Source organism: Pseudomonas sp. NPDC078416 (assembly GCF_050268485.1).
Lineage (GTDB): Bacteria > Pseudomonadota > Gammaproteobacteria > Pseudomonadales > Pseudomonadaceae > Aquipseudomonas.
The window spans coordinates 1-41,948 of sequence record NZ_JBNNGV010000037.1 but is presented as its reverse complement, the minus strand read 5'-3'; the positions used below and the strand labels follow the sequence as shown (position 1 = coordinate 41,948).

37 protein-coding genes are annotated in these 41,948 nt (G+C 62.6%); 30 read left to right on the top strand and 7 right to left on the bottom strand.

What is annotated here, in order from left to right; translation table 11 throughout:
• Window positions 1–260: 260 nt before the first annotated feature.
• From ACQKEN_RS22785 to ACQKEN_RS22765, 5 genes are all read left to right on the top strand, one after another.
• The gene (locus tag ACQKEN_RS22785) at window positions 261–806 is read left to right on the top strand and encodes a cysteine hydrolase family protein (RefSeq protein WP_427688983.1); all 546 of its coding nucleotides are present in this window, start codon (window positions 261–263) and stop codon (window positions 804–806) included.
• Between the two features lie 11 nt (window positions 807–817).
• A complete protein-coding gene (locus ACQKEN_RS22780; RefSeq protein ID WP_427688981.1) occupies window positions 818–1,771 on the top strand; it encodes a 2-hydroxyacid dehydrogenase in 954 nt (317 codons plus the stop codon).
• Window positions 1,772–2,002: 231 nt separating this feature from the next.
• On the top strand, window positions 2,003–2,647 hold the full coding sequence (locus ACQKEN_RS22775) for an HAD family hydrolase (protein WP_427688979.1): 645 nt from the start codon (window positions 2,003–2,005) through the stop codon (window positions 2,645–2,647).
• Window positions 2,648–2,729: 82 nt separating this feature from the next.
• Window positions 2,730–3,950: a putative DNA modification/repair radical SAM protein gene (locus tag ACQKEN_RS22770; RefSeq protein ID WP_427688977.1), complete on the top strand. Its 1,221-nt coding sequence runs from the start codon at window positions 2,730–2,732 to the stop codon at window positions 3,948–3,950.
• Window positions 3,947–4,849 (top strand): TIGR03915 family putative DNA repair protein, encoded by a 903-nt coding sequence (locus ACQKEN_RS22765; protein WP_427688975.1) that lies wholly within the window; start codon window positions 3,947–3,949, stop codon window positions 4,847–4,849. The genes ACQKEN_RS22770 and ACQKEN_RS22765 overlap by 4 nt, the downstream gene beginning before the upstream one ends.
• Window positions 4,850–4,882: 33 nt before the next feature.
• Here the strand turns inward: ACQKEN_RS22765 and ACQKEN_RS22760 are convergent, their stop codons facing one another.
• Entirely contained in the window at window positions 4,883–5,950 is a 1,068-nt protein-coding gene (locus ACQKEN_RS22760; protein WP_427688973.1) for an alpha/beta hydrolase family protein, read from the bottom strand.
• 395 nt (window positions 5,951–6,345) lie between these two features.
• Window positions 6,346–6,951: an FMN-dependent NADH-azoreductase gene (locus tag ACQKEN_RS22755; protein ID WP_427688971.1), complete on the bottom strand. Its 606-nt coding sequence runs from the start codon at window positions 6,949–6,951 to the stop codon at window positions 6,346–6,348.
• Window positions 6,952–7,640: 689 nt separating this feature from the next.
• Here ACQKEN_RS22755 and ACQKEN_RS22750 point away from each other — a divergent pair.
• Window positions 7,641–7,922, top strand: a complete 282-nt coding sequence (locus tag ACQKEN_RS22750; RefSeq protein WP_427688969.1) for a hypothetical protein — start codon at window positions 7,641–7,643, stop codon at window positions 7,920–7,922.
• 11 nt (window positions 7,923–7,933) lie between these two features.
• Here ACQKEN_RS22750 and ACQKEN_RS22745 read toward each other — a convergent pair whose 3' ends face one another.
• Window positions 7,934–8,761, bottom strand: coding sequence for an EamA family transporter (locus tag ACQKEN_RS22745; protein ID WP_427688967.1), 828 nt, complete (start codon window positions 8,759–8,761; stop codon window positions 7,934–7,936).
• A gap of 77 nt (window positions 8,762–8,838) precedes the next feature.
• Window positions 8,839–9,744, bottom strand: a complete 906-nt coding sequence (locus ACQKEN_RS22740; RefSeq protein WP_427688965.1) for a LysR substrate-binding domain-containing protein — start codon at window positions 9,742–9,744, stop codon at window positions 8,839–8,841.
• Window positions 9,745–9,842: 98 nt separating this feature from the next.
• On the opposite strand from ACQKEN_RS22740, the gene ACQKEN_RS22735 reads away from it, so the two are divergent.
• The gene (locus tag ACQKEN_RS22735; protein ID WP_427688963.1) at window positions 9,843–11,012 is read left to right on the top strand and encodes a DUF2314 domain-containing protein; all 1,170 of its coding nucleotides are present in this window, start codon (window positions 9,843–9,845) and stop codon (window positions 11,010–11,012) included.
• Window positions 11,013–11,029: 17 nt separating this feature from the next.
• Here the strand turns inward: ACQKEN_RS22735 and ACQKEN_RS22730 are convergent, their stop codons facing one another.
• Window positions 11,030–11,770, bottom strand: coding sequence for an SDR family NAD(P)-dependent oxidoreductase (locus ACQKEN_RS22730; protein ID WP_427688961.1), 741 nt, complete (start codon window positions 11,768–11,770; stop codon window positions 11,030–11,032).
• Between the two features lie 76 nt (window positions 11,771–11,846).
• Here ACQKEN_RS22730 and ACQKEN_RS22725 point away from each other — a divergent pair, with 76 nt between their 5' ends.
• The 8 genes from ACQKEN_RS22725 (at window position 11,847) to ACQKEN_RS22690 (ending at window position 21,140) form a co-directional block, all read left to right on the top strand.
• Window positions 11,847–12,773: a LysR family transcriptional regulator gene (locus ACQKEN_RS22725; RefSeq protein WP_427688959.1), complete on the top strand. Its 927-nt coding sequence runs from the start codon at window positions 11,847–11,849 to the stop codon at window positions 12,771–12,773.
• 461 nt (window positions 12,774–13,234) lie between these two features.
• Window positions 13,235–14,380: a transporter substrate-binding protein gene (locus tag ACQKEN_RS22720; protein ID WP_427688957.1), complete on the top strand. Its 1,146-nt coding sequence runs from the start codon at window positions 13,235–13,237 to the stop codon at window positions 14,378–14,380.
• Window positions 14,377–14,961, top strand: coding sequence for an ANTAR domain-containing response regulator (locus tag ACQKEN_RS22715; protein ID WP_427688955.1), 585 nt, complete (start codon window positions 14,377–14,379; stop codon window positions 14,959–14,961). The genes ACQKEN_RS22720 and ACQKEN_RS22715 overlap by 4 nt, the downstream gene beginning before the upstream one ends.
• Window positions 14,958–15,806: an ABC transporter permease gene (locus ACQKEN_RS22710; RefSeq protein ID WP_074883604.1), complete on the top strand. Its 849-nt coding sequence runs from the start codon at window positions 14,958–14,960 to the stop codon at window positions 15,804–15,806. The genes ACQKEN_RS22715 and ACQKEN_RS22710 overlap by 4 nt, the downstream gene beginning before the upstream one ends.
• Complete coding sequence (locus ACQKEN_RS22705; protein WP_427688951.1) at window positions 15,806–16,732, top strand: ABC transporter permease; 927 nt, start codon at window positions 15,806–15,808, stop codon at window positions 16,730–16,732. Before ACQKEN_RS22710 ends, ACQKEN_RS22705 begins: the two co-directional genes overlap by 1 nt.
• Window positions 16,733–16,758: 26 nt before the next feature.
• Window positions 16,759–18,366, top strand: a complete 1,608-nt coding sequence (locus ACQKEN_RS22700) for an ABC transporter substrate-binding protein (protein WP_074883610.1) — start codon at window positions 16,759–16,761, stop codon at window positions 18,364–18,366.
• A gap of 87 nt (window positions 18,367–18,453) precedes the next feature.
• Window positions 18,454–19,401: an acetamidase/formamidase family protein gene (locus ACQKEN_RS22695; RefSeq protein WP_427688949.1), complete on the top strand. Its 948-nt coding sequence runs from the start codon at window positions 18,454–18,456 to the stop codon at window positions 19,399–19,401.
• Window positions 19,398–21,140 (top strand): ABC transporter ATP-binding protein, encoded by a 1,743-nt coding sequence (locus ACQKEN_RS22690; protein WP_427688947.1) that lies wholly within the window; start codon window positions 19,398–19,400, stop codon window positions 21,138–21,140. Before ACQKEN_RS22695 ends, ACQKEN_RS22690 begins: the two co-directional genes overlap by 4 nt.
• A 19-nt stretch (window positions 21,141–21,159) precedes the next feature.
• Here the strand turns inward: ACQKEN_RS22690 and ACQKEN_RS22685 are convergent, their stop codons facing one another.
• Complete coding sequence (locus ACQKEN_RS22685; RefSeq protein ID WP_427688945.1) at window positions 21,160–21,711, bottom strand: cytochrome b; 552 nt, start codon at window positions 21,709–21,711, stop codon at window positions 21,160–21,162.
• Between the two features lie 190 nt (window positions 21,712–21,901).
• On the opposite strand from ACQKEN_RS22685, the gene ACQKEN_RS22680 reads away from it, so the two are divergent.
• The 15 genes from ACQKEN_RS22680 (at window position 21,902) to ACQKEN_RS22610 (ending at window position 41,432) form a co-directional block, all read left to right on the top strand.
• Window positions 21,902–22,624 carry a thermostable hemolysin gene (locus ACQKEN_RS22680; protein WP_427688943.1) on the top strand — a complete coding sequence of 241 codons (723 nt, stop codon included), beginning with the start codon at window positions 21,902–21,904 and terminating at the stop codon, window positions 22,622–22,624.
• Window positions 22,614–24,095, top strand: a complete 1,482-nt coding sequence (locus ACQKEN_RS22675) for an AMP-binding protein (RefSeq protein WP_427688941.1) — start codon at window positions 22,614–22,616, stop codon at window positions 24,093–24,095. Before ACQKEN_RS22680 ends, ACQKEN_RS22675 begins: the two co-directional genes overlap by 11 nt.
• The gene (locus ACQKEN_RS22670; RefSeq protein ID WP_427688939.1) at window positions 24,092–24,781 is read left to right on the top strand and encodes a TenA family transcriptional regulator; all 690 of its coding nucleotides are present in this window, start codon (window positions 24,092–24,094) and stop codon (window positions 24,779–24,781) included. The genes ACQKEN_RS22675 and ACQKEN_RS22670 overlap by 4 nt, the downstream gene beginning before the upstream one ends.
• Window positions 24,768–25,577 carry an SDR family oxidoreductase gene (locus ACQKEN_RS22665; protein ID WP_427688938.1) on the top strand — a complete coding sequence of 270 codons (810 nt, stop codon included), beginning with the start codon at window positions 24,768–24,770 and terminating at the stop codon, window positions 25,575–25,577. Before ACQKEN_RS22670 ends, ACQKEN_RS22665 begins: the two co-directional genes overlap by 14 nt.
• Window positions 25,574–26,215 (top strand): tetratricopeptide repeat protein, encoded by a 642-nt coding sequence (locus tag ACQKEN_RS22660; protein WP_427688936.1) that lies wholly within the window; start codon window positions 25,574–25,576, stop codon window positions 26,213–26,215. Before ACQKEN_RS22665 ends, ACQKEN_RS22660 begins: the two co-directional genes overlap by 4 nt.
• Window positions 26,216–26,225: 10 nt before the next feature.
• Entirely contained in the window at window positions 26,226–26,888 is a 663-nt protein-coding gene (locus ACQKEN_RS22655) for a response regulator (protein WP_133770422.1), read from the top strand.
• The gene (locus tag ACQKEN_RS22650; protein WP_427688934.1) at window positions 26,885–28,261 is read left to right on the top strand and encodes an ATP-binding protein; all 1,377 of its coding nucleotides are present in this window, start codon (window positions 26,885–26,887) and stop codon (window positions 28,259–28,261) included. Before ACQKEN_RS22655 ends, ACQKEN_RS22650 begins: the two co-directional genes overlap by 4 nt.
• 127 nt (window positions 28,262–28,388) lie before the next feature.
• Complete coding sequence (locus ACQKEN_RS22645) at window positions 28,389–37,034, top strand: GH36-type glycosyl hydrolase domain-containing protein (RefSeq protein WP_427688932.1); 8,646 nt, start codon at window positions 28,389–28,391, stop codon at window positions 37,032–37,034.
• A 64-nt stretch (window positions 37,035–37,098) separates the two neighbouring features.
• On the top strand, window positions 37,099–37,821 hold the full coding sequence (locus ACQKEN_RS22640; RefSeq protein WP_427688930.1) for a Crp/Fnr family transcriptional regulator: 723 nt from the start codon (window positions 37,099–37,101) through the stop codon (window positions 37,819–37,821).
• A 169-nt stretch (window positions 37,822–37,990) separates the two neighbouring features.
• A complete protein-coding gene (locus ACQKEN_RS22635; RefSeq protein ID WP_427688928.1) occupies window positions 37,991–38,689 on the top strand; it encodes a PRC-barrel domain-containing protein in 699 nt (232 codons plus the stop codon).
• 39 nt (window positions 38,690–38,728) lie between these two features.
• Window positions 38,729–39,490 (top strand): YoaK family protein, encoded by a 762-nt coding sequence (locus ACQKEN_RS22630; RefSeq protein WP_427688926.1) that lies wholly within the window; start codon window positions 38,729–38,731, stop codon window positions 39,488–39,490.
• Window positions 39,491–39,626: 136 nt separating this feature from the next.
• The gene (locus ACQKEN_RS22625) at window positions 39,627–39,902 is read left to right on the top strand and encodes a metal/formaldehyde-sensitive transcriptional repressor (protein WP_265385331.1); all 276 of its coding nucleotides are present in this window, start codon (window positions 39,627–39,629) and stop codon (window positions 39,900–39,902) included.
• 20 nt (window positions 39,903–39,922) lie between these two features.
• Complete coding sequence (gene dmeF / locus ACQKEN_RS22620) at window positions 39,923–40,867, top strand: CDF family Co(II)/Ni(II) efflux transporter DmeF (protein WP_427688924.1); 945 nt, start codon at window positions 39,923–39,925, stop codon at window positions 40,865–40,867.
• A 35-nt stretch (window positions 40,868–40,902) separates the two neighbouring features.
• A complete protein-coding gene (locus ACQKEN_RS22615) occupies window positions 40,903–41,259 on the top strand; it encodes a hypothetical protein (RefSeq protein WP_427688922.1) in 357 nt (118 codons plus the stop codon).
• Window positions 41,260–41,261: 2 nt separating this feature from the next.
• Window positions 41,262–41,432, top strand: coding sequence for a DUF1289 domain-containing protein (locus tag ACQKEN_RS22610; RefSeq protein ID WP_427688920.1), 171 nt, complete (start codon window positions 41,262–41,264; stop codon window positions 41,430–41,432).
• Between the two features lie 176 nt (window positions 41,433–41,608).
• Here the strand turns inward: ACQKEN_RS22610 and ACQKEN_RS22605 are convergent.
• Window positions 41,609–41,948: DUF1109 domain-containing protein (locus ACQKEN_RS22605; protein ID WP_427688918.1), on the bottom strand; the 340-nt coding region annotated here is incomplete at its 5' end.

Below are 41,948 nucleotides of genomic sequence, written 5' to 3'. Positions count from 1 at the left end.
CTCTTCCCGGCTGAAGCCGGTCCCACTAAAAAGCATCGCGTGCATCCAGCAAGGCCGGCGCCGGACTCACTTGTGGGACCGGCTTCAGCCGGGAAGGCGTCAATCATTACACTGCAAAATTGAGGTCGTACGCACTGGCCCCTTCCCGGCTGAAGCGGGTCCCACATAAAGCATCGCGTTCAACCTGTTTAGCGGGAGTGGCCCTACGCTCGGGCAGGCATTACTCTGACCCACCCCACCCATTCAACAAGGAAGCCCGAATGTCCAGCACAGCGCTCATCGTAGTCGATATCCAGAATGACTACTTTCCCGGCGGTAAATGGCCACTGGCAGGGGCCGACGCTGCCGCTGACAATGCCGCCAGGGTGATTCAGGCTGCACGCGACGCCGGGGATCCGGTCGTCTTCATCCGCCATGAGTCCGGCGCCGATGCGCCTTTCTTCACCCCCGGCTCCGATGGCGCCAGGCTGCACCCCAAAGTCCTCAACCTTGAGCACGAGCCAGTGGTGCTCAAGCATTTTCCCAACTCGTTTCGTGAAACCGGGCTGCAGGCGCTGCTTGAAGACAAAAGCATCGAGCACCTGGTGATCATCGGCTCCATGAGCCACATGTGCATCGACGCTACCACCCGCGCGGCGGCGGACCTTGGCTACACCGTCAAAGTGATTCATGACGCCTGCGCCAGCCGCGACCTGGAATTCGAAGGCAGCGTGGTGCCGGCGGCCCATGTCCACGCCGCATTCATGTCAGCGTTAGGCTTTGCCTATGCCGAGGTGCTGAGTACCGACACCTATCTGGCCCTATGAAGGAGAAACCAATGAGCGAGAAGAAAGCCGACATTCTGGTCTGGGGACCGATGCATGCATCGCTGATGCAAAATCTCGAGCGCGATTACAGCGTGCACAAACTTGCCGACATCAACGACATCGACGCCTGGGCCAGCCAACACGGGACCAAAGTACGCGGCGTCGTCACCAGCGGCGTGTTTGGCACCGACAACGCCATTCTCGATCGCCTGCCGAACCTGGAAGTGGTCAACAGTTTCGGCGTCGGCTATGACGCGGTCGACACTCAGTACCTGGCGCGCCGCGGCATCAAACTGAGCAACACCCCCGACGTGCTCAACAACGCCGTCGCCGAAACCGCCATGGCGCTGATGCTCTGCGTGTCCCGCCGCATCAGCCAGGCCGAGCGCTTCGTGCGGGCCGGCCAATGGCCCGACGGCAAATTCCCCCTCGGCAATGACCTGTGCGGCAAGACCTGCGGCATTGTCGGCCTGGGCAAGATCGGCAAGACCATCGCCAAACGCGCCGCCGCGTTCGAGATGAACATCGCCTACTTCCGCCGCGGCCGCGCTTACGACGATGTGTCCTACCGGCACTACGGTGACCTTCGGGAACTGGCCCAGGATTCGGATTACCTGATCGTCATTGTCCCCGGCGGCCCGGACACCCAGCACCTGATCGACGCCGAAGTGCTCCGGGCACTCGGTCCCAAGTCATTTCTGATCAACGTCGCCCGCGGCACCGTTGTCGACGAGAAGGCGCTGGTGGCCTCGCTGCTGGCCTCGGAAATCGCCGGCGCCGGCCTCGACGTGTTCCAGGACGAGCCCAATGTGCCGGCCGAACTGTTGAAGCTGGACAACGTGGTGCTCACCCCGCACATCGGCTCGGGGACTTACGAAACGCGCCAGGCCATGGCCGACCTGGTGTTCGCCAACGTCAGTGGTCATTTCGAGAAAGGCACGCTGGTCACGCCGGTCGAGCTGTAACCGGCGCTTCACGTGCAGGCCTGACGATGAAGCCGTCGGCCTGCTCGCAATGACGTTCAAACGCCAGCACGGCCGGAGCATGGACCGAGATGGCCTTACCGTAAGTCAGCGCCCGAACATCGATGCCAACTTTTCTGGATAATGCCGGTCGAACGGCCCCTACCCGGATTCCAGACATCTGCACATGCATTCCGATCAAGCAACATGATCGAGAAAGAAGGAGAACCCCGTTTGAATATTGCCGGCGTCATTTTTGACTGCGACGGAACCCTGGTTGACAGCGAACGGCTGGCCGCCGGCCTGCTGCGCGACATCCTCAACAAACACCAGGTTTTATTGAGCGTCGACGAAGTGCTGCAACGCTTTCGGGGCGTGCAGTTTGCGCTGTGCCTGGAAGGCTTGTGCCGCGATTATCCATGGCTGCCAAGCGACGACATCGAAAGCGAATTCCGTGCACGCACCCTGCCGCTGCTCCGGGAACGGCTGGAAGAAATGCCCGGCGCTGTCGAGTTCGTGCGTAACCTCTCGCTGCCCAAATGCGTGGCCTCCAACGGCCCGCGCAGCAAGATTGAAACCTGCCTGAGCACGGTCGGCCTGCTGGACGTGTTCCACGGTCTGATCGTCAGCGCCTATGAAGTGCAATCGTGGAAGCCGTCCCCGGTCCTGATCGAGCACGCCGCAGAATTATTGGGCCTGCCGCCCACTCAGTGCCTGCTGGTGGAAGACAGCATTCCCGGCGTTGAAGCAGGCCTCGGTGCCGGCGCGCAAGTAGCGGGTTACGGCGACACGGATTTTTCGGCGTTCATGGACAACGACAACTTTCATCGCGTCAAAGATTTTGGCGAATTGAAGGATTTGGTACAGCGCATCCGTTGATGGCCCGGCCATCCATCCGATCGGCCCTTGTTCATCCCCGACTAACTCGATACTGTACATAAAAACAGTATCGGGAAAATCCATGCAGCTGATTGACAAGCTGAGCATCCTCGCCGACGCCGCCAAGTACGACGCCTCCTGCGCCAGCAGCGCCGCACCCAAGCGCAGTTCCGAAGGCAAATCCGGCCTCGGATCAAGCAATGGCATGGGCATCTGTCACAGCTACACCCCCGACGGGCGCTGTGTCTCGCTGCTGAAAATCCTCCTCACCAACTTCTGCCTGTACGACTGCCAGTACTGCGTGAACCGCCGTTCCAGCGACGTGCCGCGGGCACGTTTCAGCCCGGAAGAAGTGGTCACCCTGACCATGGACTTCTACCGCCGTAACTGTGTCAGCGGCCTGTTTCTCAGCTCCGGGATCATCCGCTCGGCGGACTACACCATGGAGCAGCTGATTCGCGTGGCCAAACTGCTGCGTGAAGACCACGAATTCCGTGGCTACATCCACCTCAAGACAATCCCCGAAGCCGACCCTGCGCTGATCGAAGAAGCCGGCCGCTACGCAGACCGTCTCAGCGTCAACATCGAGCTGCCGACCCAGCTGGGGCTGCAAACCCTGGCGCCGGAAAAGGAAATGGGCTCGATCAAGCAGGCCATGCAGACCATCTACACCGGTCAACAAACCGTGCTCAACGAGCCGCGGGCGCCGAAATTCACGCCGGCCGGGCAAAGCACGCAGATGATTGTGGGCGCTGACGAAACCGATGACAGCACCATCCTGCACACCGCCGAATCCCTGTACGGCGATTTCCGCCTCAAGCGTGTCTACTACTCAGCGTTCAGCCCGATACCCAACAGCCCGAAAAGCGTGCCCCACGCTGCGCCGCCGTTGATGCGCGAACACCGCTTGTATCAGGCCGACTTCCTCCTGCGCAGCTATGGCTACAGCGCCAATGAGTTGCTGCAAGGCCCGGGGCATCTGGCCCTGGACATCGACCCGAAACTGGCCTGGGCGCTGGAGCATCGCGACATCTTCCCGCTGGACCTCAACCGCGCGGAGCCGGCGATGATCGCGCGGATCCCCGGCATCGGCATCCGCACCACCAAGCGTCTGGTCGAACTGCGCCGCCAGCGCCGCATCCGTTATGAAGACCTGACCCGGCTGCGCTGCGTGCTGGCCAAGGCCAAGCCGTTCATCATTACCAGCGACTACCATCCCCGTCAGGCCGAAAGCTCGAGCATCGACCTGCGCGAGCAACTGCGGGACAAACCGCAGCCGCAACAGATGGCGCTGTGGGGATGATCATTCTCGATTGCGCCAACTCATTCGACACCTGGCGGCAACAGGCGCGCTGGCTGCTGAGCCACCAGATCAACCCGGATCAAGTGAGCTGGAGCGTGCAGCAGGACGCTGACCTGTTCGCCAGCGACACCGATTACCCGGACGAACCCGGGCCTTTTCGCGCGCGCATTCCCCTGGAGTTGCTGGAGCTGCTGCAAAACGCGGCGCAATTCTGCGGTGATCAGCGCTGGACTCTGTTGTACGAGGTGCTGTGGCGGGTCAGCCACGGTGATCGCACGGCCATGCTGGCCGGCGACAAACTGGGCAGCGAACTGCACAGGCGCCTTAAACAGGTCAGCCGCGAAGCCCATCACCTGCACGCGTTTTTGCGTTTCGTGGCGCTGCCGGTGATCGACAATGCCGAAGACGTCGCGGCCAAGGCGGCTTTGATGGAGATGACCTGCCTGCCGGAGTACGTCGCTTGGCACGAGCCCGCCCACGACATTTTGCTCACCGCCAGCGAGCATTTCATCGGGCGCATGGGTCGTCATCGCTGGATGATCGCGACGCCCAAGGACGGCGTGTTTTATGACGGGGTGCAGCTGATCTATCAGCCTGTGTGCCCGGAGGCATGGCAGTCGCTGGCGCGCAACGCCGATGATCCCCACGGCAATTTGTGGCTGACCTACTACAGCCACATTTTCAATCCGGCGCGGCTGAACCCGAAAGTCATGCAGGGCCATCTGCCGGCAAGGTTCTGGAAAAATCTGCCAGAAGGGCCATTGATTCCGGCATTGATCAGCGAAGCGCGCACCGGCGGGCAGCGAGACGGTCAGGCGCGGGAGATTGCCGAGCGGCGCGGCAAAGTGATTCGTGGCAAACCGGCATCCTCACCGTCACCCCCAGCGGACGCCCAATAGGCAGCGCAGCTGCGCTGATGTTCTCGGCAAGCCTTACTGATCCAGGCTGTTGACGGGCTCAAGCTCACGATGGGCCGCGGTCTGCATGCCGGCGGTGCTGGTCGGCGTGCCCAGCGCGGTGCCAAAAAAGCGCACGGCTTCCGTGCTCAGGTCGCGGTGAATGCTTTCGCGATTGACGCCGATGGCATCGGTGCACAGCCCAGGCTGGGTGGCACGTTGCTCATCATCACAAGGCGCCATGAACACAAAGTGCCCTGCCCCGGCGAACAGTTTGAAATCCGAAACGTCGGGCAGCTTGCGCGCCAGCGCTTCGGCGTTCTTGTCGATGGCGAGCAGTTCGTCGCCGTCGCCGCTGTACAACAACACCGGCACGTGCACATCAGCCAGCGTCTGCCGGCCGAACATCAACCCCAGCGGCGCCATCAGCATCAATGCGCCCACACGGGGGTCAGCCTGGGCGTGCAGGTCATCCCGGTCTGCTACCAGTTCGCCTTGGGTTTTACAGGCATCACGGTCCTGGGGGCGCTCGGTGCAGTAATGGCGCAGACGCTGCAGATCAGGCTGGGCGCCGGCGAGAATCAACGCCGTTTCACCCCCCGCCGAATAGCCGATCACCCCGACCCGGCGCGCGCTGATGTACGGCGACAGCATTGGGTCGATCAATGCGGCACTGATGGCTTCTGATATTTGCAGCGGGCGACCGTAGAGATTGCTCAGGCTGCCCAGGCGGCTGTGGTCCATGTAGTTGTCGCCTGGATGAAACACCGCCACAACGACAAAACCCTTGCGCGCCAGTGACGTCGCCAGGTCGTGTTGCGCCAGCGGCGTGCCGGTGTTGCCGTGGGACAGCATCAGCAGCGGGAAACGGCCCATGGCAATGGTGGCGTCTTCGGAAGCTTCAATGGGATAACCCTGAACGCGGGTGATGTGTTCATCGTCGGTGGAGGGGTAAAAGGCGTAGGCGTGCATGGGCCGGGAATCCAGCGGATCAAGGAACGTCAGCTCGTGAAAGCCCACGCTAAAGCTTTGCAGCTCGCTGGCCTGCACCGAAATCAGGCTGCCCAGCAGGCTGATCATCATCACTGCACAAAGACGCATCATTGCAATGCCCCTCACCTTATCAATCCATGCCTGCCGATTCAGACGCTCAAGGGCTGAAGCCCCGCAAAAACGGCGTCTGTCGCTATCTGACCCTTGGGGTTCGATAACATTCCGAAACGTTTGAGGATCAATGTTGCACAAGGCGGGCCAAGCTCGATGAATTGAAGACATCGGCCGCCGCTTGACGCAGAACAAACCGAATTGGCCGGCATTCTACGGTGCTTGAAGCAGGTTACGCGCAAAGAAGTCATAAAGGCTGTCGCCCGGCTGAACGCGCGACCGCAAACCGACGAAAGCCCCGTCACACATCGGCGTTCGGGCCGGGGATGACAGGGCTTTCGGATGGTGCTTGTGTTGTCGCGTCGAGCCGGTTCGAGCCCTTCGCGGGGTCGGACTCAGGCGAACAGCGTTTCGCTGATGTGCTTCTGCGCGGCGGCCATGGCAGCGGCACGCGGCTCGTCGCCATAAGCCAGGCCTTCGGCCACCACGAAGTGCAGATCCGTGACGCCGATAAAGCCGAAGACCACCTTGAGCAGGTCGTCATGGCCAACACCGCTCGGCAAGCCCTGATGCAGACCGCCCGTGGTCGAAACGATGATCACTTTCTTGCCTTTGCACAGACCTTCCGGGCCCGCTTCGGTGTAGCGGAAGGTACGGCCGGCCACACAGATGCGGTCGATCCACGCTTTCAGCTGGCTCGGGATGCTGAAGTTGTACATCGGCGCACCGATCACCAACACGTCAGACGACAGAAATTCTTCCAACGTCGCTTCGTTGGTCTCCACTTCCAGCGTCTGCGCCGCGTCGCGGCCTTCCACCGGCGTACCGGCAGCGGCCAGCGTGGCGCCGGAGAAATGATTGAGTGGCTCGTTCGCCAGATCGCGGTACACCACCTGCGTGTCCGGGGTGATAGCGGTGAAAGACTGAACCACACTGCGGCTCAACTGACGCGAAGCGGAGTGATCGCCGAGGATGCTGGAATCGATGTGCAAGAGTTTCATGAAGTGCTTCCCAAGGTGAGAATCGCCGCTTGGCGATCAAGTGGCGTCATCCTACCTTGTGGGGTAATGCATGATTAGAGGGTGGAAATGCGATAGATCGTCCCGCATACAGGACAATCAAAACCGCAGCACCTCCGTTGGTCTGAGTGTTGGTCCGAGGCACCCACGGAAATCCCGGCATCGATGGCGATCACACCGGCCCCTTCCCGGCTGAAGCCGGTCCCATTTAACGCATCGCAGTCAGCCAGCAGGACCGCCTTTGACTCAAATGGCGGGTTCCGATTGCAGGAGCCGGCTTGCTGGCGAACGCGTCTATCCAGACGACGCATCGTGGGTGACACACCTGATTCGCCAGCAAGCCGGCTCCTACAGAGGAATGAATCCAGTCAGTGGAGCCGGCTTTAACCCAAGTGGGGGGCTCGACTGTAGGAGCCGGCTTGCTGGCGAACGCGTCTATCCAGACGACACATTACGGTGCTGTCAGCCCAACTCGAACACGCTCCAAAAACCTCAGGGTACTCACGCAGGTGTGCTCGCAGCTGCAGCCAATGCCATTGCTTGACGCATGTGCTCATCGCGCCAGTGGATTTTGCCGCCCGTACGCTGTCCAACCCCATGTTCGCGGGATCAGCGGCAGCACCGTCCCGCGTCCTTTCAGCCCGCGACCGATGTGCCTGCCTGGAGGCCCGATGAATCTGCACACGCCCCTGACCGACGACGCCGGCGCTGCGCCTCAGCAGGGCTGGTTCTCACATGAGCACCGCGCCCGGATCGACGAGCTGATTGCCAGGCTCAACACCAGTGACACTCGGGAAAGCGTGTCGCGTTACCACGCCATGGCCGAGGGGTATTTGTTGGGGCTGCTGGACAGCTATCACGTGAGCGTCGAGCACCACGACGCCGTACGCCAATACCTGCACAACCTGGCCATTGCGCGGCTCAAAGCGGTGAAGCCGAAGCTGCGCAGGTGAGCACGCGCGACTTAGCCAATGATGATCGTCCCGGCCGCAATGACCACGCACGCGAGGATCTTGCGCACGGTCAGCGACTCGCCCAAAAACAGATACCCGAGCAATGCGGCAAACAGCACACTTGTTTCACGCAGGGCCGACACCGCGCCCATGGGCGCGAGGGTCATCGCATAGATGACGATGCCGTAAGCCAGCAGCGACACCACCCCTCCGCCCAACGAGGCGACCAAACCGGGCCGCACCGTGAACAGACTGCGTGCGTCTCGCAGACAGATGTAAGTGACCGGCATCAGTACACCCCACAGGGCGCACATCCAGGCGGTGTAAGCCATTGGCGCGCCGGACAGACGCCCGCCGATGCCGTCCGTCACGCTATAGGCCGCAATGAAACACCCGGTGCCCAGCGCATAAGGAAGGCTGGGAACGTTCAGTTTGCGGCCCTTGAACGCCAGAGAAATGATGCCCGCCGACACCAGTGCAATGCCGATCATCGCGCCGGTCTCGACCACCTGCCCCGCAAATAGCGACGCACACAGCGTAATCAGCACCGGCGATGAACCCCGGGAGATCGGATAGGTTTGCCCGAGGTCACCGCTGCGGTAGGTGCGCACCAGAAACAGGTTGTAACCGACATGCAGCAGCGCCGAGAGAACCGCACAAGGCCAACTGGCGGGGGCCGGGGCGTCCATGAACAGTGCTCCGGCCAGGCTCACGATGGCCACCGCCACGCACATGACGGTCATCGACCAGAGCTTGTCGCCACCGCCGCGCAGCAAGGCATTCCAGCTGGCGTGCAACAACGCGGCGAAGAGGATTAACAGGATGATGTGAGTAGGCATGGGGCCGATCTTAGTCAGGCTGCCACACGAAACGAAAGCGAAGTCTTCTCATTGGATGATGAGCAATTCCTCATGCTTCAGTTATAACTGAGGCCGGCTGCGGTCGACTCCCCTATCAGCCAGTCGCGAAAGCTCACCACGTGGGGCTGGGTTTCGACCCCCTTCGGGCAGACGAAGTAATAGGCCACCGGCGAAGGAAACGGCACGTCGAACAACCTGATCAAAGTGCCGTCGCGCAGCTCTTTTTCCACGTGTCCACTGCGAACGAGGGCGATGCCCTGCCCCAGCAAGGCCGCTTCCACGGTCATGTTGGTGTCGGGGAAACGCACGCTTTCCTTCAGCGAGGTGACGCCCAGGCCGATGTTCTGGAACCACACCTCCCATTTCGGCACCAGATCCGAACCGTCCCGGGCCAGCAGCGGATAGCGCAGCAACTCGGCCGGCTCCCGGGGCATGCCGAAGCGCTTGAGCAAGTCAGGGCTCGCCACGGGGAAAATGTGTTCCCTGAACATGAATTCCGAGTGCAGCGCCGGGTAGTTGCCGCCGCCCAGACGGATCGCCACGTCGGCCTCGCCGCTGGCAAAGTTGATGGCCGTGTCTGTGCTGTCCAGTGTGACGAGGATTTCCGGGTGCAGTTGCGACAGATTGGGCAAGCGCGGCAGCAGCCATTTCAGCGCGTAGGAATAGGTCGTACTGACCTTGAGCCTGACCCGGCCGTTCTCTTCCCGAAGGTCCGCGAGCGTCGCCTCCAGGTTCATGAAAAACGTGCGCACGATCGGCGCCAGGGCCGCCCCGGCCGGCGTCAGGCTCAACGTCTTGCCGCGCTGAAACAGCTGCACGCCCCAGATGTCTTCAAGATGTTTTAATTGGTGACTCACCGCACTTTGGGTAACGTGCAGCTCCTCGGAAGCGGAAGTAAACGTCCCGTGGCGCGTGGCGACTTCAAAGGCGCGCAAGGTGGCGGTGGGTGGCAGGTCTCTCATCTCATTGGTCCTCGAGGGGCATGAAGGAAGCTGCCCACACCATGAATGAAGGCTCATGGTAGAACATTATTCAAATCGACAGAGGGAACGATCCACTTATGACCGGACAGATCATCTACAGCGTGAAAGGCGAGAGTGACGAACTCAAGGCGACGGTTGCCAGCGCACAGGCTACCTTCAAGTTCTTCTGGCGTGAGCTGTCATGGGAGGCACGCCGAATCGTCAAAAGTCTGGACATGGCGGCGGTCAAAATGTCCTTCGTGCTGGACGCCGATGACCCCGACATCCCCAGCGTCGAAAACATGTGGGTCACCGACATCGAGTTCGACGGGGAGTCCATCAGCGGCGTGCTGATGAACGAACCTCGCTGGTTCACCTCACTGAAGGCGTCAGACCCGGTAACGCTGCCGCTCGCAGCCCTCAACGACTGGATGTACGTTCGCGATGGGCATGTCTACGGAGGCTTTACCGTCGATGCGCTGCGCAGCGGAATGTCTGCAGACGACCGCGAAGCCCATGACCGAGCCTGGGGCCTGAATTTCGGAAACGCCGGCAGCGTTGAAGTGGTGCCCGCTGAAGAAGGCCGGCCGCCGCAGCTGCTGTCCCGAAATCTGGATCTCCCGCAGGACCGAAAGACGCTGGCCGCACTGGAACGCACCGAGCATCCGATGGCGCTTAACATGCGCGACAAGGTCGAAGAAGGGTTGGGCCAGCGCCCGGAAGTGATCCGGGAACTGGACGCCGGCGGATGGCTGCTCCTGCACCGCGAAGTGCTGGCGGGCAATTACACGGTGGTTCGTGCGCTGCTGCGCCACGGTGCAGATCCACTCACACCCAACTGCAACGGCCAGACTTCGTTGGCGCTGGCGAGCGTTGCCGGGTGGCCGCGTATCGTGGATCTGCTTGAGGGAAAGGATTCCGACGAGTCGGGGCCGATCGAACCCAAAGGTTTTCCGGCCTGGCCCATCGGACTGGCGCTGGTGGTGCCCGCACTCGCGTGCCTCTACTACCTGGTGGTTGAACCCTTGCGAGCAGCCGCCGCGGGCCATAGTGTGCAGATTCAGGGGCCCGTGAGCTTCGCGGGCGCGCTGCTTCTGCTCGGCTATGGATGGGTGTGCTTCAGCCCCTGGTATTTCAGATTGCGCGCACGCACGCCCCAGGCAGGAGGCAGTCGCGTCCTGGATATTGTTGCGGTGATAAGTCTGCTGGTACTTGGTTTTGTGCTGCATGACTGTCTAGAGAGCTACGTCATTGGCCTTCGACGCTGACGTGGCGTGACGCAACCTCAGAAAACCATACCGCCTGCGACATCGAGCGTCGTACCCGTCACCCAGGCGGCGTCTTCTGACACGGCATACGCGACCGCCGCAGCGATGTCCCTCGGCTTGCCGACGCGTCCCAACGGAGTTTTGGCGATAAAGAACTCGTCCATGCCCTGGGCGGATTCAGCGTTGCCTTCGGTATGCACAAAGCCTGGCGCGATGCCGACCACTCGAATGCCCCGAGGACCCAGTTCCATGCCCAGGGAGCGGGTCAGCGTATTGACCGCGCCTTTGGTGGCGCAATAAACATGCACTTGGGGAAAAGGGCTGTGGGCCAGACCCGAGCTGATATTGATAATGACCGAGCCCGCCTGCATGACCCGAGCGGCGGCCTGTGTGGTGAGCAACAGACCGCGTACGTTGAGGTTGAAATGCTCATCGAAGCTTTCAGCGCTCAACTCGTCCAGGGAATCGGGTTTATAGATGCCGGCGTTATTCACCAGAATATCCAGCCGGCCAAACACCCGAACCGCTGTGTCGATCAAAGGACCGATCTCGGACGGCCGTGAAAGGTCCGCCTTGTGCGCAATCGCTTCGCCACCGCCCGCCACAATGCGGGCAACGACACGCTCTGCGTCTTCGACGCTTCGTGAATAGTTGACGATGACCTTTGCGCCCTCTGCCGCGAGTCGCTCGGCGATGCCTGCGCCGATGCCTTTTGAAGACCCTGTGACGATCGCCACCTTGCCTGCTAACTGACCCATGTTTGCCGCCCCTGTGAATGAATGTGAGGGCGCATGGTAGGCTCGGCGATCCCGTTTATTCAGAGGTGCAATCGGCATGCAGTATGAAGCGTTGCTTCAAAACGGCGTTATTCGGCCCGACCTGCTGCCCGGCATTGCGGCTTTTGTGCAGATCGCCCAGCACGGGAGCTTCACCAAAGCGGCGGCGGTCATGGGTATGTCGCCCTCTGCCCTGTCGCAAACCCTGCGGACGCTGGAAGGCAGGCTCGGCGTGCGGCTGCTCGACCGCTCCACCCGAAAAGTGGGCCTGACTGAACTGGGGCAACGTTTTCTGGGATACGCGCAGCCGGGTCTGGCCGCCCTGGCCTCCGCCGTCGAGGACGTCAATGAATTGCGGGACAAGCCCACCGGCGTGTTACGCCTCAACCTGTCTCGTACCACTGCGGACATCGTGCTGATGCCGCACCTGGCGGCGTTCATGGACGCCTATCCGGACATCACTCTGGAGGTCCACTGCGACAACGCATTGCTGGATCTGGTGGCCGGCGGCTTTGATGCCGGTATCCGGGTTGGCGACTACCTGGCCCAGGATGTCGTCGCGATTCCCATGGGCGGCGCTCACCGCATCGCCACCGTTGCAACGCCCGGCTACTTGCGGGGCCGCGAACACCCGAGCACCCCGCAAGACCTGCATCTGCATCGCTGCCTCAACATTCGCCTGGCCAGCGGTGTGTACCGATGGGAGTACATCCACGAAGGCGTTGCCATGGAGATTCTTCCGCCCAGCGTGCTGATCACCAATGATGGCGACACCTTGATGCAGGCCATTCGCGCGGGCGCGGGCATCGGTGGCGCATTCGAAGCCCAGGTGAAAGACGAGATCGACAGCGGACAACTGATAGCGCTGCTCAAGCCTTTCTGGCCCGAAGTCTCGCCGTTCTATCTGTATTACCCGAGCCGTACCCACGTGCCACGGAAACTGCGCGCGTTCATTGATTTCATGAAAGCGCGATTGAACGCCTGAGCACAGGCGCCCATTCGGATGTAGGACCGGCTTCAGCCGGGAAAGCATCAGGTGCCATACCGCAAGGCTAATGGCGTTCAAATTGGCCCCTTCCCGGCTAAAGCCGGTCCCACCAACGCATCGCGTGCAATCAGTGACATTGAGTGTGTACTCGGATGTAGGACTGGCTTTAGCCGGGAAAGCGTCAGGTGTCACACTGCACAACCCACTTGTCCTGCTCCGCTTTGAGGCCTGATCACACACTAATGCTCCACCCCGGAGCAACCGCAGAAGGCCAATGCCGGTAAAAGCCATCACAGCGGGGCGGCTTTCACTTGGCACGCTTATTTCATGCTTAAAACAAACGGCAAGCCGGACTCCGGTCCTTAAGTCTCGTCCACATACGCGCCTCGAATGCGCCAGGTATCGAAGCCTGATCGACCCCCACCGGGTTGATCGGGCTTTTTTTATGGATGCTGTTCATGCACGACTCTCGTCCCATTGTTCACGTTGGCTTCCTGCTCTCGACCGAAGGCACTTATCGCCGCATGGGCCGCAGTGCCTTGCTCGGGTTGCAGGACGCGCTGGCTGAAATCAACGCCGACGCCCGGCGCCGCGTGCAACTGGAGGCAATCTGCATCGACCCCCAGGGCGATCCGGCCGGCTACAGCAGCGGCGTCGCGCAGTTGCTGGGTGCGGGCGTCCGGCACATCTTCGGCACCACGCTGTCGGCGAGCCGCAAGGAAATCATCCCGGACCTGGACCAGCACGGCGCGCTGCTCTGGTATTCGAGCCCGTACGAAGGTTACGAAAGCAGCGAGAACGTCTTGTACCTTGGCGGATGCCCGAACCAGACGCTGTTGCCACTGCTGCGCTACGCTCTGCGCGAGTTCGGTAATCGGGCCTTTTTGCTCGGTTCCAACTACGTGTGGGGCTGGGAAAGCAACCGCATCGCCCGGGAAGTGCTGGAAGCCAACGGCGCTGAAGTGCTCGGCGAAAAGTACTGGCACCTGGGCGCGACCGGCTTCGACACGCTGATCGAAGGGCTGATTCAGGACCCGCCGGCGTTCGTGCTGAACAACCTGGTGGGCGAGTCTTCCTATGCCTTTTTGCAACAACTGGATCGGGCCTGCGAGCGCCAAGGCCTGCGCCTGCCGGTGCTCAGCTGCAACCTCACCGAAGCGGAGCTGGATGGGGTGGGCCCGATGCAGGCGCTGCGGCTGCTGTCCTGCGGGCCGTTTTTCGAGACCCTGAACCCGGCGTTTTGCGAGGGCCAGCAGCGTCATGGCCCGCGCACCTGTTCGCACTATTACACCAGCGCCTACACGGCGTTGAGGGTATTCGCCGATGCCTTGCACGCCAGCGACGATGCCTCGCCAAAAGCGATTTGCGAGCACCTTTACGGCCACCCGGTCGCCAGCGTGCTCGGCACCGTCAGCCTGTCGGCGCGCAATCATCACAGCGCGCTGGCCAGTCATATTGCCGAACTGCGCGGGGGACGCTTCGAAGTCGTGCAATCGGCGCCCCACCCGATCGCCGCCGACCCCTATCTCACTGTTACGGATGTACACGCCGATGGGGTGGACCGACACGCCACCCCGGCGCCGCGCTTGAGGATCGTCAAATGAACACACGCGCCTTTCCAGCTTTCGACCAGGGTCACTTGCTGCTGATCGACTGCGATGAACGCAGTCAGGCCAACCTGGGCAAGAGCCTGCAACGCCTGGGGATTCACTCGCAGGTGCTCGATCACGACGCGCCCTGTGACACCCGGGGCTGTTTCGCGGCGATCCTTGAGATCGAACATTTCGCCAGCCCCCTCGCCGTTCAGGCGCTGAATGCGGCCAGCATTCCCATCGTCGCGCTGACCGCCCACGAAACCCTGTCGCAGATTCAGCGCGCACTGCAGCTTGGCGCGACGGCACTGCTCAACAAACCCATCAGCCAGGGCTCGGTCTACACCACGCTGATGATGGCGGTGGGATTGCGCGACCGGCAGCGCGCCGATGCCGAACAACTCAATGAGCTGCAACAGCGCTTGGCGCTGCGTCCGCTCATCGCCCAGGCCCTGGCGCGCTTGATGGTGAGCCAGCGTATCAACGAGGCGACGGCGTACGAGCGCTTGCGCAGCCTGTCGATGCAGCTCAACCGGCCGATCGAAGCGCTGTGTGTCGACCTGCTCGCGGCGCGGGACGAGGACCGCGCATGAACACCCTCAAGGCCCTGTTGCGTCGACCGGCCGTTGCGATTTCGCTGCTGTTTATCGTCACCGTGGTGCTGCTCGCGGCGCTGGCCCCGTGGATAAGCCCCTTCGATCCCGATGAGCAATTCGTCGAGGGGCTGACGATGGAAGGCGCGCCCATGGCGCCAGCGACGCCGTACTGGATGGGCACCGATTTGCTCGGCCGTGACCTGCTGTCGCGGCTGATCTTCGGCGCGCGCACCTCGCTGTTCATCGGCGTGCTGGCCAACGGGCTGGCGGTGCTGATCGGTACCCTGGTGGGCCTGACCGCAGGGTTTGTGCGCGGCTGGCTGGGCAGCGTGTTGATGCGCCTGACCGACCTGATGATGGCCTTCCCCGCCCTGCTGCTGGCGATTGCCCTGTCGGCGATTTTTCAGCCCAGCGTGTGGATCGTGGCCATGGTCATCGCGATGGTCAACTGGGTGCAGATCGCCCGGGTGATCTACGCCGAAACCGTGGCGCTCAGTGCGCGGGATTTCGTCGCTGTGGAGCGCACCCTCGGCGCCAGTTCCCTGCGCATTCTGTTCTCGCACCTGTTGCCCCATCTGCTGCCGACCATTCTGGTGTGGGCGACGCTGGGGATTTCCACCACGGTGTTGCTGGAAGCCACCTTGTCGTACTTGGGTGTGGGCGTACAACCGCCGACGCCAAGCTGGGGCAACATCATTTTCGAGAGCCAGACGTACTTCACCTCGGCGCCCTGGCTGGTGTTCATTCCGGGCGCGGCCATTATCCTCCTGTCCCTGGCGTTCAACCTGGTCGGCGACGCCCTGCGCGACGAACTCGACCCCACACTCAAGGGGCGTCGCTGATGATGCCGTTCATTTGCCGACGGGTCGGTTACGCGCTGCTGATTCTGCTGGGCGTGACCTTCATCACCTACCTGTTGCTGTTCCTGCTGCCCGCCGATCCGGCGCGGCAAATCGCCGGGCGCAGCGCCACCCCTGAAGTGGTCGCGGCGATTCGTGCGCAGCTGGGGCTGGACCTGCCCTTCTATCAGCAATACCTGAGTTACCTGGGCAACCTGCTCCATGGCGACCTTGGCCGCTCCTACATCCAGCGCACCGCCGTCAGCGAGTTGATCGGCGCGCGACTTCGGCCTTCGCTGGAACTCATGGCGGCGGGCATCGGCTTCGAGCTGTTGATCGGCATCAGCCTGGGCATGCTCGCGGCGCTCAAACGCGACAGCTTCGCCGACAAACTGCTCATGGCGTTCTCCTTCGTTGGGGTGTCGGCGCCGCAATTCATCGCCGCCATGCTGTTTCTGTACTTCTTCGCCGTGCAACTGGGCTGGTTCCCGCTGGGGGGCTATGGCGGCGCGAGGCATTTGATGTTGCCGGCGCTGACCCTCGGCCTGCTCGGCAGCGGCTGGTATTCGCGCATGGTTCGCTCTTCGATGATCGAAGTGCTGCATCAGGATTTCATCCGCACGGCACGGGCCAAGGGCCTGAGTCGTGCGCGGATCGTGTTGGTGCACGTGCTGCCCAACGCGATCGTGCCGGTGATCCCGATGATCGGCATCGACATCGGCGTGTTCATGGGCGGGCTGGTGGTGGTCGAGTCGGTGTTCGGCTGGCCGGGCATCGGTCAGCTCGCCTGGCAGTCGATCCAGCAAGTCGACATTCCGGTCATCGTCGGCGTCACCACGCTGTCGGCGGTGGCCATCGTGCTGGGCAACCTGCTGGCGGATCTGGTGATCCCGCTGGTGGACCCGCGCATCGACATCAAGCAGCACTGAATCCATCAACACAACGGGGCACAACAATGAAGATCAACGCGCTGACCCTGGCCGTGGCGGCCACGCTGTTTACCACGCCACTGTGGGCCGACACGCCGAAAAGCGGCGGCGATGTGGTGGTGACCTACCAGAACGATGTCGCGACCCTGGACCCGGCCATCGGCTACGACTGGCAGAACTGGTCGATGATCAAAAGCCTGTTCGGCCGTCTGATGGACTACAAGCCCGGCACCACGGAGCTTGTGAAAAGCCTGGCCGAGGACTACAGCATTTCCCCGGACGGGCTGGTGTACAGCTTCACCCTGGTCAAGGGCGTGAAATTCCAGAACGGCCGTGAACTGGTCGCCAATGACGTCAAGTATTCCCTTGAGCGCACCGTCAACCCGAAAACCCAGAGCCCGGGCGCCGGCTTCTTCAGCTCCATCGTCGGCTACGAAGACGTGACCGGCGGCAAAAGCACGACCCTCAGCGGCGTCAAGGTGGTCGACGATCAACACCTGACCATCACGCTGAGCGCGCCAAACGCGACCTTCCTGCACATCATGGCGATCAACTTTGCCTCGGTGGTGCCCAAGGAAGCGGTGGAGCAATGGGGCGCCGACTTTGGCAAGCACCCGGTGGGCAGCGGCGCCTTCAGCCTGGCCGAGTGGAAGCTGGGGCAGAAGCTGGAACTGGTGAAGAACCCGAATTACTTCCAGAAGGGCCTGCCCTACGTCGACAAGATCACTTTCGAGATCGGCCAGGACCCCACCGTTGCGCTGCTGCGCCTGAACAAGGGCGAGGTGGACATTGCCGGCGACGGCGTGCCGCCCGCGCAGTTCCTGCAGTTCAAGAACGACCCGGCGTCCAAGCAGTTGCTGGTCACCGGCAATCAGCTGCAGACCGGCTACGTGACGCTGAAAACGACACTGCCGCCGTTCGATAACCTCAAGGTGCGCCAGGCCATCAATATGGCCATCAGCAAGGAACGCATCGTGCGCATCATCAACGGGCGAGCGGTCCCGGCGAACCAGCCGCTGCCGCCGGCGATGCCCGGTTATGACACGCAGTACAAGGGCTTGCCCTACGACGTCGAAGGCGCGAAAAAGCTGCTCGCCGACGCAGGTCTCGCCAAGGGTTTCGACACCGAGCTGTACGTGATGAACACCGACCCGCAGCCGCGTATTGCCCAGTCGATCCAGCAGGACCTGGCCAAGGTCGGCATCCGCGTGCAGATCAAATCGCTGGCCCAGGCCAACGTGATTGCCGCCGGCAGCTCAAAGGATCAGGCGCCGATGGTGTGGTCCGGCGGCATGGCCTGGATCGCCGACTTCCCGGATCCGTCGAACTTCTACGGCCCGATTCTCGGTTGCACCGGCGCGGTTGAAGGCGGCTGGAACTGGTCGTTGTACTGCAACAAGGCGCTGGATGAACGCGCCGCCAAAGCCGACGCCATGGCACGCCCGGAACAACAGGCCGAACGCACCGAGGCCTGGAAGAAGATCTTCACCGATGCCATGGCCGATGCGCCTTGGGTGCCGATCTTCAACGAGCAACGCTTCACCGTGCGCTCCAAGCGCATGGGCGGCGACGACGCGCTGTACGTCGATCCGGTCCACGTGCCGGTCAACTATGACTACATCTGGGTGAAGTGATGTTGCGCTGGTCTGTTCCCGGCAAGCGCCGGGTCACAGGCCACGGCTTCCCTCCCCCCTTGCCTGTTTGCAACGAGGACCGCACCCATGTGCCAGAACTGCCTGGTCAAGACCATTCACAGCATCAACAGCCACTTCGGCTGGGACCACAGCTTTACCCCGGTCGAGCGCGTGGCGCCCGGCACCACCTTGCAGATGAACTGCCGGGATTCGTCCAACGGCTATTTCACTGCGCAATCGCAAGTGGCCGACGTCAGCGTGATGCCATTCGATCAGATCAATCCGGTCACCGGGCCGATCTACGTCGAGGGTGCCGAACCCGGCGACATCCTGAAAATCACCCTGGACAGTTTCAAGCCCGGCGGCTTCGGCTGGACCGCCAACATTCCCGGCTTCGGCCTGCTCGCCGATCAGTTTCAGGCGCCAGCGTTAGCGCTGTGGCACTACGACACGCAGACCCTCGCCCCTGCCGCCTTCGGTGATTTCGCCAAGGTGCCGCTCAAGCCGTTCGCCGGCACTGTGGGCGTGGCGCCCGCTGAAGCCGGGCTGCATTCCATCGTGCCGCCCCGTCGGGTCGGCGGCAATCTGGACATCCGCGACCTGGCGGCGGGCAGCGTCTTGTACCTGCCGGTGGAAGTCGCCGGCGCGCTGTTTTCCATCGGTGACACCCACGCGGCCCAAGGCGATGGCGAGGTCTGCGGCACCGCGATCGAGAGCGCCATGGACGTGGTGGTCAAGCTTGACCTGATCAAGCAAACGCCCCTGGCCACGCCGCGTTTCAGCACACCCGGTCCGGTCACCGGGCACCTGGACAGTGCCGGCTACGAAGCCTTCACCGGCATCGGTCCGGACCTGATGGAGGCCGCCCGCCAGGCCGTGGCCAACACCATCGACTGGCTGTGCCGCGAGCACCGCATGCCGGCGGAACAGGCGTACATGCTGTGCTCGGTGTGCGGTGATCTGCGCATCAGCGAAATCGTCGACCTGCCGAACTGGGTGGTGTCGTTCTACTTTCCGAAAGTGGTGTTCCAGTGAAACCGGACGAGCAGCCGAGTCTGTCGGTGGAGCGGCTGAGCATCGACGTCGGTGGCGGCGCGTCACGGCGTCGGGTGGTCGATGAGCTGAGTTTCGCGCTGTATCCGCGGCGCACACTGTGTATCGCCGGCGAATCCGGCAGCGGCAAATCCCTTTCGTCCCTGGCGATCATGGGCCTGTTGCCCAAGGCGGCCAGTGTTCCCGGTGGCGCGATCCTGTTCGACAACCGCGACCTGCTGAGCCTGCCGGAACGGGAGCTGCAAGGCCTGCGCGGCAAGCGCATCGGCATGATTTTTCAGGAGCCGATGACGTCGCTGAACCCGCTGCTGACCGTCGGCCAGCAACTGGCGGAAACCCTGCGCCGGCATGAGGCGCTGAGTCGCAGCGAGATTCACCAGCGCTGCCGCGCCATGCTTGATGCCGTGCGCATGCCCCAGGTGGACAAGCGCCTGACCCAGTACCCCCATGAGCTGTCCGGCGGCATGCGCCAGCGGGTGATGATCGCCATGGCGATGCTCTGCCAGCCGGAAATCCTCATCGCCGACGAGCCGACCACCGCGCTGGATGTGACCATTCAGGCGCAGATCCTTGAGCTGATGCGCGAGTTGCAGCAGCAGTTCGCGACCAGCCTGTTGCTGATCACCCACGACATGGGCGTGGTCGCGGAAATGGCCGATGAAGTGGTGGTGATGAATCAGGGCCGCATGGAAGAGCGCGGCTCGTTGCATCAGGTCTTCACCGACGCGCAAGCGCCCTACACGCGCAAATTGCTGGCCGCGGTGCCGGTACTGGGCAGCGCGCCGCCACCTGATGTGATGACGGAACAACCGGTGGTGCTCGCCGTCAAGGACCTCAGCGTGCGCTTCCCTTTGCGCCACGGCTGGTTCGAAACCCCGCGCACGGTACATGCGGTCGAGGGCGTGAGTTTCGAGCTGCGTCAGGGCGAAACCCTGGGGCTGGTGGGCGAAAGCGGGTGCGGAAAATCCACCACCGGCAAAGCCTTGATGAACATGCTCAGCTACCAGGGCAGCGTCAAATTGCTGGGGCAGGAACTCAACGGTTTGCAGGGTGACGCGTTGCAGCGGGTGCGCCGCGACGTGCAGATGGTGTTTCAGGACCCGTACGCGGCGCTCAATCCGCGCAAGACCGTGTTCGATCTGGTGGGCGAGCCCTTGCTGATTCACGACAAGATGCCCGAAGCCCGGCGGCGCGAGCGTGTGGCGCAATTGCTGCAGCAGGTCGATCTGCCACGGGACACGCTGGAGCGCTATCCCCATCAGTTTTCCGGCGGGCAACGCCAGCGGATCTGCATCGCCCGGGCGCTGGCGCTGAACCCCAAAGTCATCATCGCGGATGAATCGGTGTCGGCGCTGGACGTCTCGGTTCAGGCTCAAGTGCTGGAGCTGCTGGAACGGCTGCGCGCCGAGCATGGGCTGAGCTACCTGTTCATCTCCCACGACATGGCCGTGGTCGAGCGCATCTGCCATCGCGTGGCGGTGATGTATGGCGGGCGCATCGTCGAAATCGGCGCCCGTGATCAGGTCTTGCACAACCCGCAGCATCCCTATACCCGCCGCCTGCTCGCCGCAGTGCCGGTGCCCGAAGTGGGCCGGCGCCGGGATTTCAAGAGCCTGCTCAAAGAGCTGGACCGGCCTGACCCGATCAAGACAAAGGATTTTGTCGCGCCGGTGCAGCGGTTTTCAGCGGTGGCGGCGGATCACTGGGTCGCGGTGGAGTGATAAAAGCAGTGACCGCTTATTAACGCTTTTCGGCCGTCAACGGCAGCATGCGGCGCAGGGTGTTGTCGCGGACAAAGTAATGATGGAAGAGCCCTGCTGCGGCGTGGACGCCGATCAACCAGTAGCCCAGGTTGCCGGCCCATTCGTGCCAGCCTTTGATTTGTCTGGCCAGATCAGGGTCGACGGCCAGGGGTGACGGAAGGAAGAAGCCGAAGTACGGCATCGGCTTGCCACCCGCCGACAGCATCAGCCAGGCCAGCACCGGTGTCGCGATCATCAGTGCGTAGAGCAGCCCATGAACGAGGTGGGCCATCCCGAGCTGCCAGGTAGGAGGGGCCGGCGTGATGGGAGGCGCCTTGTGCATCAGTCTGCCGAGCAGCCGCAGCCAGACCAACGCAAATATCGACAGACCGAACATGCCGTGCATGCCTAGCAACAGCGAGCGCAGCGTGCTGCCCCGGGGCGCGAAGCCTTTCAGCTCGATACAGGCGTAAACGCCGATGAACAGCGCCAGCATCAGCCAGTGCAAGGACATCGACAATCTGGCGTACCGGTGTGGGGTTGAATTCATAGTGGGCGCTCGCTGAGTGGGGAGGATGTTGCTGAATGGCTCCGCACCTTGGGGCCGCTGTCTTAAGGCAGTCTGAAGACGCCGCGCAGATCGCCAGGAAAGCCGGACCCGGCAAATTTCTCACCTTCAGACTTCGTTAAGAATCGACACCGATACTCCACCCTATCACCACTGGGGAGGAGCCACGCCCATGCAGGGTCTGGACTGGAATAACCGATTACCACCGAACTCAATGCCGTCCGGTGCGCTGCCTCTGGATTTCCTGCCCATGGGATTCGGCGCTGCGCAATCACCGGCCCTCTCGCTCAATCGTGCGCTGTCTCAGGAGCCCCTGCGCGACGCCTACGAGACGTTCATCCAGCATCGCTTCCGCCAGGCGCACAACGCCGAGATCCGTAGCTTCATGCCCGAGCTGTTCGGACTCCACGACAACACCGGCACGCTGTGTGCCGTGGCCGGAGTGCGAGTGGCGAGCTCCGGCGCACTGTTCCTGGAGAACTATCTGGATCAGCCTGTCGAGCAGATGATCGAAGCCAGTGCCGGCAGGCCCGTGGACCGTCAGGGCATCGTCGAAGTGGGCAACCTCGCCGCCAGCAACCTGGGCAGCGCGCGGCTGAGCATCATCACCGTGACCTGGCTGCTCGCCATGAGCGGCCTGGAATGGGTGGCGTTCACCGGCAACGCCGGGCTGGTGAACAGCTTCAATCGCCTCGGGCTGCGCCCCCTCACCCTTTGCGTTGCCGACCCTCTGCGCCTGGGCGAAGACCGGCACGCCTGGGGCAATTACTACGATTCCCAACCCAGCGTGCACGTCGGCGACATTCGCTCGGGCTTTCTGCACTTGAGCAGCAGCGGCGTGTTTGAGCGCTTCGGGCTGCCCCTGACCCTGGAGGACAGCTGCCATGTCGCCTGAACTGAGCGGGTTTCGCCAACGCATCGCTGATCTGGCCGTCGGGCAGCCCGATGCCTGCGCGCTGTGGGGCGATGACCTGAAACTGAGTTACGCCGAGCTGGACGCAGAAATCAATCTGCGACAGGAAAGGCTCAAGGACCTCGACGCCAGGGTCGTGGCCCTTGCCCTGGAGAATGGCCCGGACCTGTTGATCTGGGACCTGGCGATTCTGTTCGCAGGCCTGGCCTGTGTGACGCTGCCACCCTTCTTCAGCCCGGCGCAGCGCCTTCACTGCCTGGAGCAGAGCCAGGCCGACGTGGTCATTGCGGACGACGACTATGCCAATGAACTGCCCACCTCGGCGTTCCGTCATGAGCAGGGATTCTGGCTGCGGACAAAACGTCAGCCGTCGCCCCTGCCCGTCGGCACGGCGAAGCTCACGTTTACCTCCGGCACGACCGGCACGCCCAAAGGCGTCTGCCTGGACGCCGCAAGCGTACTAACGGTAGCTCTGGAGCTGCAGCGCGCCAGCGAATCTCGCCAGCCCGCCCACCACCTTTCACTCTTGCCGCTGGCGATCCTGCTGGAAAACGTCGGCTGCTACGCCGCGCTTTACGCCGGGGCGATGCTGAGTCTGCCAAGCCAGCGAGCCTTGGGGATTCAAGGGGCCAGTGGCGTGGAGTTGCCGCGTCTGCTGTCAACGCTGGCGGCGCGACAGCCCCACAGCATGATCCTCGTCCCGCAGCTGTTGTTGCTGCTGGTCAGCGCTTGCGAAATGCGCGCGTTTAACCCGGCAGCGTTGCGTTTCATCGCGGTGGGCGGTGCCAAAGTCAGCCATGAGCTGTTGCTGCGCGCCGAAACCCTTGGCATGCCGGTGTACGAAGGGTATGGCCTCTCGGAATGCGCGTCGGTGGTGGCCCTCAACCGTCCCGGCGCCCATCATCCCGGCAGCGTTGGCAAACCCTTGCCCCATGTGCAGATACGCCTGGCCGAGGACGGCGAGGTCCTGATTCGCGGGTCGCGGATGCGGGGCTATCTCGGCGATGCAGACCCCGCACCCGAGTGGTGGCCGAGCGGTGATCTCGGCGAGTTTGATGCCAACGGCTACCTCTACCTTCACGGCCGCAAGAAGCATCAGTTCGTGACCAGCTACGGTCGCAACGTCAACCCTGAGTGGGTCGAGGCCGAACTGACCCAGCGCGGTCTGATCGCTCAAGCATTCGTCTACGGCGAAGCCCTGCCTGGCAACCATGCGCTGCTGTGGCCCCTGCGCCCGGACACCACCGACGCGCACCTGCACGGCGCTGTCGAGCAGGCCAATCAGGCGCTGCCGGACTACGCGCGCGTTCACAGCTGGACCCGTCTCGACCAACCTTTCACCACCGCCAACGGCATGGCCACGGCCAATGGCCGACCCCGGCGCGACGCCATTCTGGCGAATTACCGACATCTGTTCACTGAGCCCACGCGAGCAAAGGACCTTCAATCATGAGTTTCTTCCAAACCCTGCAAGACGCCACCCGCACCGAGCGCGAGACCTTGCTCAATCTGCCCGTCATCCATCAGGCGCTGCACGGTGAGGTCTCGCTGGAGAGCTATCGCGCCTTCCTGACCCAGGCGTATTACCACGTGCGCCATACCGTGCCGTTGATGATGGCCTGCGGCGCGCGGCTGCCTTCGCGGCTGGAATGGCTGCGTGGCGCGGTGTGCGAGTACATCGAAGACGAATACGGCCACGAGCAGTGGATCCTCAATGACCTGCGCGCCTGCGGAGGCGATGCCGAGGCCGTGCGCGACGGCACGCCCGGCCTGCCCATCGAGCTGATGGTCGCCTACCTCTACGATCTCATCGCCCGGGGCAATCCGGTGGGACTGTTCGGCATGGTCAATGTGCTGGAAGGCACCAGCATCGCCCTGGCCACCCATGCCGCCGGCAGCATTCAACAGCGCCTGGGGCTGCCGGCCACTGCGTTCAGTTACTTGAGTTCCCATGGCAGCCTCGATGTCGGCCACATGGAAACCTATCGCACGCTGATGGACCGTCTTGAAGACCCGGAGGATCAAGCAGCCGTGATCAAGGCCTCGAAAGTGGTCTACGGCTTGTACACCGAGATGTTCCGCCAACTGCCCCTCGCACACACCGAACCGGTGAAGGAACTCGACCATGCGTCTGTCTGAAACCCGCGTCGTCCTGACCGGCGCCAGTGGCGGCATCGGCATGGCCATCGCCCAGGCGCTGTGCAGTCATGGCGCCGAAGTGCTCGCCGTTTGCCGCCATCAGGAACCGCTGTTGCCGTTGCAACAGCAGTACCCCCATCTTTTGCATTGGGTGAAGGCCGATCTCACCACCGCCGAAGGTCGTCAGCACGTGCTGATGACGGCGCAAGCGATGAGCGGGGTCAACCTGCTGATCAACGCCGCCGGCATCAATCATTTCGCCATGCTGGAGCAACTGCCGGGGCACGAGATCGATTCGATGCTCGACATCAACCTTAACGCGCCCATCCAGCTCACCAGCCTGCTGTTGCCGCTGCTGCGCCAGGCCAGCCGCGCCATGGTGGTCAACGTCGGCTCTACCTACGGCTCGATTGGCTACGCCGGTTACGCCACGTACTGCGCGAGCAAGTTTGCCCTGCGCGGGTTTTCCGAAGCCTTGCGCCGTGAATTGGCAGATACGCGGGTCGGCGTGTTGTACGTCGCCCCGCGCGCCACCCGCACGACAATGAACAGCCCCGCCGCGCGCGCGCTCAACTCTGCCCTGAAAACCGCCGAGGACGATCCGCAGACGGTCGCCGCCGCGGTCGTCCGTGCCATCGTCGGTAATCAGCGTGAGCTTTATATGGGGTGGCCAGAACAATTCTTTGTCCGCCTCAACAGCCTGCTGCCTGCCGTGGTGGACCGTGGGCTGCGCAAACACTTGCCCCTCATTCGCCGACTCAGCAGCGCCCCCCTCGAAAAGAGCACCAAGCCATGAAACCTCTACTCGTCGTACTGCTCGCCACCCTCGCCCTGCCCGCATGGGCACTGGATGCACCGGATCAGCAACGCCTGACCGGGATTCAGCAGGAGTGGGCGCGCATTCAATACCAGTTGCCGGAAGATCAGCGCGTCGCTGCCTTCGAACAGCTGGCCGCCAAATCCTCTGCCTTCACCCAGCAGCGCCCCGCCGTCGCCGAGGCCTGGATATGGTCGGGCATCGTCACCAGCAGTTGGGCCGGTGCTCAGGGCGGGCTCGGTGCCCTGAGCAAAGTCAAAACCGCGAAGGCCGACCTCGAAAAAGCCATGACGCTGGACCCCAATGCCTTGCAAGGCTCCGCCTACGCCAGCCTGGCGGCACTGTACGATCGCGTGCCGGGATGGCCCATCGGATTCGGCGATGCCGATAAAGCGCAAGGGCTGCTGGAGCAGGCGCTGAAACTCAATCCCGACGGCATCGATCCGCTTTACTTCTGGGGCGATCATCTCTACCGCCAGGGCCACTACGCTCAGGCGAAGGAAGCGCTGGAAAAAGCCTTGCTCGCCGCACCCCGCCCCGGCCGCGAAGTGGCGGACAGTGGACGCCGTAAAGATATCCAGCTATTGCTGGTGGACGTAAACAAGAAACTGAAATGACGGAGCATTCATGCGTTTGCTGCTGGTTGAAGACGATGTTGCCCTCGGTGAGGGCATTCATCAGGCGTTAAGTCGCGAAGGCTACACGGTGGACTGGGTGAAGGATGGCGCCAGCGCCCTCCATGCGTTGTTGAGCGAAGTATTCGATCTGGCCATTCTCGACCTCGGCTTGCCGAGGCTGGACGGCCTGGCGGTGTTGCGGCGCCTGCGGGAAAGCGGCTCGGCGCTGCCGGTGCTGATCCTGACGGCACGGGACGCTACCGAAGACCGCATTGCCGGCCTCGACGCCGGGGCCGACGATTACCTGATAAAGCCCTTCGACCTGTCCGAACTCAAGGCACGCCTGCGCGCGCTGTTGCGGCGCAGTGCCGGGCGCGCGCGGGTCACGATCGAGCACGCGGGCATCCGCCTGGACCCGGCCACCCAGCAAGTCAGTTATAAGAACGAACCCGTCGCCCTCACCCCCAAGGAATACCAGCTGCTGTACGAACTGCTCTCGCCACCGGGCCGGGTGATGACCCGTGAGCGCTTGATGCAGTTGCTGTACGGCTGGAACGAAGAAGCAGAGAGCAACACCCTCGAAGTGCACATCCATCACCTGCGCAAGAAGTTTTCCAGCGAGCTGATCCGCACCGTGCGCGGCGTCGGCTACCTGGTAGAGGATCGCCCTTGACCTCGATCCGTCGCCGCACGCTGACCCTGATCCTCGGATTGGTGCTGATCGGGTTGTTGATCCTGACGCTGGTCAACCTCCATGACAGCAACCACGAAATCGCCGAAGTCTATGACGCGCAGCTCGCCACCAATGCCCGGCTGCTGCAAGGCGTCATGCGCATGCCCCTGGCGCGGCAGGAGCATGCGCAGTTGTACCAGGCGTTCAATCAGGCGCTGGCTCAGGCCGAACCCCGAGTCGACGGCCACCCCTACGAAAGCAAAATCGCCTTTCAGGTCTGGGACCTTCAAGGGCGACTGCTGGTGCACACCCCCAGCGCGCCGAGCCTGACCCGTGCGCCCCAGTACACCGGTTTCAGCGACATCAATGATCTCGGCAAACATGAGTGGCGCACCTTCGTGCTCAGGGACGAGCAGCATGACCTGTTGATCTGGGTCGGCGAGCGTGACGACGTGCGCTCGGACCTGGTCAACCGCATCGTCCGCCACACGGTGATCCCCAATCTGATCGGCAGCCTGCTGCTGATGGGCGCGATCTGGCTGGCCATTGGCTGGGGACTCAAGCCGCTGGCCGATCTGGCCGCTACGCTGCGCGGTCGTCATCCGGGCTCCCTCGAACCCTTGCAACTGGCCCCGCTGCCCAGCGAGCTGGAACCCATGCAAGCAGCCCTGAACAGACTGCTCGGACAGATTCAGGAGGTGCTGAGCCGTGAACGGCGCTTCATCGCCGACGCCGCCCACGAAATGCGCACGCCGCTGGCGGTGCTGCGGGTGCATGCGCAAAACGTGCTGGAGGCGCACGACAAGGCGCAGCGCGACCAGTCCCTGAGTTACCTCATCGTCGGCGTCGACCGCACGACGCGGCTGGTCAATCAGTTGCTGACCGTCGCGCGGATGGAGCCCGGTGCCGGCGCGGTGCTCACCCGCAACGCCGATATCGTTGCGGCCGTACGCGAGAGCCTCGTCCAAATGACGCCATGGGTATTAAGCCGGGGGCTGGAGTTGGTGTTCGACTGCGATGAACCTTCCCTGATGGTACGAACCGACTTCGCCGCCATCGACATTGCCCTGCAGAACCTGGTCACCAATGCGGTCAATTTTTCGCCCTTGAACGGTCAGGTGATCGTCACCCTGGGGGTGAGCAATGGCTATTTCCAGCTCAGCGTTGCGGACGAGGGACCCGGCATTGACGAAGCCGAGCGGGAGCGTCTCTTCGAGCGGTTCTACAGCCGCGGCAACGATCAGGGCGCCGGGCTGGGCCTGACCATCGTGCAATCGATTGCACGACGCCTCGGCGGTGAAATCACGCTGGAGAACCGCGCAGGAAAAGGCCTGCGCGCAACGCTATGTGCGCCAGCGAACAGACAGCCCTGAGAAAGCGTACTCACACTGTCAGGGCTTGAACGCTCCGTTCACCAGGGCACATCCGTGCCGGCGCTCCGCTGTGCACACTGCCCAACACGCTGCGTTCGCCGGAGTGCAAGTCATTTCAGGGAAACTAATGACGAGCACATGGACACGCACCAAACAGGCGATCTCACGGGTCCGGCTGGCCGGTCGCGCCGGGGCCCATCCAAAGCTTGCGTTCGCCTACGAACGGCTGCTGCGCGCCGAACTCTTCAACGCCGACCAGATGGCCAGCCACGGCATTGCCCTGGCCACCCAGCATCAGCTCGGTGCGGTGACTGCGCGGGACTTCCTGCTGGGCAGGCTGGATGACAACGAGGCATTGCTAAAACAAAGCTGCAGCGCGTTGACTGAAGCTCAGGCGTCCGAGCGCCGTATCACCCCGGCCGCCGAGTGGCTGCTCGATAATTTTTTTCTGATCGAAGATCACATCCGCACTGCACGGTCCCACCTGCCCAAGGGTTACAACCGTGAGTTGCCGCGCCTGAGCAATGGGCCCTCCAGCGGCCTGCCGAGGGTTTATGACATTGCCCTGGAGACGATTTCCCACGGTGATGGACGGTTTGACGAACTGAGCCTCAAGCGCTTCGTCGTCTCTTATCAGACGGTCATGCCGCTGACGCTGGGCGAGTTGTGGGCCATTCCGATCATGCTGCGCCTGGCCTTGATCGAAAACCTGCGGCGCGTCGCCTCGCGGGTCATGGCCAACTGGGACGATCGCAACCTGGCCGATGACTGGGCCGAACGGCTCATCGAGGTGTCCGAGCACGACGTGAAAAGCGTGGTGCTGAGCGTCGCCGACATGGCCCATTCCTCCCCGCCCATGACGGCTGCATTCGTTGCCGAGTTCGCCCGCCGATTACAGGGTCAAAGCGCCGCCCTGGCGCTGCCGCTCAACTGGATCGAGCAGTTGCTCGCCGAGACCGGTTCGAGTATCGAGCGCCAGGTGCAATTCGATGCGCAGCAACAGTCTGCGGATCAGATGTCCATCAGCAACAGCATCGCCAGCCTGCGCCTGCTTTCAGCGACCCCCTGGCGTGAGTTTGTCGAAGCGATGAGCCATGTCGAGCAGACCCTTCAACAGGACCCGGCCGAGGTCTACCCGCGCATGGACTTCGCCACGCGCGACAGCTATCGCCACGTCATCGAACGGCTGGCCAGGCGCAGTCGACATACGGAGATGTTCGTCGCCCAGACCGTCGTGGCGCTGTCCGGGGAACAGCGGGACGCGGTCGCCGGAGACGATCTCGCCCGCCATATCGGTTTTTTTCTGGTCGGCCCCGGCATCGGCGTTCTCGAGCAAAAACTCGGCGCCCGTGTGCCCTTTCATGAACGCTGGAAACGTCTGCTGGAAAGTTCTCCGCTGACGTTCTACCTGGCACCTGCCGGTGCCCTGACGATTATTTTTGCGTTGCCGCTGCTGTCTTCGGCCTACCGGGACGGATTGCCTGATCTCGCGCTCATCGCACTGGCCGTGCCCTGTCTGGTCATGACCAGTCGCCTGGCGTTCAGCCTCATCAACTGGCTGGTCACCTTCAGCCTGCTGCCGGCGATGTTGCCGAAGATGGATTACGCCGACGGAATTCCCGATGAGGCGCGCACGCTGGTCGCCATTCCGACCCTGATCGGTTCACGCGCCGACATCGACGAACTGGTGGAGGGCCTGGAAGTCAGGTTCCTGGCCAATCGCGACAGCAATCTTTTTTTCGCGCTGCTCACCGACTTTCTCGATGCACCCACTGAAGTACAGCCAGCAGATGCCGACCTGCTCAACTATGCCTCGGCGGCGATCAACCGACTCAACGGCAAATACGCGGAGGAGCTGTCAGCGCGGTTTTTCCTGTTTCACCGCCCCCGCCGCTGGAACGCCGGTGAGCGTGCCTGGATGGGCCACGAACGCAAACGCGGCAAGATGTCCGACCTCAACGCGTGGCTGCGGGGTGCCGGCGACAACCGTTTCAGCACCGTTGTCGGCGACACCTCGGCCCTTGTGTCTGTGCGCTATGTGCTGACCCTGGACACCGACACCCTGCTGCCAGGCGAGGTGGCCCGCCAGTGCGTGGCCGCCATGATGCACCCGCTCAACCGCCCGGTGTTCGACGCAAGCCGTGAGCGGGTCATTTCCGGGTACGCGCTGTTGCAACCCCAGGTCGGCATCAGCCTGACCAGCACACCCCGCTCGATCTATTCACGCCTGTTCGGCAGTGGCGGCGGCGTCGACCCCTACACCCGGGCGGTGTCGGACATTTACCAGGATTTGTTCAAACAAGGCTCTTTCATTGGCAAGGGCATCTACGATGTCGACGCGTTCACCTGTGCGCTGGAAGGCTGTCTGCCGGACAACCAGGTCCTCAGTCACGACTTGATCGAGGGCTGCTACGCCCGGTCAGGCCTGCTCAGCGATGTGCAGCTGTATGAGCAATACCCGTCCCGCTACAGCGTGGACGTCAAACGACGCCATCGCTGGATTCGCGGCGATTGGCAGCTGACCCCCTGGATCCTGCCCTGGACCCTGAACACGCGGGGAGAATGGACACGCAATCGTCTCGATGTCATGGCGCGCTGGAAGATTCTCGACAACCTGCGCCGCAGCCTGGAGCCGGCGGCTGTGTTGCTGATGCTGGCCTGGGGTTGGTTCGCCAGCAGTGAACCGCTGGCCTGGACCTTGGCGGTGCTCGGCTTGCTGGTCATGCAACCGCTGCTCAGGACCCTGACCGATGGGTTGCAACCGCCGTTGAACGTGCCTTATCGGCAATACCTCGCCGCGCTGTGCAGGAGTCTGGGGCAGGACCTCGCCCAGATCGCTGCCAGCGTCGCATGGTTGCCGTTCGAGATGTATTACAGCGTGGGCGCCATCGCGCGTTCGCTCTGGCGGATCCTGTTCAGCCGTCGCCTGTTATTGCAATGGCAACCCTCCCGGGAAGTCGAGCGCAACACGCAAAACCCGCTGCCGGCGCTCTACCGCGAGATGTGGATAGGCCCTGTACTCGCCTTCTGCGGGTTCGCCGGCCTGCTGACTGACCCGCTTGCCCTGTTGATCGCCCTGCCGTTCCTGCTCGCCTGGGCGGCCGGCCCCTGGATCGCCTGGCGCCTGAGCGCAATGCCGGAAAACGCGGTGTTCGAACCCTCGGAGCAAGAGCGGCGCTTCCTGCAAGTGCTCTCGCGGCGGACGTGGGCGTTCTTCGATGAGTTCGTCGGGCCACAGGACAACTGGCTGCCCCCTGACAACATCCAGGAAGAGCCCAAAGCGATGATTGCCCACCGCACCTCGCCGACCAATATGGGCATGGCGCTGCTGGCGCATCTGGCAGCCCACGACTTCGGCTATCTCAGCACCGACCGACTGCTGCAGCGCTTGTCCGCATCGCTGGACACCATGGACAGCCTGGAGCGTTATCAGCACCATTTTTACAACTGGTATGACACGCAGACACTCAAGCCCCTGCGCCCTCAATACATATCTACCGTTGACAGCGGCAACCTGGCCGGGCACCTGCTGACCCTGCGTGCCGGTTTGATCCAGCTGCCTGACGCTGCGGTGTTCGATGCCGCCATGCTCAAAGGCCTGCGCATCACGCTGGACACGCTGCTTGAAACGACGGACACCGCGGGCACCTTGACCGCGCTCTATCCCCTGCTCGAAGAGCCCGCCGGAACCGATGAAACCGGTGCGCCGTTGACGACGTTGCAGACCGTCCGTGCTCGGGTTGCGGCCATGACGGCGGGCGGCACCGAAGACAGCGCGTATTGGCAAACCGCATTGCTCGCCCAGTGTGATGACTGGATCGCGGCCCTCGAACGTTACCGACTGCCAACGCCTTTGGCCGACCGACAGCCCCGTCGCCGCACGCTGCGGGAGCTGTCCCGGCTGAATGAAGCGGACTGGGCTGCAGAGGATCACCCGCGCATAGACACGGTCCGCAAGGCCGCCCTCGACGCCATCGCCCGGATCGATCGCCTGATCCTGCTGACGGGCAACCTCGCGCAGATGGACTTCTCCCTGCTCTATGACAACAAGCGCGACTTGTTCGTGATCGGCTACAACGCCGACGAGCGTCGCCTGGACACCGGTTATTACGACTTGCTGGCGTCGGAAGTGCGCCTGACCAACTTCGTGATGATCGCCCAGGGGCAGATTCCCCAGCGGGCATGGTTCACCCTCGGCCGACTGCTCGGTGACTCCGACGGCGTACCCACGTTGATGTCCTGGTCCGGCTCGATGTTCGAATACCTGATGCCCATGCTGGTCATGCCCAACTTCGACGGCAGCCTGCTCGACCAGACCTGCCGTGCGGCGGTGGCCGTGCAGATCGAACACGGCAAACGCCTGGGCATCCCGTGGGGGGTATCGGAATCGGGTTATTACACCCTGGATGCGCATTTCAATTATCAGTACCGGGCGTTCGGCGTTCAGGCCCTGGGGCTCAAGCGCGGCCTGGGCGACGACGTGGTTATCGCGCCGTACGCCAGCGTCCTGGCGTTGATGGTGGACGCCGAGGCGGCCTGCAAAAACCTGCAGCTTCTGGCCCGCAAAGGCGCCTGCGGACGCTACGGATTCTACGAAGCGATTGATTACACCGAAGCCCGCCTGCCACGGGGCCAGCGTTACGCCTGGGTGCAGTCCTTCATGGCGCACCATCAGGGAATGAGCCTGCTGGCGTTGACCAGTGTGTTGCTCAACCAGCCCATGCAACGGCGGTTTGAATCGGACCCTGCCCTGCAGTCGGCACTTCTGCTGTTGCAAGAGCGGGTGCCCAAAGTGGCAGCGCCTTACCTGCAAACCGCCCAGCAGCCCGCCGCAAGTGATACAGGCGCCGGCCAGGAAAATGACCTCAGGGTGTTCGCCAACCCGGGACATAAGCGCCCGGCGGTGCAACTGCTGTCCAACGGCAAGTACCACGTCATGCTCACCAGCGCCGGCGGCGGTTACAGCCGGCTCGATAACCTGGCCGCCACCCGCTGGCAGGAAGACACCACCCGGGACCACTGGGGCATGTTCTGTTACTTGAGGGACGTTGCCACGGGCGCCGTCTGGTCCAGCGCCTTTCAGCCGACCTTGCACCGGGCCGAGAGCCACGAGGCTATTTTCAGCGATGCCCGTGCCGAGTTTCGCACCCGGGAACTGGGTTTCGACACCCATATGGAAATCGTCGTTTCCCCTGAAGACAACATCGAACTGCGCCGCCTGCACGTGACCAACCGAGGGGAGTCTGCCAAGACCCTGGAGATCACGACCTATGGGGAAGTGGTGCTGGCTGCGCCGGAAACGGACGCGATGCACCCCGCGTTCAGCAAGCTATTCGTGCAGACCGAATTGCTGCTGCCGCTGCAAGCCATCGTCTGCAGCCGTCGCCCGCGCGCCAGCGATGAGCACACGCCGTGGATGTGCCACCTGCTGGCGGCCCATGGGGTGGATATCCAGGCCATTTCCTACGAGACCGACCGCGCCCGCTTCATTGGTCGAGGCCGCAGCACCCGGTCGCCGGCAGCACTGGACCCGGACTGCGAGCAACTGTCCGGCAGTGCCGGCCCGGTTCTGGACCCGATTGTCGCCATCCGTTGCCGGATCACCCTGCAGCCCGGGGAGCAAGGCACTATCGACCTGGTCACGGGCGTTGCGGACAGCCGCGAAGACTGCCTCTCGCTGATCAACAAGTACCGGGATCGACATCTGGCGGACCGGGTCTTCGACTTGTCGTGGACCCACAGTCAGGTACTGCTGCGTCAGCTCAACGTTTCGCCCGCCGATGCCCGTTTGTTTGAACAGATGGCTTCTTCACTGATTTACGCCAACGCGGGGTTGCGCGCCGACAACACCGTGCTGATGGCCAATTTGCGCAATCAGCAAGGCCTGTGGGGACAGTCGATTTCAGGCGACCTGCCCATCGTGCTGTTGCAGGTCAGAAGCCTTGAAAACATCGAGCTGGTGCAGAAAATGATTCAGGCCCACGCCTATTGGCGCCAGAAAGGCCTGCTCACCGACCTCCTCATCTGGAACGAGGATCAGCTGGGTTACCGCCAGCAACTGCAGGACGCGATCATGGGACTGGTCACTTCCGGCAGCGAAGCCACGCTGGTGGACCGGCCGGGCGGCATATTCGTGCGCATGGCGCAGCAGTTGTCGAACGAGGACCGCACGCTGATCCTGTCGGCTGCGCGCCTGGTGTTTTCCGAAGGCCTGGGGAACCTGGCCGAACAGGTTCACCGCCGCCGCGTGGTCCGGGTGCACGCGCCGTTTGTCGCTACCGCCGTCCATGTGCCCGCGCCATTAAAGCCCCTTGCCCCTTTGCCCGTGTCATTGCCACTGAGCAACGCCTACGGTGCATTCAGCCAGGATGGCAGTGAGTACATCATCAACGACCCGGCCTCCCATGTCACACCAGCCCCCTGGGGCAACGTGATTGCCAATGCCCGGATGGGCACGGTGGTCTCGGAGTCCGGCAGTGCCTACACCTGGGCCGAAAATGCCCACGAATACCGCTTGACGCCCTGGCACAACGACCCGGTGAGCGACCCCGTCGGCGAGGTCATTTACCTGCGCGATGAAGACACCGGCCACTTTTGGTCGACCACCCCCAGACCCGCCTCGGGCACTGGCGCTTACCGGACGCGCCACGGGTTTGGTTATAGCGTGTTCGAGCACGAGGAGGATGGCATCCACAGCGAGCTCTGGGTTTACGTGGCGCTGGATGCACCGATCAAGTTCTCCAGGCTGGTGCTGCGCAATGTGTCGGGGCGGGACCGAAACCTTTCGGTGACGGGCTATGTGGAGTGGGTGCTGGGCGATCTGCGCAGCAAATCAGCCATGCACGTGGTCACCCATTCCGATCCTGCCAGCGGCGCTCTGTTTGCGCGCAACGCCTGGTCGGTGGAATTCAGCGAGCGCGTAGCGTTTTTCGATACCGACACCGTCGATCACAGCGTGACGGCGGACCGTACCGAGTTCATCGGACGTTGCGGCAGCCTGCAGTCTCCCGCCGCGATGCGGCACAAGGGGCTGTCCGGAAAAACCGGCGGCGGTCTGGACCCCTGCGCCGCGATACAGGTGACGGTGGCGCTCGCACACGGCCAGCGAACAGAAGTCATCTTGCGTCTGGGTGCGGAGAAAAATCCCCAGGCGGCCACCCAGTTGGCGCAACGCTACAAAGGCGTGCAGGTGGCGGCGGCGGAGTTGCAGAAAGTGAAAGACCACTGGCGCTCGGTGCTTTCCGTGGTTCAGGTGAAGACCCCGGTGCCGGCCCTGGACGTGATGCTCAACGGCTGGTTGATGTACCAGGTCATCGCCTGCCGGTTCCTCGCCCGCAGTGGCTATTACCAGTCGGGCGGCGCCATCGGCTTTCGCGATCAGCTGCAAGACAGCATGGCGATGATTCATGCCGACCCGGCAGCGGCGCGGGCGCATCTGTTGCTGTGCGCAAATCATCAATACACCGAAGGCGATGTTCAGCACTGGTGGCACCCTCCCCTCAATCGAGGGGTGCGCACGGCCTGCTCCGACGACTTCCTGTGGCTCGTCGCCGCCACCAGCCGCTACGTCGAAGTCACCGATGATCTGTCCGTGCTGGACGAATCCGCCGGCTACCTTGAAGGGCGCGCGCTGGGGCCGGGGGAAGAATCCTATTACGACCTGCCCGGTCTGTCAGCGCTGCAGGAGCCGCTGTATCAGCACTGTGTCCGCGCCATCGAGCACAGCCTGAGCCGCGGCGAACACGGTCTGCCGCTGATGGGCAGTGGCGACTGGAACGACGGCATGAATCGCGTGGGCTATCTCGGCCGGGGCGAAAGCGTCTGGCTGGGCTTCTTCGGCTGTGATGTGCTTGAGCGCTTTGCGCGGGTCGCCGAACGCCGCGGCGACAGCGAATTCGCTGCACGCTGCGGTGAACAGGCGAAACAGCTGCGTGACAACCTGGAAGCGTCTGCCTGGGACGGCGCATGGTATCGCCGCGGCTGGTTCGACGACGGGCAACCTCTGGGCTCATCAGTCAACGATGAATGTCGGCTGGATTCCATCGCCCAGAGCTGGTCGGTGTTGTCCGGTGCCGGATCACCCGTCCGCCGGCATCGGGCGATGCAGGCGGTGGATCAGTACCTGGTCAAACCCGACATCCGCGCGGTCCTGCTGCTTGATCCTCCGTTCGACAAGGGCCTGCAAGACCCGGGCTACATCAAGGGCTATGTGCCGGGCGTCCGCGAGAACGGTGGACAGTACACCCACGCAGCGGTCTGGGCGGCGATGGCCTTTGCGCAGTTGGGCGACACCACCAAAGCCTGGGAGCTGCTGCACATGATCAACCCGGCCGACCCCCTCAACAGCCCCAAGATCGACACCTATAAAGTCGAACCCTATGTGATGGCGGCCGATGTCTACGGCATTGCGCCCCATGCAGGGCGTGGCGGCTGGACGTGGTACACCGGCTCCGCTGGCTGGATGTACCGGTTGGGCGTCGAGTCGCTGCTCGGTCTTGAACGCACCGGCAACCTGCTGCAACTGAACCCGTTGATGCCGGCGGACTGGCCCGGATTTACCCTGAGCTATCGCTTCGCACAGACGCAGTATCACTTCGAGGTGGTCCGTGGCGATGGGCACGGCAACTCGATGACACTGGACGGCGAGCCGGTCAAGGGAGACACGCTGACGCTGGTCAATGATGGCGTTGAACGCCGGGTGCGCATCCAGTGCGGCGGTTCACGGCCAGCAGCGCCAGCGGCAGTGGAATACGCGAAGGCCGCCGATGATTGACCTCCAGTGCCAGCGCCGCGCTGGAGTACTCTCTCTTCGTCGTACCCTCTTCCGGAGTTCCCGTATGTGCACCGCGCCGCAGCCGATCAACAATCACTTGCTGGCTGCGCTGGCCGATGAAGAACTCAGCCGGCTGGCGCCGCACATGGAATGGGTGGAGCTGGTATTGGGCGAGGTGTTGTATGAGCCCGGCGACACCTTGCGTCATGTGTACTTTCCTACCGACTCGATCGTGTCCCTGCTGCAGGTCACCGAAAGCGGCGCCTCGGCAGAGATCGCCGTGGTCGGCAACGAGGGGCTTGTCGGGATCGCGGTGTTCATGGGTGGCGAGAGCACGTCCAGCCGCGCAGTCGTGCAGAGTGCCGGGGGCGCCTTCCGCCTCGCCGGTCACAAACTCAAGGAAGAGTTCGATCGTCACGGCGACCTGTTGCTGCTCATGCTGCGTTACACCCAGGCCTTGATTGCGCAGATGTCGCAGACCGGCTTGTGCAATCGTCACCATTCAATCGATCAGCAGTTGTGCCGCTGGTTGCTGTTGTCACTGGATCGCCTGCAAGGCGATCAGCTGACCATGACCCAGGAACTCATGGCCAACATGCTCGGTGTGCGCCGAGAAGGCGTGACCGAAGCGGCGGGCAAGCTGCAGCGCCAGGGCGTCATCGAATACAGCCGGGGCCAGATCAAGGTCCTTGACCGCCCGCGTCTGGAGCGCTTGAGCTGCGAATGTTATTCGGTGGTCAAGGCCGAGTCCGACCGCTTGCTGAGCTACACCCGCCGCCGTGAGTGAGCAGTCCCGGCAACGGTTTCAAGGACCTGGAGACGTATTCCTTTCACCGTGCGCTGACGAACAGACGCGACGTGCAGCACCGCGCAGAGTGTCCGTGGCCCCATCGAGCGGCCGGCTTGCACCCTTCCCCTGTGCCGAGCACTCGACCGGCACAACAAAGGACACCCTTATGTTACGTAGCATGCGAGACCTTGAAGGTTTCACCCTCGTCGCGATCGACGGTGACATCGGTGACGTCAGCGACTTCTATTTCGACAACGAAGCCTGGGTGATCAGGTACCTGGTGGTCGAAACCGGCTCCTGGCTGTTCGGCGGTCAGGTGCTGATCTCGCCGTTTTCCATCGGACTGCCTGATTGGGCATCACGCCGGTTGCCTATCAATGTTGAAAAGCAGGAGGTCACGGACATTCTCGAATCCGAACATAATCGGCGCGCCATCGCAGCCGCTGAACATCGGCCGGCGGTCGAAAGTTGGGCCATCTCGGCCCCGACCCAGGAGCCAACCGACGATCAAAGCCTGCGCAGTTGCCGGGCGCTGATCGGCTGTCACATCAAAGCCACAGACGGTGACATCGGCCATGTCGATGATGTGCTGATCAACGAAGACACCTGGGCGATTCAGTACCTGGTGGTCAATACCAGCCATTGGTGGCATGGACACAAAGTGCTGATCGCGCCAGAGTGGATCGTCGAGGTGTCGTGGCAGGACAAGGTTGTCGCGGTGGACCTCGAACAGGCCGCCGTCAGGGCATCCCCTCATTACGAATCCACGCAGCAGTTGAACCGCGAACGCGAAGAAGCCCTGTACGCACACTACGGGCGGGTGGCGTACTGGCGGGTCGAGGCGGTGCTTACGCAGGTCGGGTGACGACGGTTTCAGATCAACCAGCAGGCACGGGGCCGTTCAGTGGCGATCAGATACATCCGCAGCCTGACCGGCAGAAGACGCACCCCCGCCGCTAACCGGCACCTTGGGTTCGCCCTGGCGTTTGTGGCCGGCGCCATCAACGCCGGGGGCTTTCTGGCGGTCCAGCAATACACCTCGCACATGACCGGCATCGTCTCGTCAATGGCCGACAACGCGGTGCTGGGTGCGTACGACCTGGTGGTGCGCGGCGGCAGCGCTTTGCTGTCCTTCGTGGCAGGCGCGGCCTGTTCGGCCATCATGGTCAACTACTCCCGTCGCAAACGCCTGCACAGTGCGTTCGCACTGCCGCTGTTGCTGGAAGCTTTTTTGCTGGTTTGCTTCGGCTTTCTGGGTGCCAGGCTTTCGGCGCTGGACGGTGTAATCGTGTCGCTGACCGTGATGCTGCTGTGCTTCATCATGGGCCTGCAAAACGCCCTCATCACCAAAGTCTCAAAAGCCGAAATCAGAACCACGCACATCACCGGCATCGTCACTGATATCGGCATTGAGCTCGGCAAATTCTTTTACTGGAATGGCGCCACACCGCCCGGGCAGCCGCGCGTGCTGGCCAATCGTGCGCGCCTGAAAATACTGACCGTACTGGCCTTGAGTTTTTTCGCTGGCGGGGTGGCAGGTGCGTACGGGTTCAAACACGTCGGGTACATCGCCACCGTGCCGTTGTCGCTGGTGCTTGGCGCGCTGGCCGTGGTGCCTGCGCTGGACGATGTGCGGCGGTATGTACGGCGTGCGTTGCGGGGGTGAGGCGGTTTCGCCTCCCTTCGTGTTGAACATGATGGTCGATCCCATCGAGCCATCGTTGATCCATTCGTAAGTGCGCCCTTGCATAGGTATAGGGGGTACCCCTATCCTGCATTCCGTCTAGCCAGGGGTGCATCCGATGGGCCATATCGCCGCCAACAAAAACGATCTTCTCAAGCGCGTCAAACGCATTGCCGGACAACTCCAGGCCGTCGAACGGGCGTTGGAGTCGGACCTCGACTGCGCCAAGACGCTGCACCTTGTCGCCGCCACGCGCGGGGCCATCAACGGCCTGATGGAAGAAATCATTGAAGACCACGCCCGCGCCCACGTTGCGGACCCGGGTCTCAGCGAAGCCGAGCGTAACAAAGGCGTCGAAGAGCTGCTTGAAGCCATTCGGCGCTATTCCAAGTGAACACATCCCGGCACTCACTCATGAACAGCAGCAGCAACTACGCCCACGACCACGTGTTCCTTGGCTCAGCCCACGATGAGAATGCCCGGCGCACTCTGTGGGTGGTGGCCCTAACGGTGGTGATGATGGTGGGTGAAATCACCGCCGGGTATCTCACCGGCTCGATGGCGTTGCTGGCCGATGGTTTTCACATGGCCACTCATGCCGGCGCGTTGGGCATCGCCGCAGCCGCCTATGGGTACGCCAAGCGCAACGCGTCCAGCCAGCGTTACAGCTTCGGCACAGGAAAGGTTGGAGATCTGGGCGGATTCGCGTCGGCGCTGATTCTCGGTATGGTTTCCCTGGGGATCGGCGTTGAGTCGGTGATGCGCCTCTTGCAGCCAACCGACGTTCAGTTCGGCACCGCTACGCTCATCGCGATTGCCGGGTTGATTGTCAACATCGTCAGCGCCCTGTTGCTGGGCCATGGGCACAGTCATGGACACGATCATGACCAAGATCATGACCACCACCCTGATGATCACGCCCATAGCCATGCCCATCATGGCAACGACAACAATTTGAAATCGGCCTATGTCCACGTCCTCGCAGACGCGCTGACGTCAGTGCTGGCCATCGCTGCACTGCTCGCCGGTCGCTACCTGGGCTGGGTGTGGCTGGACCCGGCCATGGGCATTGTCGGCGCCCTCGTTATCGCGCGGTGGGCATGGACCTTGATGGGCGTTACCGCAGGCGTGCTGCTTGATCAGACTGACGCGCACGTTGCCGAGGAGATCCGCCAGTTGGTTGAAGAACCGGGAGACGCCACCATCACCGACTTGCACGTCTGGCGGGTCGGCCCCCAAGCCCATGCGGCCATCCTCAGCGTCCTTGGCGCCGCCACTGCGAACGCCGACAGCATTCGTGAACGTCTGCAGCCGGTCCATGAAATCAGGCACCTGACGGTCGAATTTCGCCCGGCCTGATTGTGCGCCCCGCCCCTACTCCAAAGGAAATTGCGATGCCACCCGGCAAACGTGAACTGGCGCGAATCGAACGCCGGTTAATCGCCACGCTGACCGAAGCGTGCGAAGCAGCAAAAAGTGAAATCAAAGGCTTCACCTGGCTGACCCATATGGCTGACCTGGACGCACTGGCTGAAACCCTGAAGGTGATCTGGGTGTTCGAAACGCTGGCGGACAGACAGCTCGCCGAGGTTGAAGCGAAGGCGCGCATCTTTGAGCTGACGGCCATTGCGTTGAATAAAGCCGGCATCGATCTGAAGCTGTCAGATCGCAATGTCCGCTTTGACTCTGAGGAAAAATGCCAGCGCGCCCAGGGTGGCAATTGGCAGAAGCGACTGGTTAAGGGTGACTGACGATGGCCAAAGAAATCGAAAATCCGTGCATCGCTGTGTGCCAGCTCAGGGGTGATCTGTGTGTGAGTTGTGGGCGGACCAAGGACGACATCAGAAAGTGGAAGCGCATGAAGCGCCCTGAAAAAATGGCGGCGGTGCAAAGGGCGAGCTTGCGTTTGAAGGCGTTGAAGTAAGCGATAGATTCGGGGTTCGGTGCGGCAGCGGTTGGAGCGCTCGAAAACCGCTGTTGGTGACCGGTGGCTGCTGGCCGACTTCCACCGGTGCCGAGCGGCCGCAATGGTTCAAACATGCACGCTCGTTATGTTGCTCAAACCCAGGCCCAACTCGATCTAAGCGCGCAAATGAGCCACTACCAACGCAACCACCGCGGCCCCATGGCCGCACCGATCAAGGTCGGAACCAGCATCCCCAGAAAGTACCAGATACCCCAGAACGGTACGGCCATTTCAGGGCAATGCAGGCAGTAGGCAAGCGTCGCCAGGGAGCTGGCGAGCAGGCCGCCGCAGGCGCCCGCAAGCTTCAGCCGGGTTGGCGCCAGGCCGCGCAAGGCCCAGAACACCGCAACAAAGCCTGGTACAGAGAGCAAGGTGATACTGAAGGCGCACACTTTCCAGGTTGTGCCCAATACCATAGCGATTCGATCATCTGCAGGTGCGACAGCCAGCCCGTACAACGTGCCGCCCCAGATC

Coding starts and splice junctions, on each gene's coding strand:
- ACQKEN_RS22770 (WP_427688977.1), top strand. CDS start 2,730: ATGCAGCTGATTGACAAGCTGAGCATCCTCGCCGACGCCGCCAAGTAC.
- ACQKEN_RS22615 (WP_427688922.1), top strand. CDS start 40,903: ATGCCACCCGGCAAACGTGAACTGGCGCGAATCGAACGCCGGTTAATC.
- dmeF (WP_427688924.1), top strand. CDS start 39,923: ATGAACAGCAGCAGCAACTACGCCCACGACCACGTGTTCCTTGGCTCA.
- ACQKEN_RS22725 (WP_427688959.1), top strand. CDS start 11,847: ATGCAGTATGAAGCGTTGCTTCAAAACGGCGTTATTCGGCCCGACCTG.
- ACQKEN_RS22700 (WP_074883610.1), top strand. CDS start 16,759: ATGAAGATCAACGCGCTGACCCTGGCCGTGGCGGCCACGCTGTTTACC.
- ACQKEN_RS22665 (WP_427688938.1), top strand. CDS start 24,768: ATGCGTCTGTCTGAAACCCGCGTCGTCCTGACCGGCGCCAGTGGCGGC.
- ACQKEN_RS22765 (WP_427688975.1), top strand. CDS start 3,947: ATGATCATTCTCGATTGCGCCAACTCATTCGACACCTGGCGGCAACAG.
- ACQKEN_RS22705 (WP_427688951.1), top strand. CDS start 15,806: ATGATGCCGTTCATTTGCCGACGGGTCGGTTACGCGCTGCTGATTCTG.
- ACQKEN_RS22785 (WP_427688983.1), top strand. CDS start 261: ATGTCCAGCACAGCGCTCATCGTAGTCGATATCCAGAATGACTACTTT.
- ACQKEN_RS22645 (WP_427688932.1), top strand. CDS start 28,389: ATGACGAGCACATGGACACGCACCAAACAGGCGATCTCACGGGTCCGG.
- ACQKEN_RS22670 (WP_427688939.1), top strand. CDS start 24,092: ATGAGTTTCTTCCAAACCCTGCAAGACGCCACCCGCACCGAGCGCGAG.
- ACQKEN_RS22710 (WP_074883604.1), top strand. CDS start 14,958: ATGAACACCCTCAAGGCCCTGTTGCGTCGACCGGCCGTTGCGATTTCG.
- ACQKEN_RS22750 (WP_427688969.1), top strand. CDS start 7,641: ATGAATCTGCACACGCCCCTGACCGACGACGCCGGCGCTGCGCCTCAG.
- ACQKEN_RS22640 (WP_427688930.1), top strand. CDS start 37,099: ATGTGCACCGCGCCGCAGCCGATCAACAATCACTTGCTGGCTGCGCTG.
- ACQKEN_RS22695 (WP_427688949.1), top strand. CDS start 18,454: ATGTGCCAGAACTGCCTGGTCAAGACCATTCACAGCATCAACAGCCAC.
- ACQKEN_RS22745 (WP_427688967.1), bottom strand. CDS start 8,761: ATGCCTACTCACATCATCCTGTTAATCCTCTTCGCCGCGTTGTTGCAC.
- ACQKEN_RS22760 (WP_427688973.1), bottom strand. CDS start 5,950: ATGATGCGTCTTTGTGCAGTGATGATGATCAGCCTGCTGGGCAGCCTG.
- ACQKEN_RS22755 (WP_427688971.1), bottom strand. CDS start 6,951: ATGAAACTCTTGCACATCGATTCCAGCATCCTCGGCGATCACTCCGCT.
- ACQKEN_RS22635 (WP_427688928.1), top strand. CDS start 37,991: ATGTTACGTAGCATGCGAGACCTTGAAGGTTTCACCCTCGTCGCGATC.
- ACQKEN_RS22675 (WP_427688941.1), top strand. CDS start 22,614: ATGTCGCCTGAACTGAGCGGGTTTCGCCAACGCATCGCTGATCTGGCC.
- ACQKEN_RS22655 (WP_133770422.1), top strand. CDS start 26,226: ATGCGTTTGCTGCTGGTTGAAGACGATGTTGCCCTCGGTGAGGGCATT.
- ACQKEN_RS22625 (WP_265385331.1), top strand. CDS start 39,627: ATGGGCCATATCGCCGCCAACAAAAACGATCTTCTCAAGCGCGTCAAA.
- ACQKEN_RS22740 (WP_427688965.1), bottom strand. CDS start 9,744: ATGAGAGACCTGCCACCCACCGCCACCTTGCGCGCCTTTGAAGTCGCC.
- ACQKEN_RS22730 (WP_427688961.1), bottom strand. CDS start 11,770: ATGGGTCAGTTAGCAGGCAAGGTGGCGATCGTCACAGGGTCTTCAAAA.
- ACQKEN_RS22610 (WP_427688920.1), top strand. CDS start 41,262: ATGGCCAAAGAAATCGAAAATCCGTGCATCGCTGTGTGCCAGCTCAGG.
- ACQKEN_RS22680 (WP_427688943.1), top strand. CDS start 21,902: ATGCAGGGTCTGGACTGGAATAACCGATTACCACCGAACTCAATGCCG.
- ACQKEN_RS22720 (WP_427688957.1), top strand. CDS start 13,235: ATGCACGACTCTCGTCCCATTGTTCACGTTGGCTTCCTGCTCTCGACC.
- ACQKEN_RS22735 (WP_427688963.1), top strand. CDS start 9,843: ATGACCGGACAGATCATCTACAGCGTGAAAGGCGAGAGTGACGAACTC.
- ACQKEN_RS22780 (WP_427688981.1), top strand. CDS start 818: ATGAGCGAGAAGAAAGCCGACATTCTGGTCTGGGGACCGATGCATGCA.
- ACQKEN_RS22715 (WP_427688955.1), top strand. CDS start 14,377: ATGAACACACGCGCCTTTCCAGCTTTCGACCAGGGTCACTTGCTGCTG.
- ACQKEN_RS22660 (WP_427688936.1), top strand. CDS start 25,574: ATGAAACCTCTACTCGTCGTACTGCTCGCCACCCTCGCCCTGCCCGCA.
- ACQKEN_RS22685 (WP_427688945.1), bottom strand. CDS start 21,711: ATGAATTCAACCCCACACCGGTACGCCAGATTGTCGATGTCCTTGCAC.